The organism is Kitasatospora sp. NPDC089913 (genome assembly GCF_044748625.1).
Classification (GTDB): Bacteria; Actinomycetota; Actinomycetes; order Streptomycetales; family Streptomycetaceae; genus Kitasatospora.
This window is the reverse complement of sequence record NZ_JBIVGI010000015.1, coordinates 168,904-219,580: the sequence shown is the minus strand read 5'-3', so window position 1 is coordinate 219,580 and position 50,677 is coordinate 168,904. Positions and strand designations below refer to the sequence as shown.

Below are 50,677 nucleotides of genomic sequence, written 5' to 3'. Positions count from 1 at the left end.
GCGTCGTAGGCGTCGGCCAGCGTGGCGACGGCGGCGATGGTCTCCCGGATGCCGGGGGTGGTGAGCACGGCGCGGCGCACGGGCAGGTCGTTCGCGGTCTGGTGACGGAGCGCCGGATCGACGTGGGGGTCGCGGAAGTGGCGGCGCAGGTCGAGGGTCAGGTGCGCCTCGGGCGGGGCGCCGTGCAGGTAACCGAAGCTGGCGACCTCGATGGTGGTCACGGACATGACAGTGTTCTCCTGTCGCGGATGGCGGCGAAGTGGAAGCAAGGGGGCAGGCGGAGGCGATGAGGGCGGCGGCGGAGTGGGGTTAGATCTCGTCGCAGCGGAGCTGGTAGCAGTCGTCCCAGAAGCGGGGCCGGCTCACGGCTACTTCCCGGGGATGTCGGCGACGGCGAACAGCTCCACGCTCACGCCGTGGACCTCGCCGATCGCGCTCATGCAGGCGCCGTGGTGGCAGGAGCGGTAGGCGATGTCACGCGGGTCGAGGTCGAGGGCGGCGCGCCACTGCTCGAACCGGGCGAGCGATTCGTTGACGACCAGGACGACTCCCCAGTCCGGGCGTCCGGCGTCGCTCTCGTGTTCGTGCAGCTCGAACTCGTCGGGCGGCGGGATGTCCTCGTGCTGGGTGAGCATCATCATCAGCGCGTGGGCGGCGTCGGCCTGGCTGGTGGCGAGCTTGGTCACGATGCCTTCTCCTCGGTCGTGTCGGGAGTGGTCCCGGCTGTGTCCTGGGCGGGGGCGGGCACGGCGTGCAGCACGGGCCGCTCCGCCTCGGCGGCGGCCGGCGCGGACCCCTCGGCGCGTTCGGCCTTGAGGGCGGCGCGCAGGGTCCGCGCATTGACGCCCGAGGTGCGGACGGTGGTGCGGATCCGGTCGGCGGTCAGTTCGGCGTCGGTCCAGTCGGCGGTGGCCGACCGTGCCTCGGCGAGCAGTTCGTCCGCCGTGCGCTTGGGTCGGGTCGTGCGGGCCGACTGCGGGACGGTGCCGGTCGCCCGACGGGGCCGGGCCGCCCTCGGAGCGGTCGGCGGGTCGGTCGGCCCGGTGGGCGCCTGCTCGACCGGTGCCTCGGTCGGCGCGGCGGGCGGCTCCGCCGGGGCCGGGGTCGGCTCCGGGTCGGGCGACCGGTACACCGACCGGTCCGGATCGGCCGCAGCGGATTCGTGCAGCTCAGACCCCGACCGATTCGTCATGGTCTGGTCCGACTTGTCGCCCTTGGGCTTGGCGTGCAGCACCTTGGCCACCAGGTCCGACCCGAAGTAGATCGACCCGACCGGCAGCGACGACGCGAGCAGGACCAGGGCCCAGTGCGCGGGCGCCCACTCGGCCAGTCGGACCCGACCGCCGTCGTGCAGAGTCGGCACCAGGCCGTGCACGTAGTTGAGCACCAGCGACGCGGCCGTGTACCCGGCCAGCACCCGCAGCGCGAACCGCCGGTCCGCGTCGGTCAGCACCAGCGCGACGACCAGCGCCAGCGCCATCAACCCGTCTACCACGAGCGGGTAGACGGTCGCCGCGGTCGGGTCGGCCCCGATCGCCGCCGCCACGTCCCGCAGCGCGTTCCAGGAGACGCGGAAGGCCATCGCGGCCACCGCGAGCAGGCCGGAGATCAGCCAGACCTTCCCGGCCCGGCTCACCGCGCCTCTCCCGCCGTGGCGGCGAGCAGCGGGCGGGCGGCCTCGCGGGTGAGGCGGGCTGCCTCGGCAGCGACGGCGGCGGCGATCCGGGCGGCCTCGGCAGCGGCGGCCGCCCGCGCGGCCTCCGCCCGGGCCTCGGCCGTCACGCCGCCACCCCCGGGAGGGAGCGGCGGGCGGCGGACCGCCGGCGGACCAGCGGGACCGGGGCGGTCCGCAGCAGCTCGGCGGCCACCTCCGCCGACTCCGGGTCCGACTCCCACAGCTCCGCCAGCACCTCACGGGCCACATCCGTACGCGCCTGGTACTCGGTCGCACTCTCGTCAGCCACGCCGCCGAACAGCGCGTCGAACGGCGCGTTGTCGACACCGAGCGCCAGCTCAGCGAACTCACGGGCCGAAACGGCCCGTTGACCTGCAACAATCGACTTCACGGGTCTACCTCTTCGAGAAGGTGAGGTGGGCCCCAGGGGCTGCCGCGCTCCGGCCAAGGAACGCGCGGCGGCCCCGACTCATGCGGGCCCAGCTACTCGCGATGTACGAGTAGCCATGGCCCCCGACCCGCCACAGGCGGCACGGATCGGGGACCAAAGACACTCGTTCTCGTCGCACACTGTTGAGTTCTCAAGGAACCGCGATCCACGCAGCTCGTAGGGCGTGCGGTCTAGCCGCCTTCCCCCGACAACTGCGGGTCGCATCCGCGCAGGTCACGCCGTTTTGGGCGCGCCCCATCATGCGCATCTTGTCCCCATTGAGCCGCTGGCTCAACTGGTAGGTACAAGCTGCTGAACATGACTCTGCACTCACGGAGCGCAATCGTCAAGCCCATTGGTTCAACATGTAGGAACCAGTTGACTGGATGCGTCATCATTGAGGCATGAGCACCCCGCCGCTGTACCGTCGCGTGGCCGACGCCCTCCGGAGCGAGATCAGCTCCGGAGCCTTCGCACCTGGTGCCCGTCTGCCGTCCGAGCGTGACCTCTGCGACCGCTTCGACGCCTCTCGGAACACTGTTCGCAATGGCCTGAAGGTGCTCGTGTCCGAGGGCCTTGTCGCGCCCAGCCAGGGGCTGGGCTACGAGGTCAGGTCTCACGAGGTCTTCAGCCTGAACGCCTCGCGCTTCGAGAACCTGACCTTCCCCCAGAACGGAGACGCCTACAACACCGACGTCACGCAGGCCGGGCGCCGGCCGCACCAGGAGTTTCGCGTCGAGATGCAGCCCGCGTCTGCCGAGGTGGCGAGGCAGCTTCACGTTGCGGAGGGTGCGACGACGGTCCTGCGGTTCTGTCACCGCTACGTCGATGGGGTGCCGTGGTCGACCCAGGCCACGAACTACCCGATGTGGCTGGTCGAGAAGGCTCCGCGCCTGGCCGAACCCGGCGACATCGACGAGGGGACCACGCGGTACCTGGCCGGAATCAAGGTCGAGCAGGTGGGCTACTTCGATGCCATCTCGACCCGGATGCCTACGCCCGAGGAGAGCAGGTTGCTCCAGACCGGTGACGGCGTCCCCGTGCTCGTCTGGCGTCGCACTGGCTACTCCGTGGACAGGCCAGTCCGCCACACGGTCACGACGCTCCGCGGAGACCTGAACGAAATGAACTACGAGACGGGCGACCTGAGCGCTCTGGACGGCGACAAGTGATCATCGAAACAGCCAAGTCTGCCGACCTTGAGCACCTGCTCGACTTTCGCCGCGAAGCAGCCGCCTGGCTTCAGACCCTCGGCAGCGACCAGTGGAGTCGCGACTACCCCGCCGACAAGCTGTTGGCCACAATCGAGGCCGGCACGGTCTTCATGCTGCGAGACGGCGCTGAAACAGCCGGAACGATAACCGTCACACCGGAAGCCGAGCCGGGGCTTTGGAGCCCCGCCGAACTCGCCGAGCCGTCGCGGTTCGTCAACAAGCTGACCGTCGCACGCGCCTACGCTGGCCACGACCTCGGTGGACGCCTGCTGAACTGGGCCGGCGAGCGCGCGGCCGACGAAGGCGCGGAATGGCTCCGACTGGATGCCTGGACCACGAATGAGCGCCTCCAGGAGTACTACCTGGCACATGGGTTCACCCACGTGAGAACAGAGCTTGAGGGCGGCGCCGTGAACGGCGGTCCCCGCGTGTCGGGCTGGCTGGCCCAGCGCGCGGCAGGCCCGGCCGCGCATGGGTTCACCGACCAGACTCTTCGCGTAACGGCCTAATAAGCGCCGTGCTCGCGTACTCCAACCCGTACGCCAACAGCGGCGTACATGGCCGGACGGCGCGACACCTACAGACACTCCGCCCCAGGCCGTTCCAGAGCCGTCTGCGGGCCCCACGCGGCCTGAAAAGCGGAAGGTCGCCGGTTCGACCCCGGCCCTGGCCACAGCCGCCTGAAAAGGCAAGAAGGCCCCGGAGAGGTTCTCTCCGGGGCCTTCTGCATGTTCCTGTACGCCCACCCGGGCTACGGACGGAGATCGACCTGGACGACGGCGTGGCGGCCGCTGGTGCGCCACGGCGTCCCGGCGCTGTCGAGCCGAGCGAGGACGGCCGCGTCGACGCCGACGATCACGTCCGATTTCAGCGTCCGCAGAGCCGTGACGGCCGAGGGGAAGTGGCCGGCCGCCTCGGCGAAGAGCGTCGTGGGCGGCCACAGCTGATCGCCCACCAGCCGGCGGTAGTTGAGGTCGCCCTTGAGCACCGTCATGGCTGCGTCGGCGAACTCGGAGCGAAGGTCGGCGGGCATGTCGTGGAACGGCAGCGGCGCGCAGAAGAACGGGTGCGTGCGGATCACGAGTGCTCCGCTGCTCATCGCTCCCCACAGTCGTTCGCCGATCGTCCTGGCCGCCGGTGCGATCGCGGTGCGCAGACGCTCGACGGTGGCGAGGACATCGGCCGTCGTCGCGTCCGACACGTAGTACGGCTGCGGCTTCACGTGGACGACGACCTGCGCCGCCAGGCCGGACGCCAGGAGATGGTCGACCAGCACGAGGTCCGGCAGGAGCTCACGGCCGGCGTTGTCCGCGACGATGCAGACGCGCCCGCCACGGGCCCGTTCCAGCTCGGCCCAGAGCGACTCGCTGTCGTCGGCCACCAGGTCGGAGGCGATCGACGCTCCGGCCTCTGCGGTGATCCGGAAGCTCAGGTCGGCGCGGTTGCCCCAGAGCGCCGAGGAGAGCAGCGCGGCGGCTCGTTCGTGGGTGAGGTCCGAGGGCAGGTCGCCGAGGGCCGCCAGCTCGGCGTCCACGGCCGGGCCGGCGAGTTCGGCGTCCTTGAACGGTGCGAACGGGTCGATGCCCTGCCAGGCCCCCGGCCGGAAGTAGCCGGTGGCTTCGAGCAGTCTGCGGTAGAAGTAGCTCTCGGCCCACAGGAACGGCGCCTCGCCCCACGGTCGTCCGAACAGGCCCTCACCCCACTCCAGCCACTGCTGGTGGTCGTGGGCGCCGGCGCTCAGCGGTTGCAGCACACCGCTGGTGCTCTCGGCGAGGAGGTCCTCGACTGCGGCTCGCTGGCTCGGCCCGTACGGCAGTGCGTCGAGCACCTGCTGAACGAGCTTCGGGTGCCGCTCGTGGAAGACGTCCCGGGCGAACGAACCGGGAGTGCCGCTCAGGATCACACGTGCGCTGGACATGCTTGGATTCGTCCTTCTTCTCGACGGGGGAATCCGGCAGACCCGGGGGCGAGCGGAAGCGGCGCGGGAAAACCGAAGGGCCCGCACCGCGAGTGCGCGGTGCGGGCCCGGGCCGGGCGGCGGAGCCGGACGGCCGGAAGTACTACAGCGGGCGAATGTTCTCCGCCTGCGGGCCCTTCTGGCCCTGCGTGACGTCGAACTCGACCTTCTGGCCCTCGAGCAGCTCGCGGAAGCCGCTGGCGTTGATGTTCGAGTAGTGGGCGAACACGTCGGGGCCGCCACCGTCCTGCTCGATGAAGCCGAAGCCCTTTTCCGCGTTGAACCACTTCACGGTGCCGTTAGCCATGAAAAAATATCCTTCGAATGGGACGTCCGGAACTCACAGGTCGCGAGTTCCGCGTCGCCGTGATGATGACCCACCCGGAGAAATGGCCGGGTAACAAAATACGCCTGCGATCAGAATCAGCAGGCGCACACAAAGTTCATGGGAACCACAACTGCAACTACCACGACTGTAGCAGGGTCCGTACCTCAACGGGGGAGCTCTCCGCGGCCAGTTCTGGGGTGCGGCTCGGACCCGCGGGGGCGCTCGGCGCTCGCCCGGGCCGGCGGTGCCGGTGCCCCCGGCCGCGCACCGCCGTCCGCCCCCCGGCGTCCAAGATCCAAAATATCCGGCGGATCAAGCCACCCACGATGCCGAAATCAAGCGCATACTGGCCGGGATGACGAATTCAGCCGCGCCCCGGCGCCACCTCCCCACCAGCCCCTTCCGTCAGGCGGCTGCCCCGCCGCCGCCCAAGCAATTCGCCGTCGGAGACCGGGTGACGCACGACGAGTACGGTCTCGGCCGCGCCATCGGCGTCGAGGGCGAACTCGCCGTACTGGTCGACTTCGGCTCACGGACCGAGCGGATCACCGCACCCTTCGCCAAGCTCTTCCTGCTCTGACCCCCGGCGCCCGGTCGACGCGGTCGCCGACCGGCGCGAGGGGCACCGCCTCGGCTCCGCCCGTCGGAAGGCCGTCGCGTGCGGTGCCGGTCGACGCCGGTGCCGACGCCGCGCTGCCCGGAGAGCCCGCTCTTCGGGACGTCCGCGTGCGCGGGCGCGGTGGCGGACTATTCTGGGAAATGTTGCCCGGCGACCCAGGAGACCGCGCGCATGAACCCGGAGCACTTCGCCCTTCTCAACGAAGCCCGCCGAAGCCTTCCCGACGGCTTCAAGGTCGAGCTCTCGGGCGACACCATCGTGATGATGGTCAGCCCCTCGGGCATCCACCAGCGGAACCTGTTGCTGGTACGCCGCCAGTTCGACCGGCACGCCCCGGCCGACCTGCTGCCGAGCGAGAACACCGATCTGGTCTCGCCCGCCGTCGGCAAGAGCCGCAACCCCGATCTGACCTACCTGCCCGGGGAGGCCCTCGAGACCTCGGCCAACCAGGTCCCGGCCGAGTCCGCCGCCGTCGCCGTCGAGCTGGTCTCGCCCTCGAACCCGGAGAACGACTGGGTGGGGAAGGTCCGCGACTACCCGCTGATGGGCATCCCGCTCTACCTGTTGGTCGACGCCCGGCAGAAGACCGTCACCCTGTTCAGCCGGCCCGACGGGGCGAGGTACCACCGCCGCGAGGACGTCGAGTTCGGCGAGACCCTGCACATCCCCGAGCCGTTCGGCTTCGACCTGGTCACGGGCGACCTGCTGCCGTACTGACCCGAAAAGGGGTGGGCGGGGGAAGGCGGGGCCCGCGATCATGGCGGGCATGGAGTCCAGTTTTCTCGGGATCGACGAGGTGGCCGGGGTTCCGGCGGTCGCGGTCGTGGTCGATGTCATGCGTGCGTTCACCGTGGCCGCCTGGGCGTTCGAGCGGGGGGCCGAGAGGATCGTGCTCGCCGGGTCGCTCGACGAGGCGCTGGCGCTCAAGGCCCGGCAGCCGGGGTGGGTGGCGCTCAAGGACGGGGCGGCGGCGCCCGGGTTCGACGCCGTCAACTCGCCGGGGCTGCTGCGGGACGTGGACCTCGGCGGACGGACGGTGGTGCAGAAGACCACGGCCGGGACGGTCGGCGCGCTCGCGGTGAAGGACTCCCCGCTGGTGCTGTGCGCCGCCTTCGTGGTGGCGGGGGCGACGGCGCGGCTGCTCCGGGACCGGGGGTGCGGGAGCGTCACCTACGTGGTCACCGGCGAGGACGGGCGGGCCGAGGAGGACCGGGCGTGCGCCGAGTACATCGCCGCGCGGGCCGCCGGGGACGGCGCGGACGCGGGCGCGTTCCTGCGCCGGGCCGCCGGGTCGCGGGCCGCCGCGGAGCTGGCGCAGGGGGTGCGGGAGGGGGCCCACCCCGACGACGTCGCGCTCTGCCTCGAACTCGACCGGTTCTCCTTCGCCATGGTGGCGTCCCAGGAGGACTCGCTGACGGTGCTGCGGCCGGTCGCCGTGCCCGGGGCGGACCGACCGACGCACTGATCGACGTCGCACCGGACGACGGCACGGCGGGTCCCGGAGCGCGAACGCTCCGGGACCCGCCGGGTCGTAGCGGGCTCAGCGGGCGGTCAGTTCTCCGCCCAGCCCTTCTTGGTGCCGATCAGGGAGCCGTCCGCCGCGTAGAGGCGGAGCTCGGCGGCGATGCCGCGCTTGGCGGCGCCGATCCAGCGGGCCTCGGAGTCGCCGAGGGAGAGGATCGCGGGCTCCGCGGTGACGCCGTCGGCCCACTCGATCACGGCCCGGGCGACGCCCGGCTGCACCAGGCCGATGTCCACCTTGGGGACGGTGTACAGCGGGTCCTCGGTGCCGTTCTTGGCCTGGGCACCGAACCAGAAGTGGGCGAAGTCGTCCCGCATCGACGGGTCCGTGTGGAAGAAGCCCACCGGGGTCCCGGGCGGCGCGACGAAGGTCTCGTCGGAGCGCGCGAGCCGCTTGCCGTCCTGGACGTAGTAGAAGACCACGTGGTCGGCGTCCGGCGTCCCGTACCGGTTCAGGTAGTCGTCGGTGGGCGCGGGCCAGGGGTAGCCGGCGTCGGCGTCCTCCTGCCAGATCAGGCGGGCCTGCTCGCGGATCCGCTCCTTGCCCGGGGCCGGCCACAGGGCCGCCCAGACGCTCCAGGGCTTGCCGTCCCTGGTTCCGGCGAGCACCTGGATCCGGGTCGGGGAGAGCGGGTCGCGGAGTGCGCCCGGGGTCGCGGCGGGCCCGCCGGCGGCCGGGGTCAGCACGGTGGACACGTCCACGCTCGACGCCACCACCGCCGTCCCGCCGGACGGTCCGCCGATCCCGCCGTTCACCGCCGCCACGCCGCCGAGGGCGGCCACCAGGGTCAGCGCCAGCGCCCCGCCCAGGGACGTGCGCCGCCGGACCAGCCGCCGCCGGCCGCCGGCCAGCACCGCCCCGTACGGCGCCGGACCGGTCTCGAACGTCTCCGCCAGCCCGGCCAGGGCCCGGGCCACCTGCTCGCCGCCCGCCGCCCCGCTCTCCTGCGCCTCGTCGCGGTTCATGCCGCACCTCCGATGCTCGTCATGGTGATGAGTGAGGAGAGCTCCCGCAGCTTGGCGATGCCCTTCGACGCCTGGCTCTTGACCGTGCCCACCGAACAGCCCATGGCGGCGGCGGCCTGGGTCTCGCTCAGGTCCTCCCAGTACCGCAGCACCACCGCCTGCCGCTGGCCCGGCGGCAGGGTGCCGAGCGCCTCCAGCAGGGCGGCCCGCTCGTCCAGGCGGGCGAAGCCGTCCGGACCGGTCCGTTCCGGCACGGCGTTGACCAGCTGCTCCGGGACCCGGCGCCGGAAGCGGCGGGCGTGCTCGTTGACGACGATCCGGCGCACGTAGGCGTACGGCTCGTCGGCCTTGGTGACCCTCCCCCAGGCGGCGTAGGTCCGCTCCAGCGCGGTCTGCACCACGTCCTCCGCCAGGTAGCGGTCCCCGGTCAGCAGGAACGCCGTCCGCATCAGACGTGGCCAGGCACCGGTCACGAACGCGTTGAAATCGGCGTCCCGCTCGGCCTTCTTGGCTCCCATGAGTACCTCCTCGCCCTCCCAGAGCCCGCTCCGGCCGCGAACCGTTGCTGCGGCGGTCCGCGGGGTGGTCCGCGAGGGCAGTCCGAACGGGCAGGGGAGGAGGTCAGCAGGGTAGAGGGCCGAGCGGGCGGGCCGGCCGACGGGTCGGCCGGCGGCCCGGCGGGCGGGTCAGCCGGCGGGCGGGATGTTGAAGTTGAGCCGGAACAGGTTCCCCGGGTCGTGGACCGCCTTGAGCTCGCTGAGCCGCCGGTGCACGGGCTCCGGGTAGGCGGTGCGCACAACGGCTGGGTCGGCGTCGTCCAGGCCGAAGAAGTTGGCGAGCGCGCCGCCGGTGGACCACGGGCGCAGCCGCTCGTGCAGCGCGGCGTGCGCGGTGCGCAGCCCGTCCAGCGGGACCGGTCCGATCATGCTGGTGGAGAAGGCCAGGTAGCCGGCGTCCCGGCCGCCGACGGCGTTCGGGACGGCGGGCTCGCGCGAGTAGGCGCCGCCCTGGAGCCGGAACTCGACGATCAGCGGGCTGTCGGCGTCCGGTCCGGCGAGGTCCAGGACGGCGTCCGCCGTCTCGCCGGTGAACTCGCGCAGGGCGGTGTTGCGGTCGTACGCGGGGTGCGCGAACGGCGGCTCGTGGTGGATCGTGCCGGCCTCGGTGAAGGGCAGTTCGCGGACGGTGTCGAGGAGCGGGGTGCCGAAGGCGCGCAGCGGCCGGACCCAGTCCTCGCCCTGCTCGGCCGGGCCGCTCCAGGCGACCCGCAGGACGACGGCGTAGCGGCCGCGGATCGGCTCCGGCACGGCGTCGATGTCGGGGTAGCGGATGAGCTGGGCGGAGGTGGCGAGCTCCTCGGGGACGGTACGGCTCCACTCGGCCCAGCCGTGCAGCGCGGCGGCGGCGGATTCGGCGGGGTAGTAGAGGCCGCCGCCGTAGAGGCCGGTGCAGGGGACGAGGTCGATCTCCATCGCGGTGACGATGCCGAAGTTGTCCTTGCCGCCGCGCAGGGCCCAGAACAGGTCGGGTTCGGTGCCGGGGCCGGTCTCGAGCAGTCGGCCGTCGGCGGTGACGACCTCCAGCCGGCGGACGTGGTCGGCGGCGAAGCCGTACCGGCGGCCGAGCAGGCCGATGCCGCCGCCGAGGGTGTAGCCGACCGCGCCGACGTCGGGGTTGGAGCCGCTCAGCGGGGCGAGGCCGTGCGGGGCGGCGGCGTCGAGCACCTGGCGCCAGCGGACGCCGGCGCCGACGGTGGCGGTCCGGGCGGCCGGGTCGACGGTGACCTGGTCGAGCGCGGCGGTGTCGATCACCAGCTGGCCGTCGGTGGGCACGGAGATGCCGTGGCCGGTGGCGCGGACGGCGACGGCGAGGCCGTGCTCGGCGGCGTACCGGACGGCGGCGACCACATCGGCGGTGTCGGCGGCGGACACCACCAGCGCCGGGCGGTGGTCCAGCGCGAGGTTGTAGCCGGTCCGTCGGGCGTCGTACTCGTCGTCTCCCGGCCGGTGCACCGGCCCCTTGGTCTCGATCATGCGGGGAGGCTAACCCGCGCGGGGGCGGAGCAATCCCGTCCGTATCCGATCTCTGTCAGGTTTCCGGCGAACGGGTTCTGACGGACGGTCACCTGCGCGCGACCCGGCCGCGGCCTCCCCCCGGGACCGCGGCCGGGCGGTCGCGGGCGCTACCGGCTGTCGCCGGAGGCGCGGGTCATGATCTCCAGGTTGTGGCCGTTCGGGTCCTCGAAGTAGGCGCCGCGGCCGCCGAACCAGTCGTTGACGCGGCCGGCGTGGCGGTGGAACGGGTCGGCCCAGTAGGTGATGCCGCGGTCCTGGACCCGGCCGAGGATCTCGTCGAACTCCTCGTCGCCGACCAGGAAGGCGTAGTGCCCGGTGGGGACCGGCCCGTCGATCCGCATCACGTCCATCGCGACGTCGTTGGCCAGCCGTACAACAAGGAAGGGCTCGCTGCGCACGGGGGCGGCCAGACCGAGGATCTCGGTCAGGAAGCGCGCGGTCTCCTCGTCGTCCCGTGCCGGAACGATGGTGTGGTTCAGCTGAACGGCCATGGAACGCTTCCCTCCTGGGACTTCCGGACGTACCGACGAGCGTAGGACTTGAAGTCCGCTTCACGTCAAGCATGTCGTAAACTACACGATGTAGTGCACTGCAAGGAGGTTTTCCCCGTGACCGAACAGACCGCCCCGGCCGCGAGACCCGCCGACCCGGCCGACGGCACGAACGCCGTCGTCCCGGACGCCGACCCGGACGTCACTCCGGCCACCGCGCGCCGCGGCATGCCGGAGAAGCGGGTCGCGATCGCCCGCGCGGCGCGCACCGTGTTCGGCCGCGAGGGCTTCACCCGCACCAGCGTGGACGCCATCGCCGCCGAGGCCGGCGTCTCCAAGCGGACCATCTACAACCACTTCGCCGACAAGGAGCAGCTGTTCCGGTCGGTGATCCTGGAAGGCGCCGGCACGGTGGCCGCCACCCAGGCGAAGATCGCCGACCGCCATCTGCGCAAGATCGTCGACCTGCGCACCGACCTGGTCGACTTCGGTCTGGAGCGGGTCGACTCGCTCACCACCTTCGCCGAGCACTGGGCGCTGGTGCGCACCATCGAGGCCGAGGCGCTGCACATCCGCCCGGCGGTGCTGGAGGCCTGGCAGGACGCCGGCCCCCGGGAGACCCACCGGGTGCTGACGCACTGGATGGCCGACTTCGCCGAGCGCGGGCTGCTGGTGGTGCCCGACCCGGCCGAGGCCGCCCGGATGCTCAACCTGCTGACCTTCCTCGCCGTCGCCCAGCCCACCTTCTACGGCGCGCTGCCGATGCCGGCCGAGCGGATCGCCGAGGTCGTGGAGCACGGCGTGGCGGCGTTCCTCGCGGTGTACGGCGTACCGGACCGGGGCTGATCGGCGCCGGCCGTCCGGCCCGACCGCCGCCGGCCCGCCACCGGCACCAGCACCAGCACCAACCGGACCACCACCAACCGGACCAGCATCACCGACGGGGGCACGGAAAGATGGAACTCCGCTTCGTGGACGTCGGGCCGGACGGGCCCGCCCTGCTGCGGGACGTCGCGCCGCTGCTGCTGGCGCTGCGCCCGGCGCTCGGGGCGGACGGCTTCGCCGCCTTCGCGGCCGAGGCGCACGCCCAGGGCCTGGTGTTCACCGCCGCGTACGACGGCCGGGGCCGCTGCCTGGCGGTGGCCTCGCACCGGGTCCTGGCCACCAGCCGGGGGCGGCTGTTCTTCGTCGACGACCTGGTGACCGCGCCGTCGACCCGATCCGCCGGCGTCGGCGGCCGGCTGTTCGCGGTGCTCCGCGAACGGGCCGCGGCGGCCGGCTGCGTCCGGATCGAACTGGACTCCGGCACGGCCAACCACGGCGCGCACCGGTTCTACCACGCGCACCGGATGGCGGTCACGGCACTGCACTTCGGCCTCGACCTCCGGGACGTGCCGTCCGGGTCACGCCCCGGCGCACCTCTTTAGCATCCGGCCGGTGGCCCCCGAACCGGTTCCGGACGCGATGTGTCAGGTCCACGGCCGGACTTGACGGACCCGTCGGTACGCCTTTGACCCTCCCGCGGGCCGCCGCCCAGGATTCCGGCCATGGGAGAAAACACCGCAGAAAACGCCCCGCTTTTCCGTTCCCGGGCCGAGATCCGGATTTCCGCCACCCCCGACGAGATCTATTCGGTGATCAGCGACCTCCCGCGCTGCGGCGAGTGGAGCCCGGAATGCCAGGGCGGCAGCTGGGTCTCCGGCGCGCCCGCCGAGGTCGGTTCGGTGTTCCGCGGCGAGAACCTGCGCAGCCCGGACGTGGTCGCCTGGGCGCCGGTGGTCCGCGGCACCTGGTACACCCACGCCGAGGTGGTCGCGGCCGAGCCCGGCCGGACCTTCCGCTGGGCCATGCGGGACACCGGCGGCCGCGCCCAGGACAGCGTCTGGGCTTTCGACGTAGCCCCCGGCGCGGACCCGGAGGCGGACCACAGCGTGCTGGTGCACCACTTCCGGATGGGCTCCGCCACCGAGGGGATCCGGGGCATCACCGCCGGGATGGACGAGGACGCGAAGCGCCGCTTCTTCGCCGAGTGGGGCGACAAGGTCGCCGCCGACCTCGGGGTGACCCTGGAGCGGATCAAGCGGGTCGTCGAGAAGGAAAGCTGAACCACCCCCCCTGAAAGACATCCGGAAAAGGCTCCTGGCACGAGATCCCGGTGGCACATCCCCGGGACGACACCCCTGAAAGCACAGCGACCCTAATCCCACGAGAGGGCGGAACGGTGCTCCTTCAGCGCATTGCCAACCGGGGAATCCGACTGGGCACGCTCTTCGAGCGGGCCGCCGTCCGGAACGGCGCGAACGTGGTGATCCTCGACCACGACCTCGACATCGCCCCCGAGCTGGGCCGGCGGTCCACCGTCGCCGAGCTCGCCGACCTGGTCGACGACCACGCCTCCCGGCTGTGGGCGGCCGGGGTCCGGCCGGGCCGCCGGGTGGTGGTCCACAAGTCGAACAGCTTCGACATCACCCTGCTCGCCTGCGCCACGGCCCGGATCGGCGCCGTCCCGGTGCTGCTCTCGCCCCAGCTGGACGGGGAGACCGTCGCCGAGCTGGTCCGCCGCACCGACGAACCGTTCCTGGTCACCGACGCGGTCAAGCTCGCCAAGGAGCTGCCGGCCGAGGTCTTCGACCTGGCAGCCACCGTCCTGCTGGCCTCCGGCAGCCACCCCGGCGCGGTCGAGCTCGCCGCACTGGCCGGCTCGCCCCGGGTCGCGCCGGTCACCGCGCCGCCGGACCGCCCGACGCTGATCACCCACACCTCCGGCACCACCGGCACGCCCAAGCTGGCCGTGCACACCGGCCGCACCCTGGAGGCCCGCTACCGCCCGCAGGCGCTCGTGCTGCGCCCGGTGGTCCCGGGCCGGGAGACCATCGCCATCCACGTCTCCTTCGTCCACTCCCGGCTGATCACCGCGCTGGCGATCTCGCTGTTCCGCGGCTTCCCGATCCTGGTGCTGGCCCACTCGGAGGCCGGGCACGTGGCCGAGCTGTTCGCCCGGCTGCGCCCCGGGATCCTGGAGGCCCACCCCAACTCCTTCATGGAGTGGGAGGAACTCGCCGAGGACCCGCGCCGCCCGCTGGCCAACGTCAAGCTGTTCTCCTCCACCTTCGACGCGATCCACCCCCGCACCGTGCGGACCATGCTCGACGCCTCCGCCCGCACCGCGCCGGTCTTCGGCCAGCTGTACGGGCAGAGCGAGGTCGGCCCGGCCGTGGTGCGCTCGTTCTCCCGGCGGCGCGGCGCGGACGCGGACGGCCGCTGCGTGGGCATGCCCTTCCCCGGCTTCACCGACGTCCGGGTGGTGAGCCGCGACGGTCGGCCGCCGTCGGCGGACAACCCCGGCTACATCGAGGTCCGCAGCGACGGCCGGATCGTCACCTACCTCGGCGAGCAGGCCCGGTACGACCGGCAGGTCGAGGACGGCTGGTGGCGGATGGGCGACGTCGGCTACCGCACCCGCTGGGGCTGCGTGCACCTGCTGGACCGCGAGGTCGACCTGATCGAGGGCTTCGGCTCCACCCTGGCCGCCGAGGACGCGCTGTTCGCCCGCCTCCCCCAGCTCGCCGAGGTGGTGATCGTCCCCGGCGCGGACGGCCGGGCGGTGCCGGTGATCTGCACCAAGGACGACCTGCCGGTCGAACCGGCCGCCTGGCGCGCCGCCGCCGCGGGCCTGCCGCCGATGGCCGATCCGGTGCAGTGGCGGCTGGGCGAGCTCCCGGCCACCGCCACCACCAAGATCAAGCGGCTGGAGCTGGCCCGCCGGCTGGCGGCCGCCGAGGACGACGGGCCGGTCCGGTGACGGCGCGCCACGGCGCACCGGTCACCGTCCTGGTGGCGGGCGGCGGGATCGGCGGGCTGGCCGCCGCGCTGGCCCTCGCCCGGGCCGGCCACCGGGCGGTGGTGCTGGAGCGGGCGCCGGAGTTCGCCGAGATCGGGGCGGGCATCCAGATCGCGCCGAACGGCATCCTCGCGCTGGAGCGGCTCGGCCTCGGCGACGCCGTCCGGGCGGCCGGGGTGCACATGGCCGAACTGCGCTTCATGGACGGGGTCACCGGCGAGCACGTCACCAGCCTGACCCTCACCGAGCGCTACCGGCAGCGGTTCGGCAACCCGTACGTGGTGGTGCACCGGGCCGAGCTGCACGGGCTGCTGCTGCGCGCCTGCCGGGACGAGCCCCGGATCGAGCTGCGCGCCGCGACCGCCGTCACCGGCTACCGGCAGGACGCCGACGGTGCCACCGCGCTGCTGGCGGACGGCGGCGCGGTCCGCGGCGACGTGCTGGTGGGGGCGGACGGCATCCACTCGGCGGTCCGCGCCCGGCTGGTCGGCGACGGCGAGCCCCGGATCTCCGGAATCACCGTCTACCGGGCGGTGATCCCGATGGAGCTGGTCCCCGAGGAGCTGCGACTGACCACCTCGGTGACCTGGTGGACCGGCCCGCACTGCCACTTCGTCCACTACCCGATCGCCGGCGGGGCGTTCCTCAACCTGGCCGCCTCCCGGGACAACGGCGCCACCGAGGCGCTCGCCAACGTCCCGGTCACCGAGGAGGTGGTCGCGGAGCAGCTGGCCGGTCTGACCGCGCCGAACGCCCGGCGGCTGCTGGCGCTCGGCGAGGGCTGGCGCTCCTGGGTGCTGGTGGACCGGGACCCGGTGCGCCGGTGGACGGACGGACGGGTGGTGCTGCTCGGCGACGCCGCCCATCCGATGCTGCACTACGCGGCCCAGGGCGCCTGTCAGGCGCTGGAGGATGCCGTGCTGCTGGGCGAGTTGATGGTCGAGACCACTGAAGTCACCGGCACACTGGCCCGGTTCGCCACCGAACGACAGGCGCGGACGGCGGCGGTGCAGCGTGCCGCCCGGGAGTCGATCCGGCTCTGGCACCCGGCGGGCGAGGCGGCGCGGGTCAGGAACCGGCTGCTCGGCGCCCTCTCCGAGGGCGAGTTGCACGAGCGGGTGGCCTGGATGCACGGCGCCAAGACCTTTTCATCATCGGATGATCACAACTACGATTTCGAGCCGTGGGCATGATCGACAGTCACCTCCAGGTCTGTGTCATCGGCGCCGGTCCGCGCGGCCTTTCGGTGCTGGAACGACTCTGCGCGAACGAACGGTCCAGCCCCTCCGGGGCCACCGTCACCGTGCACGTGGTCGACCCGGCACCCCCCGGCGCGGGCCGGGTCTGGCGCACCGACCAGTCCCGCCACCTCCTGATGAACACGGTGGCCTCCCAGATCACCGTGTACACCGACGACAGCGTCCGGATCGACGGCCCCGTCGAACCCGGCCCCAGCCTGTACGAATGGGCGAAGTCGCTTGCCCCCGGGGGCAGTCCCGACCGGGCGCCGGACCGCGGGCTCGGCCCGGCCGGGCACGAACCCGGCCGCCACGAACCGCCCGCGCACGCGCCGGACGGCGCCGGCCGGCAACCGGACGGCCCCGACGGGGCGGCGCTGGCCGAGGCCGCCGCCCTCGGGCCGAACACCTACCCGACCCGAGCCTTCTACGGCCACTACCTGCACGCCGCCTTCCGCGCCGTGGTCGCCGCCGCCCCGCCGACCGTCACCGTCCGGGTGCACCGCTCCCGGGCGGTCGCGATGGCCGACGCGCACGGCTTCCCCGGCGGCCCCCAGGGCGTCCGGCTGGAGGACGGCACCCGGCTCAACCGGCTGGACGCCATCGTGCTCGCCCAGGGCCACCTCCCCGCCCGGCCCACCCCGCGCGAGGCCCGCACCGCCAGCCTGGCCAGGATCCACCACCTCGACTACGTCACCCCCGCCAACCCCGCCGACGTGCACGTCACCGCGCGCCCGGGCCAGACCGTCCTGCTGCGCGGCCTCGGCCTCAACTTCTTCGACCACATGGCCCTGTTCACCCTCGGCCGCGGCGGCCGGTTCGAACCGGCGGACGGCGGCCTGGTGTACCGGCCCTCCGGCGCCGAACCCCGGCTGTACGCCACCTCCCGGCGCGGCATCCCGTACCACGCGCGCGGCGAGAACGAGAAGGGCGCGTACGGGCGCCACCTGCCCCGGCTGCTCACCACCGAGGTGGTCGCCGAGCTGCGGGAACGCACCCGCCGCGGTGGGCCGGTGCGGTTCGCCACCGACCTCTGGCCGCTGGTCTCCCGCGAGGTGGAGGCCGTCTACTACGGCGCGCTGCTCGCCGCCCGGGCCCGCGGCGCCGAGCGCGAGGCGTTCACCGACCGCTACCTGACCGCCGACGACCCGGCCGCCGTCCTCGACGACCACGGCGTCCCCGAGGCCGACCGCTGGAGCTGGGACCGGCTCTCCCGCCCCTACGCCGGACGGGAGTTCACCGACCGCGCGGACTTCCGCGACTGGCTGCTGGACCATCTGCGCCAGGACGTCGCCGAGGCCAGGGCCGGGAACCTCAGCGGCCCGCTCAAGGCCGCCCTGGACGTCCTGCGCGACCTGCGCAACGAGATCCGGATGGCGGTCGACCACAGCGGCATCGCGGGCGACTCCTATCGGGACGACCTCGACGGCTGGTACACCCCGCTGAACGCCTTCCTCTCCATCGGACCGCCGGTGGAGCGGATCGAGCAGCTGATCGCGCTGATCGAGGCCGGGGTGGTGGAACTCCTCGGCCCCGGCACCGAGATCCGGATCGACCCCGTCGACCCCGCCTTCGCCGCGCACTCCACCGCCGTCCCGGGCCCGCCGGTCCGGGCCACCGTCCTGGTCGAGGCCCGGCTGCCGGAACCCGACCTGCGGCGCACCGACGACCCCCTGCTGCGGCACCTGCTGGACACCGAGCAGTGCGCCACCTACCGGATCCCCGGACCCGCCGGAACGGGCTACCCCACCGGCGGCCTCGCCGTCACCGAGCGGCCCTACCGGCTGCTGGACGCCCGCGGCCGGGCGCACCCGCGCCGCTTCGCGTACGGGGTGCCGACCGAGTCGGTGCACTGGGTCACCGCGGCGGGCATCCGGCCCGGCGTCGACTCGGTGACCCTCGGCGACTCCGACGCCATCGCCCGGGCGGTGCTGGCGCTCTCCCCGGCCCCCGAGTGGCCGACCGCCGCCCCGGCCGCGACCGGGGCCACCGTGCCGACCTCGACCGGGGCCACCGCGCCGACCTCGACCGACCGCTCCGTAGAGTCCGACGGGCCGGCAGAGCCGGCAGGGTCCCGACCGAGAGGCGTCGTCGTATGACCGCACACCCCAGCCCGCCGGCCCCGGCGGAGCCCGACACCGGCCTGCTCTCCCCCGTCCGGGCCGGCACCCCGGCCGAGGCGGCCGTCACCGACCGCGCCTGGCTCCAGGCCATGCTGGACGCCGAAGCGGCCCTCGCCCGTGCCCAGGCCGCCCTGGGCACGGTGCCGCCCGCCGCGGCCGCCGCGATCACCCGGGCCGCCCGGACCGAGCTGTTCGACGTCCGGGCGCTGGCCCTCGCCTGCCGCGAGACCGCCAATCCGGTGGTCGGCCTGGTCCAGGCCCTGACCCTGGCGGTGGCCGCCGAGGACCCGTCCGCCGCCGAGTACGTGCACCGCGGCTCGACCAGCCAGGACATCCTGGACACCGGCGCCATGCTGGTCGCCGCCCGGACCCTGACCCTGATCCGCGCCGACCTCGGCCGCACCGCCCGCGCGCTCGCCGGCCTCGCCGCCGAACACCGGGACACCGTGCTCGCCGGACGCACCCTCGCCCTGCACGCGGTACCCACCACCTTCGGCCTCAAGGCGGCCGGCTGGCGCCGACTGGTGCTGGACGCCGACCGCCGGCTCGCCGCCGTGCTGGCGGACGGGCTGCCGGTCGCCCTGGGCGGCGCCGCCGGCACCCTGGCCGGCTACCTCGAGTACGCCCGGCTGGACGGCCCCGACCCGGAGGTCGACGCCGGCGCCTACTTGGACCGGCTGCTGGACGCCTTCGCCGCCGAGACCGGACTCGCCCGCCCGGCGCTGCCCTGGCACGCGCTGCGCACCCCGATGGCCGACCTGGCCGCCGCGCTGGCCTTCACCGCCGGCGCGCTCGGCAAGATCGCGGTGGACGTGCAGTCGCTGACCCGCACCGAGGTCGGCGAGGTGGTCGAACCCGCGGCGGCCGGCCGCGGCGCCTCCTCCGCGATGCCGCACAAGCGCAACCCGGTGCTCGCCACCCTGCTGCGCAGCGCCGCCCTCCAGGTCCCGGTGCTCGCCGCCGGACTGACCCAGTGCCTGGTCACCGAGGACGAGCGCTCGGGCGGCGCCTGGCACGCCGAGTGGCTGCTGCTGCGCGAGTGCCTGCGGCTGGCCGGCGGCGCCGCGCACACCTCGGTGGAGCTGGCCCAGGGGCTGCTGGTCCGGCCGGAGCGGATGCGGGCCAATCTGGGGCTCACCGGCGGACAGCTGGTCTCCGAGCGGATCGCCGCCCGGCTGGCGCCGAAGCTCGGCAAGGCGGTGGCCCGGCAACTGCTCACCGAGGCCTCGCTGACCGCCGACCGGGAGGGCCGGCCGCTGGCCGAGGTCCTGGCCGAACAGGACGGACTGGAGGGGCACTTCACCTCCGAGGAGATCGCCGGGCTGTGCGACCCGGCCGGGTACACCGGCATGGCCGGCGCCCTGGTCGACCGGGCGCTGCGCGACTGAGCGGACACGACGGGGCCCCGCGGGTACCGGCCCGCGGGGCCCGTCACCGTCCTTGCGGCTCAGCCCCGGATGACGGTCTTGGTCCGCATCAGGAACTCCCCCAGGTAGCCGTCGTGCGGCACCCCGGGCCGGATCCAGTACGTCGGGTGGTCGCCCCGGTAGACGTTGCTGATGCTCGGCTCCCGGAGCAGCCGGTCGAACAGCGCGTCGTCCCCGGTGAGCGCGGTCAGCACCAGCGAGTTCCGCAGCGGCGCCACCCCGGCCTCCGGTGTCCACGGCGCCACCCAGACGCAGGGGAAGGCGAGTTCGACGCCGGTCTGGTCGGCGTCCGGCCGGTCCAGCTGGTGCACGGCCGGGCGCAGCACCGCGCTGCCGTCGCCGAGTTCGGCCACCACGCCGTCCCCGCCGAGCCAGGCCCTGGTGCCGGCCGCCCGGCGCAGCAGGTAGGCCTCGATCGCCCGGGCCTCGGCCACCGGCTGGACCGAGAGCACCGCCTTCTCGTCCTCCGGCGGCAGGCTCGGGATCCCGGCCAGCCGCTCCGCGATCGCCCGGGCCAGCGGTGCCGGGTCGCCCTCGACCAGGACGGCGGTGGCGTTGATGCAGGCCACGCCGCCCTGGTGGGCGATCGAGTCGACGATCGTGTCCAGGTGCTCGCGCCAGTCGGTGTCCCGGGTGACCAGGATCTTGGACCGGCCGGGGCCCTGCGGCAGCACGGTGCTGCCCGCGTACTTGCGGACCACCTCGTCGCCGCCGTAGACCATGCCCAGGTCGGCGCCGGCCAGGATCTCGTCCGCGGCCTCGTGGTCGGTGGGCAGCAGCATCACCTGGTCGGCGGCGAAGCCGGCCAGCCGCAGCGCGGTGACCAGCCGGTGCGGGGTGAGCGGTTCGCGGCGGGAGGGGCGGACGGCGACCCGGTAGCCGAGCGCCAGCGCCTCCAGCCAGAGTCCGTGCGGGCCGGGGTGGTTGCCCGCCGCGTGGACGGCGAAGACCTCGCCGCGCCGGGTCCAGACGGCGCTGCCGTCGAGGGTCGCGCCGTCCCGCCAGTCGCTCACCGCGCCGGCCGGCCGGGCCCGGTGGGCGGACCAGCCGGCCTTCTCGGCCGAGTCGGCGATGGCCCGGGTGGCGTCCCGGACGACCGTGATCGGCACCCCGGAGACCCGGGCGACGGCGCGCTCGTAGGACGGGAAGTCCAGGCCGTCGATGGTTTCCGAGGTGAAGATCCGGCCGGCCCGGGCCAGCGCGGCGAAGCGCTCCTCGGCCGGCAGCGACTCGGCCGCGTGCAGGGCGCGCATCGCCCGGGTGACGAACAGCTTGGGGACGAGGCTGAGTTCGGCGAACGGCGCGCCGGTGACCTCGTTCACCTCGGTGCGGCGCCGGGCCCGGAACGGTTCGCCGGGGCCGAGCGCGTCCAGCTGGAGCAGGGGCGGCTGCTGCGGCAGGGCGGGCGCGGTGGGGTCCGTCATCAGTACACCCCCTCGATCACGGTCTCGTTGTCGAACTCCTGGACCGGGGCGATGTCCGCCACCGCGTCGCCGAGGTGTCCGGGCAGCGCCGCGATCCGGGTGCCGTGGTCGCGCTCCAGGTTGTTGGGCATCAGCAGGCTCTTGGACACGTGGTGCATGACCACCTGCCCGCGCTCGCCGTACTCCACCGTCCGCCCGGTCTCCGGGTCGATCACGCCGAAGCTCATGTACGGCGAGTAGGGGTCGTAGACGCAGGGGTCGTCGTCGGTCAGCCCGTGCCGCTCGCTGGCGTTGCCGAGGATCATGGTCGAGCCGTAGCCGCTGTAGAGCACGGCGTCCGGGAAGACCTCGGTGCGGTAGAGGTGGCGGGTGTCCGGGTCCATCTGGGTGCCGACCCAGTTGATCGCCCGGATCTTCTCGCCGACCAGCTTCGCGAGGCCCTCGCGGCGGGCGATCCGCTCCAGCACCGGCGGGGTGCACATCAGCACGCCGATGTCCTGGGTCTCCAGCAGGTACGCGACCTGGTCGACGATGTGCTCGGCGTACGCGCCGGCCTCGGCGGCCTTGCCGTCGGAGATCAGCCGCTTCACCCAGCGCGGGTCGAGGTCCACGGTGAAGGCCAGGCCGCCGCGGTAGGCGGTCTGGGCCTTGATCACGTCGCCGACCATGTGCGGGCCGGTGGGGGCGACCACCAGCCAGTTGACGCCCTGCGGCACGCCGTGGCCGTCGAGCTGGGCGCTGGACCAGCCGAGCAGGCGGTCCAGCCAGTCGCGCAGCAGCACGATCCGCTTGGGCGCGCCGGTGGTGCCGCCGCTCTCGTAGACGCCGACCACCTCGGGACGGTCGCCGTAGCCGCGCGGGACCAGGTCCTCGACCCGGGCGGTGCGCAGTTCGCCGGCGAGGTTGGGGAACTTGGCGAGGTCGGCGTGGGTGCGGACCTCGGTGAGCGGGTCGAAGCCGAGGCCCGCGGCCCGGGCCAGCCAGAACGGCGAGCCGGTCTCCGGCGAGAAGTGCCAGCGCATCGCGGCGCGCAGGTACTCGTCGGGGTCCGGCACGGCGTCGAACGGCAGGTCCAGCAGCGGGTCGGCGGCGGGGTTGGCTGCAGCAGGCACAGCGGTCCTTCCTCGGGTCAGCGGGCGGTGCCGGGCGGGTTGTCGATCGCGTAGCGCCAGCGGCCGTCCGCGCCGCGCCGGGCGACGTCGGTGGCCGTGCCCTCGTCGCGGAGCGGGCCGTCCGGGCCCTCGCCCTCGATCAGGTAGTCCCCGATCAGCAGCGCGAGGTCGCCGGCCACGTAGCACTGCCGGACCTCGATCCGGATCGGCAGGCCGAGGGCGAGGAACCGGCCGGTGGCGGCGCGCCGGTCGTCGCCGGTCACCACGTCGCCGGGCGCGTTGACGAAGACCGCGCCGGGCTCGAACAGCCGCTCCACGGCCTGCGCGTCGCCGGCGTTGAACGCCTCGGCGAAGACCAGGGGCAGCCGGGCCGGGTCGGTGGGCGGGAGGCCGGCGTCCGCGCCGGGGCCGGTGGGCGGGAGGCCGGCGTCCGGCCGGGGTCCGGTGGTGGTCATGTCGGGGCTCATCCCGTCTGGACGGCGGCGGTGACCCCGCCGGCCGGCTGGTCGGGCAGCCGGTCGAGGCTGAACCCGAAGTAGGTCTTGTACGCCTCCAGGACGGCGGCGTCGGTGCCGAACTCCTGGGTGCCGCGCTCGCCGCCGGACACCGTGGAGAGCTGGTTGCCCTTGAGGGTGATCCGGCCGTCCTCGGTCCGCAGCGAGCAGAACACGTCCTGCATGAACGGGGACTCGGGCGCGGTGCGGTACCACCAGAGGGTCGGGCGGAAGTCCTCGATCCGCACCGGGCGGTCCTCCAGCCGGTACAGCGGCTTGCCGTTGAGGAACACGTCGAAGCCGCCGCCCTCGACGTCGGCCAGCCGGTACTCGCCGTCCGGGTCCTGCTGGACCTCGCGCGAGGACAGCCGCAGCGGGTGCCGGCTGTTGCGGCCGAAGCCGGTGTCGACCAGCCACTGCTCGCCGTCGACGGTCACCCGCAGGGCGAGGTGGCACAGGGCCGCGCCGAGGGTGCCGCCGGGGCGGTGGACCCGGCCGGGCAGGATCTCCACCTGGTAGCCGAGGGCGGTGAGCAGGAACGAGAGGGCCGGGTTGACCTCGTAGCAGCCGCCGCCGCGGCGCTGGCGGACGATCTTGTCGAGGACCTGCTCGTCCATGTGGATGGGCTCGTCGAGGTGGTAGCCGAGGTTCTCGAACGGCACGGACAGCACTTGCCGTTCCTGGAGGCGGGTGAGCGCGGCGAGGTCGGGCCGCTCGGGCCGCTCGGCGCCGATCCGGGCGAGGTACGCGTCCACCATGGCGTCGTCCAGCACGGTGATCTCCTCTTGTCGGGTTCCGGTCTTCAGGTCTTCAGGTCTTCAGGTCTTCAGGTCTTCAGGCGTTCCGGTGGTTCGCCGGTCGGTGGTTCGCCGGTCGGTGGTTCGCCGGTCGGGTGGTTCGGGTCGGGCTTTTCCGGCTCCGGTAATGCTGTTTCGGATGGAACGGTTGTGGGACGTGTACAACCCGTCAGGAGAATTCGGGAGCCCCGGGAGTCATTCGAACGGGGTCCGGCAATCCGAGCGCGTGAGCGATCAGATCGCCGGTGATCCGTACCCCGCCGAGGGTGAGCACCGACTCGGCGTGGAACTGCACCGAGGCGAAGCCCGGCCCGCGCAACGCGTGCACCTCACCGGTCGCGGCGTCCCCCGCGACCCGGACCGTGCCGCCGCCGGGCGCCTCGAACTCCCCCGGCCCACCCGGGCAGGCGTCCCACACCGCGGCGAAGGTGTTGTAGAAGCCGACCCGCTCGGCGGCGCCGAACAGGTCGACCGGGCGCTGCACCCCCTGATTGGGCACCGCACGGCGGACCAGCGGCAGACCCAGCTCGGCGGACAGCACCTGGTGACTCAGGCAGACCGCCAGGAACGGCCGTCGCGCGGCCAGCAACTCCCGTGCCGCCGAGCGGAGATGGGCGATCTTCGGATGGGAGGTGTCGCGCGGGTCGCCGGGGCCGGGCCCGAGCACCACCAGGTCGACCCCCTCCCACGAGTACGGCTCGTCGAACCGCCGTACCGCCACCTCCACACCCAGTGCGCGCAGCTGGTGCCCGATCATCGCGGTGAAGGTGTCCTCGGCGTCCACCACCAGCACCCGCAGACCGGCCAGTTCGGGGCGCGGCCGGGCCCGTCCGGACACCTCGGCGAGCCAGAAACCGGACAGGTCCCGGTTGCGCCCGGCCAGGGCCGCCCGCACCTCGGGGTGCGCGGCGAACCCGCCCCGGCGGCCGTCCGCCGGGGTGAACGGCCCGGCCGGCCCGGCCCCGCTCGCGGCGAGCAGCCCGGCCGCCTTGGCACCCGTCTCGGCCACCTCGGAGCGCGGGTCCGAGTGCCGCACCAGCGTCGCCCCCACCCCGATCCCCAGCCGGCCGGTGGCCGGGTCGATGTCGGCGGTGCGGATCAGGATCCCGGAGTCCAGGGAGCGCCCGCCGGCCGCGTCCCGGCCGATCAGCGCGGCCACGCCGCTGTAGTAACCCCGCCCCCCGGGCTCGTACTTGGCGATCACCCGGGCGGCGGACTCCAGTGGGCTGCCGGTGACCGTGGGCGCGAACAGCGTCTCGCGCAGCACCTCGCGCGGGTCCCGGTGGGTCCGGCCCTCGATGAAGTACTCGGTGTGCGCGAGCCGGGCCATCTCCTTGAGGTAGGGGCCGACCACCCGGCCGCCGCCCGGGCAGATCCGGGCCATCATCTTGAGTTCCTCGTCGAGCACCATGCAGAGCTCGTCGGTCTCCTTGCGGTCCGCCAGGAACTCCAGCACCCCGGCCAGTTCCGGGCCCTGCTCCGGGTAGCGGTAGGTGCCGCTGATCGGGTTCATCACCGCCCGCCCGCCGTGCACGCTGATGTGCCGCTCGGGCGTCGCGCCGACCAGGGTCCGTTCCCCGGTGTGCACCAGGAAGGTCCAGTACGCGCCGGTCTCCCGTTGGAGCAGCCGGCGGAACAGGGTGAGCGCGGCGGCGGTGGTGTCCCCGCCGACGGCGGCGACGAAGGAGCGCCGGAGCACGAAGTTGGCGCCCGTGCCCTCCCCGATCTCCTCGGCGAGCACCCGGCGGACGGTCTGCGCGTAGTCCTCGTCGCCGATGTCGAAGGCGCCGCCGGTCAGGTCGACCGCGCCGTCGGGGAGGCGGTCGAGCAGTTCGGCGAGCGGCAGCTCGCACTGCTCGGTGACGCTCAGCGCGAGCAGCGGGGTGCCGTCGTCCGGGGCCTCGAAGCCGCGCTCGGCGATCTGCCGGTAGGGGACCAGGGCGAGCAGTTCGTGCCGCTCGCCACCGGGCCGTACGGTGTCGGGCCGCTCGCCACCGGGCCGCGGGAGACCGGAGGGCGGGTCCGCCGTCGGCAGGTGGACCGGTGGCAGGTCGGCCAGCGGCAGGTCGGCCAGCGTGGCCGGCGCCGACACCTCGCCGATCAGCAGCTCGACCACCCCCGGACCGGTGGCCTCGGGCCGGTGCAGCAGCGCGAACGCGGGCGGCCGGGCGGCCAGCACCCGGTCCAGCGGGGAAGGGGTCGCGTCACGCACCGAGCCCGGCACCCCCGTCCACCGTGAGGTCGTGCAGGGTGATGTGGCCCGCCTCGTCGGAGAGCAGGAAGGCGACGGCGTACGCGACGTCCTCGGGCCGGGCCAGCTTGCCGAGCGGGATGCCGACCTTGAACGCCGACGGCGCCCCGGCCACGGTGGCGGCCCGGCCGTCGACGCCCTCGGCCCACATCGCGCTGAGCATCGGGGTGTCGGTCGAGCCGGGCGCGACCACGTTGCAGCGGATCCCGTAGCGGGCGACCTCCAGGCCGAGGCTCTTGGTGAAGTGGGTGGCCGCCGCCTTGGAGGCCGCGTAGGCGGCCATCTCGGCGCGCGGGGTGAGGCCCGCGTTGGAGGCGACCGTGACGATCGCGCCCCGCCGGCGCGGGATCATGCGGTGGACCACCGCCCGGGACACCCGGAACACGCCCTCCGCGTTGATCGCGAAGGTGGTCCGCCAGTCCTCGTCGGTGAGGTCGCGGACCTCGCCCATCCGCAGCACACCGGCGTTGTTGACCAGGTGGTCGATCGGGCCGAGCTCGCGCTCGGCGGTGTCGACGGCGGCCTCGACGGAGGCGCTGTCGGTGACGTCGGCGGGGACGGCGGCCACCGTGAGGCCCTCGGCGGCCAGCTTGCCGGTGAGTTCGGCGAGGCGGTCGGCGTCCCGGTCCACGGCCGCGACCAGCGCGCCGCGAACGGCCAGCAGCCGGACCACGGCGGCGCCGATGCCGCCCGCCGCGCCGGTGACCAGTGTCACCTTGTTTCTCATGTGCGGACCTCCCTGGGGGACGCGGACCAACAGCTCGGGCCGCGGGTGGGTTGGGGGTGGTGCACGGCTCGGAACGGGGTGGAGCAGGCGGTGCGGGGAGTACGGGCGGTGCGGGGAGTACGGGCGGTGCGGGGAGTACGGGGCGGGCGGCGCCCGCCGGGCGTACCGCGCGTGCCGGGCGTGCGTGCCCCGGCCCGCCGGGCGCCCGGCGCTCAGCCGCGCCAGGCGGACACCACCGCGAGCGCCTGCTCCGGGTTGAGCCTCGGGTCGCACAGACTCGTGTACTTGTCACCGACCCGGGCCAGCCCGGCCGCGTCGTCGGCGCACTCGGTCACCTCGTCGGGGGTGGTCTCCAGGTGCAGGCCCCCGGCGGCGGCGCCTTCGGCCCGGACCGCCCGCTGGAACGCCTCGACCTCCCGGACCAGGTCCGGCACCAGCCGGGTCTTCAGCCCGTCCGGCCCGGCGACGGTGTTGCCGTGCATCGGGTCGCTGAGCCAGACCACCGGGTGGCCGGCCGCGTGCACCGCCCTGACCAGGCCCGGGAGGACCTCGGCGGCACGGTCCGCGCCGAGCCGGGCGATCAGGGTGAGCCGGCCGGGCTCCCGGCCGGGGTCGAGCAGGGCGCACAGCCGCAGCAGTTCCGTCGGGGTGGTGGTCGGACCGATCTTGCAGCCGACCGGGTTGACCACCGAGGCCAGCAGGGCGACGTGCGCGCCGTCCGGGTCCCGGGTCCGCTCGCCGATCCACGGGAAGTGCGTGGAGGCCAGCAGCGGCCGGCCCCGCGCGTCCCGGCGCAGCAGCGGCAGCTCGTAGTCCAGCAGCAGCGCCTCGTGGCTGGCCCACACCGGCGGGCAGGCGACGGACGGGTCGCCGGGGGCGAGCCGGGACAGGTGGTCCAGCACCCGGCGGGACGCCTCGTAGCCCACCGCCAGCCGGCGCGGATCGGGGGTGCGGCGGACCGGGTCGGGCTCCGGTCCGTTCACCAGATGCCCCCGGTAGACCGGGAGTTCGACACCGTCGCAGAGCTCGGTGGGGCTGGAGCGGGGCTTGGCGAACTGGCCGGCGATCCGGCCGATCCGGAGCACCGGGCGGTGGGTGGTGAGCTTCAGCCGCCCGGCCAGCAGGTCGAGCAGCGCGGCCCTGCGAGCGGTGTCGCCGGCGGTGCACTCCTGCGGGTCCTCGGCGCAGTCGCCGGCCTGGAGGACGTGCGCCTCCCCCCGCGCGACCCGGCCGAGCAGGGCGCGAAGCCGGTGCACGTCGGCGGCCGCGACCAGCGGCGGACGGTCGGCCAGTTCCTTCTTGGCGGCGGCGAGTTCGAACGGATCGGGCCAGTCCGGCTGCTGCCCGGCGGGGCGGTCGGCGAGCTGTCCCAGGAGCAGGTGGTCCACTGACGTCTCCCTCCCGGCCCGGCGGGGCCCTACTGGTCGGCGAGGCCGCCGAGCAGTGCGGCCACCCGGACCACCCGGCGGGCCTGGAACTCCACGGCGGCGATGTTCTCCTCGTGCACCTGGCCCGGCACGTTCCGGGACACCGCGCTGGCCCCGTACGGATTGCCGTTCTCCGGGCGGAACAGCACCGGGTCGGTGGAGCCGGTGGCCAGGATCAGCGAACCCCAGTGGCAGAAGGCGTTGTGCAGCGCCAGGATCGCCGTCTCGTGGCCGCCGTGCGGCGCGGAGCCCGAGGTGAAGGCGGACACCGCCTTGTCCGCCAGCCCGCCGGGGATCGACAGCGGCGCCGTCGCGTCGACGAACCGCAGCACCGGCGCGGCCGGCAGGCCGAACCTGACCGGGGTGCCGATCAGGATGCCGTCCGCCCAGGCCAGGTCGTCGAGCGTGGCCACCGGGACGTCCGCGGTGCGGTCCCGCAGCTCCCGCGCGGCCTCCTCGGTGCCCGGCACGTAGGTGTCGTCCGCGAGGTCGGCGATCCGGCGCAGCCGCACCTCGGCGCCCGCCTTCCCGGCGGCGTCGGCCGCCGCCCCGGCCAGCCTGGCGACATTTCCGGTGGAGGACCAATAGATGACGGCAATGGTGGTCACGGCGGTGAACTCCTCGGTGACGTGGGCGCGTTCCACTGATCGTTGACCGTGGACGGCCGACCGGCCAACGGAGTTCCCGGCACTACGTCAGGTGGGGCCGCACTCCATCAAATACCCGGCGGTCACTTCTCCGGACGCCCCGCATTGACCGTGCCCGGCATTGACCCCCGCCCGGTCCGGCATTGACCCGCGGCCGACCTGACATTGACCGGGGCGCTCACTTTTCCGGGCACGAATTGCTGCCTATCCTCGGCCACGGCACCGTTTTCGGTCCGTCGCAGAGCCGAGGAGCAGTGATCCCGCAGTGAAGAAACCGCCGGCCGCAGAACCCCGAACCGGAGACCTGCGGCCGCTGATCGCCGAGGGCGTCTCGCCCTGGCTGGACGGGATCGACCGCGGCCTGGTCACCTCGGGCCTGCTCGGCCGGCTGATCGACCGCACCGGTCTGCGCGGCGCCACCACCAACCCCGCCCTGCTGACCGGACCGATGCGGCACGACCCCGTCTACGCCGAGCAGTTGGCCCGGCTGGCGGAGCACCACGTCTCCCCGGAGGGCTCGGTCTGGGCCGCCACCGTGCACGACCTGCGGCTGGTCTGCGAGGAGTTCCGCGGCGTCCACCGCGCCACCCACGGCCACGACGGCCTGGTCTCGGCCGACCTGGACCCCCGGCTGGCGCACGACGCCGCCGCCACCGTCGCGGAGGCCGTCGAACTGGCCCGCGCCGTGGACCGGCCCAACCTGCTGGTCAAGATCCCGGCCACCGCCGCCGGCCTCACCGCGATCCGCGACTGCGTCGGCCGCGGACTCGGCGTGCACGCCACCGGGCTCTACTCGGTTCGGCGCTACGGGCAGGTGGTGGACGCCTACTTCGACGGACTGGAGCAGGCACTCGCGGCCGGCCTCCCGCTGGCCGCGATCGCCTCGGTGGCCTCGCTCCCGGTCGGCCGGGTGGACCGCGAGATCGACCGGCGGCTGGCCGCGATCGCCGGCCCGGACGCCGCCGCGCTGCGCGGCCTCACCGCCCAGGCGGCGGCCCGGCTGATGTACCGGGCGTACGAGGAGCGGCTCGGCGACGGCCGCTGGCGCACCCTGCGCGCCTCCGGGGCCCGCCCGCAGCGGCTGCTGTGGACCGACTCGGCACTCGGCGGGGCCGCCGCCCAGGCCCGGTACGTGGCCGGGCTGGTCTCCTGGGGCACCGCGCACGCCATGACCGGACCGGTGCTGGACGAGGCGGTCCGCAAGCTCCGGCTGGAGGGCGACACCCTGCTCGGCCGGTACGAGGCGGCCCGGGCGGTGCTCGACCGGCTGGGCCGGCTCGGCATCGACTACGGCACGGTCGCCCGGCGGCTGGAGGAGCAGAGCGTCCCGCTGCTGGTCGACCACTGGTCGCGGCTGCACGCCGCCGTCGAGGGACGCCCGGCCGCCCGGCCCGGCGATCAGGAACCGGCCCGACTTCCGCTCCGCTGAATCATCCTGATGATCCGTCACCGTGGTACCACGAGCCCCGCCCGGACGGCCAGGACCTGTTCTTGACGGGAACAACCGCCCCCGCATACCTTCCGGATTGCAGGCCGTCACGCACTCCTTCCGTCCACGGGGTCCGGGCGCGTCTTGTGGACCAGCCCGGACGAGGCCGCGGCGTCGGGGTGCGTGCACCGCAAGGCGGAGGTAGCGGCACCTCCCGGCCAGCGGGCTGGGGGCGGAGCCGCTGCGACGGGGGCACCTCCCGGCCGACGGGCCGGGGCGCGCGTGCCCCCGGGGGTACCTCCCGGCCGACGGCCGGGGGAGCGTCGCGGACCAGGGCCGATCCACACGACACACCCCAGGGGGAGGGAAGGTCATGACGCGACGGTCCGCCGACTCAATCGCGTTCAACGTCCTGGAACTGCTGGCCAGCGAGGCTCCGGCCGCCCAACTGGCGGAGCTGGTCGAGCAGGCCCGGCGGAGCTGCGAGTCCGCCCCCGAGCGGGAGGCGATCTGCCGGATCGAACAGCTCGGCCTGTCCATCCGCTCCCGGTCCCAGCAGCGGCGCCGCCGTGAGGCCGGACTGGCCGCGCTCGCCGACACCGCCCGCGACCTGGCCCTGCCCTACGAGCTGGACAACCTGCTGCGGGTCATCACCCGCCGGGCCCGGCTGCTGCTGGGCGCCGACGTCTCCTGCCTCACCACCGCCGAACCGGCCGGCGGCGACAGCGCCCCCGGCCCGGTCCGGATCCGCACCACCGACGGCCCCAGCGGCTCGCTGCGGGTCGGCCTGGCCGTCCCCGACGGCTTCGGCCTGGGCGGCGGCGTACCGGCCGACCCGGGCCCGTTCTGGACCCCGGACTTCCTCGTGGACGAGCGGATCCGGCGCAGCCCGGTGGTCGACGGGGCGGTCCGCGCCGAGGGGCTGCGCGCCGTGATGGCCGTCCCGCTCGGCCACCGCGCCCGACCGTTCGGCACCCTGTACGTCGCGGAGCGCGCGGTGCGCTACTTCACCACCGACGAGATCTCCCTGATGGCCGCGCTCGGCGACCTCGCCGGGGTGGCGATCGAGAAGGCCCGGCTGCTGGAGCGCACCGCCCGGACCTCCCCCGCGACGGCCCCGGCCGGCGCCGCCGACCCGGCCGGCGAACTCGCCGAGGCCCACCGCGCCCTGGTCGACCTGGCGCTCTCCGGCCGCGACCCGCACGCCCTGGTCCGCGACGCCGGCCGGCGGCTCGACCTCGGCCTGCGGGTGTACGCGAGCGACGGCACCGTGCTCGCCTCGACCGGCGAACTGCCCGAGCTCGACGGGCCGACCGTGGTCGCCACCGCCGTCGACACCCACGCGGCCGGCCGCCCGGTCCGGCTGGCCGGACCGCTGTGGGCGGCCCCGGTCCGGGCCGGCTCCACCGACCTGGGCACCCTGCTCGCCCGGCCGACCGGCCGCCGGGCGGACCTGGCCGCGGAGTTCTGCCAGAGCGTCGCCCAGGCGGTCGCGGTCGCCCTGCTGCTGGAGGGCCAGCGCTCGGCCGGCCCGGTCCGCCACGTCGGCGACGAGCTGCTCGACGAACTGCTGAGCAGTCCGCAGCGCCCGCCGCGCCAGCTCGACGTCCGGGCCCGCCGGCTCGGCATCGACCTGTCCGCCGCCCATGTCCTGGTGGTCGCCCGGCCCGAGGGCGAGGCCCAGGGCCGGACCGCGACCTGGGCCGGGCTGTACGCCCACCGGATGAGCGGCCTCAAACGCGTCCACAACGGCCGGGCGGTGCTGCTGCTGCCCGGCAGCGACCCGGGCCGGGCCGCCCGCGCGGTCGCCGAGGAGCTCACCCCGCTGCTCGGCCTGCCGGTGACGGTCGGCGCGGCCGGGCCGGTCAGCGACCCGACCTCGGTCTTCCACGGCTACCAGGAGGCGCTGCGCTGCCTGGACGCGATGACCTCGCTGGGCGCGGTCGGCCGCGCCGCCTCGGCCCGCGAACTCGGCTTCGTGGGCGTCCTGCTGGCCGACAACCACGATGTCGAGGGGTTCATCGAGTCGGCCGTCGGCCCGGTGCTCGACTACGACCGGCAGCGGCTGACCGAGCTGACCCGCACCCTCCAGGCCTGGTTCGACACCGGCAACAGCCCGACCCACGCCGCCCAGCGGCTGCACGTCCACCCCAACACGGTGGCCCGCCGGCTGGAGCGGATCGGCGAACTGCTCGGCCCGGACTGGCTGAAGCCCGAGCGCTCGTTCGAGATCCAGCTCGCGCTCAGGCTGAGCCGGGTGCGCCGCACCCTGCTCGACCGGGTCGCCCGCGCCGACCCCGGCCGCCCCGGGGACCCGGCGGCCGACCCGACGGACGACCGGTCGGGCGGTCCGGCCGGCAGCCCGGGCGACCGACCGGACCGGACCGACCGGACCGGCCCCGCCACCTGACCCCGCCACCTCGGTACAACCGCCCGACCCCGCCACCTCGGTACAACCGCCCGACCCCGCCACCTCAGTACAGCCGGTCGTCGCCGCGGGCCAGCACCGCGACCGCGTGCGCCGCCGAGGCCAGGGTGATGTGCCGGTGCCAGCCGCCGAACGAGCGGCCCGCGAAGTCCCGCACCCCGACCCGGTCGGCGGTCCTGGTGAAGTCCAGGTCCACCCGGTCGGACAGCCGGGCCAGCCGCACCAGCGCGGCCACCGGCAGGTCCACCAGGTCGGTGAGCCACAGCTCGGCCGGCCAGCGCCCGCCGGCCGCGCCCATCCCGAGCAGCAGCAGCTCCCCGCCGCCGCGCCGGCCCCGGCCCTGGCGGGCGGCCCCCGGCCCGGCCGGACGCACCCGGACGGCCGCGACCAGCCCGCCGCGCAGCTCGCCGGACGGGTCGGACCAGACCACCGGCCGGCGCAGCTCCCGGGCCGCGGTGAGCAGTTGGCAGGCGGGCCCCGGACCGGCCGGGTGGCCGGGCAGCGGCGCGACCGGCCGCAGCGGGAACGAGCCGGAGATCCGGGCCAGCATCGGCAGCCGCTCGCCCCGCATCCGGCGCACCAGCCGCAGCCCGTCGGCGTCCCTGGCGTCCGCGACCACCGGGCGCACCGGCAGCCCCCAGCGGGCCGGCAGGCCGAGCACGGCCTCCAGGGCGCAGTCGCCGAGGCTCTCCGCGTCGACCTCGTCGGGTATCAGCGCCTGGCTGCGCCGCGGCGCGTCCTCCAGCCAGGTCCGCGGCAGGTGCAGGCGCCAGTTGACCGGGCCGCTGAAGCTCTCCGAGGCGGCCCAGACACCCACCGCCTGCTGGGCGTTGAGCACCTGGCCGAGGGCCGGGATGAAGCGGCGGTCCACTCCCACCGAGTGGTCGCCGGCCTTGGGGACGACCATCGGCCGCAGCACGTAGGCCTGCGGCGGGGCGATCCGGGCGAGGTGCTGGGCCAGCGCCTGGCGGACCGGGCCCCAGTCCCAGGTGGAGCTGGTGATGAAGTGGTGCAGGCTCTGCTCGGCGGCCGGGCCGCCGACCACCGTGGCGATGTTGCGGATCGACTTGCGTCCGTGGGCGCCCAGCAGCCCGCGCAGGTACTGGGCGCCCTTGCGCCGCTGGTCGCTGCGCGGCAGCGAGGCGAACAGCACGCCGCACAGCTCCTTGAGCAGCACCTCGTGCGAGGCGTCGAGCAACTGCGCGTCCTCCGGCGGAGCCTGGGGGTCCGTCGGCAGGGTTCGGGTCATGGCCGGGCCGCTCATCGGTCCCCCTCGAATGGCGGATGACTGCGCCGTGCTCACGCTAGGGTGCGCGCCCCGCTCCGCTAAGGTGCGCGGCCCACCCGTCCGGCGCGGACGGTGGTGGCCCGGCCACCGGAGTCCCGCCCGCCGTGGCGGCGGTTCCGGATTCCGGTGTGCCGGGCCAGGGTGGCCGGTCAGGCGGTGAAGTCGGCCACGTGGTCGCGGGCCCACTCGGCGAAGGTCCGGGCGGGGCGGCCGGTGAGCTGCTCCACCGTGTCGGACACCTCGGTCGGGACGCCGTCGGAACCCGCCCAGTAGCCGACCACCGCGTCCATCACCCAGATCGGGACGATCGGGGCCAGGGCCTCGCGCGCCTCGGCGTCGGTCAGCTCCTCGAACTCCAGCGGCCGCCCGAGCGCCTCGGCCAGGTCGGCGAGCTGCTCGCGCTGGGTGATCGACCGGGGGCCGCTGATGAAGTACGCCCGGTTCTCGTGGCCCTCGCCGGTGAGCGCCGCCACCGCGACCGCGGCGATGTCCTTCTCGTGGATCGCGTCGCTGTGCGACTCGGGGTACGGGAAGCGGATCCGCCCCTCGGCCCGGATCGACTCCGGCCAGCCCCACATCAGGATGTTGGTGGCGAAGTTGTGCGGCCGCAGGAAGGTGTACGCGATCCCGGAGGCGAGGACGGCGTCCTCGACCGCGCGGTGCATCTCCACGATCGGCTTCTGTACCGGGAAGGCGTCCACCACGGTCTGCGAGGAGAGCACCACGACGTGCCGCACGCCGGCCTCCCGCGCCGCGGCGAGGAAGCCGGCCGTGCCCTGCGGCACCGCGTAGAGGAACACCTTGTCGACCCCGGCCAGGGCCGGGCCGTAGGTGTCCGGGTCGGTGAGGTCGAGCGCCGCGGTGTCGACCGGGGCGGGCGGTGCCAGCTTCTCCGGGGTCCGGGCGCCGGCCCGGACGTCCGCGCCGGCCGCCAGCAGCTGCGCCAGCACCTCGGCGCCGACCTGGCCGGTCGCCCCGGTGACGAGGATCTTGCCCATGGGTACGGCTCCAATTCGGGATGTCAGGGGTCGGGTGGTGGGAGGTGGGGTCAGGAGGTGGGAGCGGGGCCGGCCGGCTTGCGGCGCGGTGAGGAGAACCGCTTGGTGATCGGCGCCTCGACCAGCCGGTACAGGACCCAGGAGAGCAGCACGGTGACCCCGATCGCGAGCAGCAGCAGGCCGATGCCCTCGGGGGTCGAGTACAGCTTGGTGCCGAGCAGGTCGCGCATCTCGGTCAGCACGACGAAGTGCAGCAGGTAGAAGGCGAAGGAGATCTCCCCGAGCCAGGTCATCGCCCGGTTGCGGAAGGGCGTGAACCGGCCGTCCCGGTCGGCGATCGCGGCGGACGCGACCAGCAGCGCGATCGGCACCACGGTGGTCACCCGCTGGGCGTACAGGTAGGGCACCCAGCGGGTGGCGGCGTAACCGGCCACCAGGAGCACGCCGGACCACACCATGCCGATGTCGCGCCAGCGGCCGGAGCGCACCGCGAGGGCGACCAGGATGCCGAGGGCGAAGTCCAGCAGCCGCACCGGCGGGAGCACGTAGGAGAACCAGTACTGCACCACCGAGGACTCGTAGCCGCCGGGGACGCCCGGGGTGTCGGGCAGCACCAGGTAGGCCAGCGCCGGGGTGGCGACGATGGCGGCGACCGTGCCGCCGATCCAGTAGAGGAGCCGCTCCGGGCGGATCGTCCGCAGGAAGCGGTGCAGCAGCGGGAAGGAGAGGTAGAAGACCAGCTCGGCGCCGAGCGACCAGCTGGGCGGGTCGACGCTGAAGTAGGTGTTGAAGTCGGGTATCCAGACCTGGAGCATCAGCAGGTTGAGGACCGCCGTGCGCACCGGGGTGTAGGAGCCGGCGAAGAAGATCATGGCCAGCGCCCAGGCGACCACGTAGTTCGGGACGATCTTGACCAGCCGGCGCCGCCAGAACCCGGTGGCGGTGTCGCCCGGGCGGGCCGACCAGGTGAGCACGAAGCCGCTGAGCACGAAGAAGAACGCCACCCCGAGCCCGCCGGCCTGGTCGGCGAGGTCGACGAAGCGGAACTCGGTGCTGTCGTCGGCGAAGAACCGCAGGGTCGGGATCGGCAGGGCGGCGTGGTACGCGAAGACCGCAAGGGCGGCGGGGAAGCGCAGGCCGGTCAGGGACGGCAGACGACTGGCGGAGGGCTGCGTCGTCCGCGCTCCGCTCCCGCCGGCGGGTCTCGGTCCCGGCTGGGCGAGGAGTCGGTCGGTGGCCATGGTTCCGTCCTTGGGTGTCGAGCGGTGGGTCGGACCAGTAGCAGGCCGTCCCGACCCGGAGGCCAAGTAAACTACTCCGTGCAGATGAGAGATTGCACCGATCGGTGTAGCATCTATGTCAGGTCGGGGGACACCCCGTCCCCGCCCGGCTTTCCGCCCGAGACCAGGGAGTTGACGAACGATGCCGCGATCCGCCGCCGCCCGTCCGCGCCTCCCGCAGGATCGGCCCCATGCGTGCAGCGTTCATCCCGAGGCTCGGACCGGCGTCGGACATCCGCTACGGCGAGGTGCCCGAGCCGGTCCCCGGGCCCACCGATGTCCTGGTCGACGTGGCCGCCGTCTCGGTCAATCCGGTCGACACCTTCGTCCGCTCGGGGCTCTTCCCGACCCCCCTGCCCTTCCCGTTCGTGATCGGCCGGGACCTCGTGGGCACCGTGGCCCGGGTCGGCCCCGGCGCCCCCCGCTTCGCCCCCGGTGACCGCGTCTGGACCAACAGCCTCGGCCACGACGGCCGGCAGGGCGCGGCCGCCGAACGGGCCGCCGTCCCGGCCGACCGGCTCTACCACCTGCCCCCGGGCGTGGACCCGACGACGGCCGTCGCCGTGGTCCACCCGGCCGCCACCGCCCACCTCGCCCTGTTCACCCACGGCGGGCTGCGCACCGGCGAGACCGTGCTGGTCGCGGGCGGCGGCGGCAACGTCGGCGGCGCCCTGATCGTGCTCGCCGCCGAGGCCGGCGCCCGGGTGGTCACCACCGCGCGCCCCGACGACGCGGAACACTGCCGGGCCCTCGGCGCCACCGAGGTCCTCGACTACCGCTCCCCCGACCTGCCCGACCTGGTCCGCGCCGCCTGCCCCGGCGGCATCGACCTCCACCTCGACACCTCCGGCACCAACGACCTCACCACCGCCGTCGACCTGCTCGCCCCGCGCGGCCGGATCGTGCTGCTCGCCGGCGCCCGCTCCCGCCCCGAACTGCCCGCCGGACAGCTCTACATGAAGGACGGCTCGATCCGCGGGTTCGTCATCTCGCACGCCTCCGGCGCCGAACTCGCGGACGCCGCCGCCACCGTCAACCGGCTGCTCGCGGCCGGCCGGCTGCGGCCCCGGGCCCTGGAGATCCGGCCGCTGAGCGCCGCCGCCGAGACCCACCAGCGGCTGGAGAAGGGCGAACTCAACGGCCGCCGGGTGGTCCTGACGACACCCGGCCCGTAACCACCGAACGCCGCACCGCCCCCTCGTCCCCCGTCCGCTCCCCGACGCCCCCGAAAGGCTCCCCATGTCCCCGTCCGCCGGTGCCGAGCAGCAGGCCGCCGGGCCACGCCGTTCGGGCCTCCTGCTGGCCCTGCTGGCGTTCGCCCAGTTGATCGTCTCGATCGACTACAACATCGTCTACGTGGCGCTCCCGGAGATCGGCAGCGGCCTCGACTTCTCCGCCCAGAACCTCCAGTGGGTGGTCAGCGCCTACGCCGTCGCCTTCGGCGGCTTCCTGCTCTTCGGCGGCCGCGCCTCCGACCTGTTCGGCCGCCGCCGGATGTTCGTCCTCGGCCTGCTGCTGTACGCCGGCTCCTCGCTGCTCGGCGGCCTGGCCAACACACCCGGCCTGCTGATCGCGGCCCGCGCCCTCCAGGGCCTCGGCGGCGCCTTCCTGTTCCCCGCCACCCTCGCCCTGGTGGTGCTCAGCTTCACCGAGGGCCGCGAACGCAACCGGGCGCTCTCGGTCTGGGCCGCCGCCGGCGCCAGCGGCATGATCATCGGCTCGCTGGCCGGCGGGGTGCTCACCCAGGCCTTCGGCTGGGAAGCGGTGTTCTACGTCAACGTGCCGCTCGCGGGCGGGGCCGCCCTGCTCGCCCCCCGGCTGATCGGCGCCGACGGACCGCGCGACGGATCCCGCTCGTTCGACCTGCCGGGCGCGCTGACCGCCACCGCCGGGGCCACCCTGGTGGTCTTCACCCTCGTCCAGGGCCCGGCCTCCGGCTGGACCTCGCCGACCGTGCTCACCACCGCCGTGCTCGGCCTCGGCCTGCTCGCCGCCTTCGTCGCGATCGAGTCCCGCACCGCCGACCCGCTGATGCCGCTGCGGCTGTTCCGCAACCGCAACCTGTCCACCGGCGTGCTGACCACCTTCCTGTTCATGGCCAGCTTCGGCACCCTGCTGTACTTCCTGACCGTCTACTTCCAGACCGTGCACGAGTACAGCGCCCTGCGCACCGGCGTCGCCTTCCTGATCCCGATGGTCTGCGGCTTCGTCGGCTCCATGCTGGGCGGCCGGCTCGCCACCCGGTTCGGCGCCCGGAACACCCTGATCGCCTCCTACCTGCTCGGCGCGCTCGGCACCGCCGCGACCGCGCTGACCATGGCGCCGGACGGCAGCTACGTCGCGCTGCTGCCCGGCCTGGTCGTCCTGAGCCTGTGCCAGGGCGTCATCTTCACCACGATGTTCTCCGCCTCCGCGACCGGCGTGCACCCCTACGAACAGGGCATCGCCTCCGGCATCGTCTCCACCGGCCAGCAGGTCGGCAGCGCGGTCGGCCTCGGCATCCTGGTGGCGATCGCCAACGCCGGCACCGACGGCCTCACCGGCGAGGCCCTCCGCTCCGCCACCACCGACGGGCTGCGCACCGCCGTCCTGGTCGCCACCGGTGGCATCGTCGCACTCGTCCTGGTCGCGCTCGGCTTCGAGCGCGCCCCCCGCCGGGCCGGGGCCACCGCCGAGAACGCCTCCGCCAAGAGCCTCGTCTGACCCCCGCGCCTCCCCCCACCCGTCCCGACTCCCGAGGAGAACTCCGTCATGCCCTTCGCCGCCAGCCCCAGCGCCCGCGTCTCCTACACCGTGGAGGGCTCCGGCCACCCGCCCCTGGTCTTCGTGCACGGCACCGGCTTCGGCGCCGGGGGCACCTTCGGCCACCTCACCGGTGACTTCACCGACACCCGGACCGTCCTGCTGCCGGACTTCGCCGGCTGCGGCGACACCGAGGACGACGGCCGCGAGCTGACCCCCGAACTGCTGGCCGAGCAGATCGCCGCCGTGATCGAGGCGGCCGGCGACGGCCCGGCCGACGTGGTCGGCTTCTCGCTCGGCTCGGTGGTCGCCGCGACCCTCGCGGCGCTCCGCCCGGAGCTGGTGCGCAGCCTGGTGCTCACCGCCGGCTGGAGCCGCCCGGACGACGCCTACCTGCGCAACCACATGACCACCTGGCGCGCCATCAGCGGCGACGCCGAGGCGTTCGGCCGGTTCGGCACCCTGACCGCGTTCAGCCGCGACCACCTGAACTCGCTGGAGCCCGACGCGCTCGAGGGCATCATCAAGGGCAACGAGCCCACCGAGGGCGCGCTGCGCCACATCGACCTCAACCTGAGCGCCGACATCCGCCCGCTGCTGCCCCGGATCACCGCCCGCACCCTGGTGATCGGCTGCACCCAGGACGCCACCGTGCCGGTCGGGCTCTCCCGCGAGCTGGCCGACGCCATCGCCGGCAGCACCTACGCGGAGATCGACAGCGGCCATGTGGTCGTCTACGAGCAGGGTGCCGAGTGGTCCCGACTGGTCCGCGAGTTCGTCCTCCAGGAGGGCTAGGGCCCGCGCCCGGTCCCACCCCTCCCACCGCTCGCACCGCTCGCACCGCTCGCACCGCGAGCACCGCTCCACTCCTCCCTCGGACCACGCCCACCGCTCCCTCGGACCACGCCTGGTGGGCGGCGTGGTCCGAGGGAGCGCCCGTACGGTGACTTTGCAAAGTCCACTCTTTGCAAAGTCCTGTGGCCGGCCGCCCGAGGGCGGCCGGGCACGGGGTCATGCCTGGTGAGCGGCATGCCCCGGGAAGTGGACCCCGAGGTGACTTTGCAAAGTGCTCACTTTGCAAAGACACCCCACAACGCTCCGCCGGGGCACGCCGAGCAGGTGGCGTGCCCCGGCGGAGGGTCCCTCGGCGTGGCTTTGCAAAGTCCGGCTCGACTTTGCAAAGCCGGCCCGGGACCACCCTCGGACCCCCGCCCCACCCCGAGCGCCGACCGCCCACCACGCCCGGCGTAGGGTGCCCGCCGTGGACGAACTGATCTTCCGGGGGCGGGACCGCTACCGCCCGTCCTGGTCGCACCTGGCGGTCCTGCTCGTCGTACTGGCCGCCCAGGGCTTCGCCGCCGTGTACCGGATCGGCCTGGTGGGCTTCCTCTGGCTCGCCGGTGGCACGCTCCTGCTCTCCGGCCTGGGCCTGTGGACCACGGTCCGCAGCTGGAGCCGGGTCGGCCCCGAGGGCATCACCATCTGCTGGGGCTTCGGGCGCGGCCGCGCCTACGCCTGGGACCGGATCCACTGGATCGACGTCCGCACGGTCGAGGCCCAGGGCGACAGCACTTCGCAGGTGCGGATGTTCCTGACCGGCGGACGGCGCCGGACGCTGCCCGGACTGCTGCGCAGCGACCTGTACCCGTCGCCGGACTTCGACGAGCAGTACCACCGGATCCGCAACTGGTGGGAGCTGAGCACCGAGGCCTCGGCCCGGGTCGAGCCGGGCCGGCGGTTCCGGGACCGGCTCACGGCCACCGCGGCCGGTCTCGTCATCGGGCTGCTGCTCTGCGCCGGGGCCGCCGCGTTCTTCCTCTGGAAGGGGTAGCCCCGCCCCTCCCCGCCCCCTCCCCACGCCTTGCCGCCCGTTCCCTCCCACTCCACGCCCGCTCACCTCCCTCTCCCCCGCCACCGCCCCGATCCGGACGGTTCCCACGGCGTGCCGGACCGCCGTTGGCAGCGGACGGGCGTCCCCTGTGACACTGGAGGCGCTCGAAAACCGAGGTGCGCTCCGGTGCCCCTCCTTGCGAACCTAGAGGGATGCCCGCCGTGAGTTCTCCCGCAGTCCAGTCCGCCGCCGAGTCCGCCCGGAGCGAGGCGCCCGGCATCGGCGAGCTGGCCGCGCGCCTGCCCGAGCTGACCCTGCGCGACCAGGTCCGGATCGGCCGTCGGCTGGACGGCGCCCGCCGGGTCCGCAAGGACGAGGCCCGCGCGCAGATCGCCGCCGAGATCGCCGCCGACATCGACAAGGCCGAGCTGCTGGTCGAACGGCGGCGGAACGCGGTGCCGGAGATCCGGTACCCCGCCGAGCTCCCGGTCAGCCAGAAGAAGGACGAGATCCTCGCCGCCGTCCGCGACCACCAGGTGGTGATCGTGGCCGGTGAGACCGGCTCCGGCAAGACCACCCAGATCCCCAAGATCTGCCTGGAGCTGGGCCGCGGCGTACGCGGTCTGATCGGCCACACCCAGCCCCGCCGGATCGCCGCCCGCACGGTGGCCGAGCGGGTCGCCGAGGAGCTGGACAGCCCGCTCGGCGAGGCGGTCGGCTGGAAGGTCAGGTTCACCGACCAGGTCGGCCCGGACACCCTGGTCAAGCTGATGACCGACGGCATCCTGCTCGCGGAGGTCCAGACCGACCGCGAGCTGCGCCAGTACGACACCCTGATCATCGACGAGGCGCACGAGCGCAGCCTCAACATCGACTTCCTGCTCGGCTACCTCAAGCAGCTGCTGCCCCGCCGCCCCGACCTCAAGGTGATCATCACCTCGGCGACCATCGACCCCGAGCGGTTCGCCCGGCACTTCGGGGACGCCCCGATCGTCGAGGTCTCCGGCCGCACCTACCCGGTGGAGGTCCGTTACCGCCCGATCGTGGACGAGGACGAGGACGGCGACACCGACGAGGTCGACCGCGACCGCGACCAGATCCAGGCGATCTGCGACGCCGCCGAGGAGCTCCAGGCCGAGGGGCCGGGGGACATCCTGGTCTTCCTCTCCGGCGAGCGCGAGATCCGGGACACCGCGGACGCGCTCGACAAGCTCCGGCTGAAGCACACCGAGGTCCTGCCGCTGTACGCCCGGCTGAGCTCGGCCGAGCAGCACAAGGTGTTCCAGCGCTCCTCCTCCCGCCGGATCGTGCTGGCCACCAACGTCGCCGAGACCAGCCTCACCGTCCCCGGCATCAAGTACGTGATCGACCCGGGCAGCGCCCGGATCTCCCGCTACAGCCACCGCACCAAGGTCCAGCGGCTGCCGATCGAGGCGATCAGCCAGGCCAGCGCCAACCAGCGCAAGGGCCGCTGCGGCCGCACCTCGGACGGCATCTGCATCCGGCTCTACTCGGAGGAGGACTTCCTCTCCCGCCCCGAGTTCACGGACGCCGAGATCCTGCGCACCAACCTGGCCTCGGTCATCCTCCAGATGACCGCCGCCGGCCTCGGCGACATCGCCGCCTTCCCGTTCCTGGACCCGCCGGACTCGCGCAACATCAAGGACGGCATCAGCCTCCTGCACGAGCTGGGCGCGCTCGACCCGGCCGAGAAGGACCTCCGCAAGCGGCTCACCCCGCTCGGCCGCAAACTGGCCCAGCTCCCGGTGGACCCGCGGATGGCCCGGATGGTGCTGGAGGCGGACCGCAACGGCTGTGTCCGGGACGTCATGGTGATCGCCGCCGCGCTCTCCATCCAGGACCCGCGCGAGCGCCCCGCCGAGAAGCGCCAGGCCGCCGACGAGCGGCACCGCCGGTTCAGCTCCGAGAGCTCCGACTTCCTCGCCTTCCTCGCCATGTGGCGCTACGTGCGCGAGCAGCAGCGCGAGCTCTCCTCCTCCGCGTTCCGCCGGATGTGCAAGGCGGAGTTCCTCAACTACCTGCGGATACGGGAGTGGCAGGACATCTACTCCCAGCTGCGCACGGTCGCCAAGCAGCTCGGTGTCACCATCGAGGAGGCCCACGAGGACGCCGAGCCGGACGCGGACCGGATCCACCAGTCCCTGCTGGCCGGCCTGCTCTCGCACATCGGCCTGTTCGACGTGGAGAAGCGGGAGTACGGCGGCGCCCGGGGCGCCCGGTTCGCGGTGTTCCCCGGCTCCGGCCTGTTCAAGAAGCCGCCGCGCTGGGTGATGTCGGCCGAGCTGGTGGAGACCTCCCGGCTGTGGGCCCGGATCAACGCGAAGATCGAACCCGAGTGGGTGGAGCCGCTGGCCGCCCACCTGGTGAAGCGCAACTACAGCGAGCCGCACTGGGAGAAGAAGTCCGGGGCCGTGCTGGCGTTCGAGAAGGTCACCCTCTACGGGGTGCCGATCGTGTCCGCGCGGAAGGTCAACTACGGCCGGATCGACCCGGAGCTCTGCCGCGAGCTGTTCATCCGCAACGCCCTGGTCGAGGGCGACTGGGAGACCCACCACCGGTTCTTCGCGGAGAACCGCAAGCTGCTCGGCGAGGTCGAGGAGCTGGAGAACCGGGCCCGCCGCCGGGACATCATGGTCGACGACCAGACCCTGTTCGAGTTCTACGACGGCCGGCTGCCCGAGGACATCGTCTCCACCCGGCACTTCGACGCCTGGTGGAAGAAGGCCCGGCACGAGCAGCCCGACCTGCTCAACTTCGAGAAGTCGATGCTGATCAACGACGCCGCGGACGGCGTCACCGAGGCCGACTACCCGGACCACTGGGTGCAGGGCAAGCTGCGGTTCGTCCTGACCTACCAGTTCGAGCCGGGCAGCGACGCGGACGGCGTCACCGTCCACATCCCGCTGCCGGTGCTCAACCAGGTCACCTCGGAGGGCTTCGACTGGCAGATCCCGGGCCTGCGCGAGGAGCTGGTGACGGCCTGGATCAAGTCGCTGCCGAAGGCGGTGCGGCGCAACTTCGTCCCCGCCCCGGACTTCGCCCGCGCGGCACTGCGCGAGCTGAGGAACAACCAGGAGCGCCAGGAGCCGCTGCTGCCGGCCCTGGAGCACGTCCTGAAGCGCCTGACGGCGGTCACCGTGCCTCCGGAGGCCTGGGACGAGGAGCGGGTCCCCGAGCACCTCAAGGTGACCTTCCGGGTGGTGGACGGGCGCAAGAAGCTCGCCGAGTCCAAGGACCTGGAGGAGCTGCGGCTGCGGCTGAAGCCCAAGCTGAAGGAGACGCTCTCCTCGGCGGCCTCGGGCCGGGGCATCGAGCAGTCCGGGCTGACCGCCTGGCCGGCCGGGCTGCCGGTGCTCCAGCGGACCTTCGAGCAGCGTTCCCGGGGCCACTCGCTGCGCGCCTACCCGGCGCTGGTGGACGAGGGCGAGTCGGTCGGCGTGAAGCTGTTCGACACCCCGGAGGCGCAGCAGGGCGCGATGTGGGAGGGCACCCGGCGGCTGCTGATGCTGTCGACCACCTCGCCCGCCAAGTCGATCCAGGGCCGGCTGGGCAACCAGGCCAAGCTGGCGCTGTCGTACAACCCGCACGGCTCGGTCCCGGCGCTGTTCGAGGACGTGGTGGCCTGTGCGGCGGACCGGCTGATGGCCCGGGCCGGTGGTCCGGCGTGGGACGAGGCGGCGTTCGCGGCGCTGCGGGACAAGGTACGGGCGGACCTGTACGACCTGTCGGCGGACACCACGCTGAAGACGGCGACGGCGCTGATCGCCTTCCACAGGGCGACGACCCGGCTGAAGTCGGTGAGCAGTCCGGTGCTGCTGAACGCGGTGAACGACATCCGGCTGCATCTGGCCTCGCTGGTGCACCCGGGCTTCGTGACGGCGACCGGCTGGCAGCGGCTGCCGGACCTCAAGCGCTATCTGCTGGCGGTGGACCGCCGGCTGGAGGCGCTGCCCAACCATCCGCAGCGGGACGCCCAGCAGCTGCTGAAGGTGCAGCAGGTCCAGCAGGCCTACGGGGAGCTGCTGGCGGCGGTGCCGGCCGGGCGGCAGCCCTCGGCGGAGGTGCTGGCGATCCGCTGGATGATCGAGGAGCTGCGGGTGAGCTTCTTCGCCCAGTCGCTGGGCACCCCGTCGCCGGTGTCCGAGAAGCGGATCCTGAAGGCCATGGAGGCGGCCAGGGCCGCGCTCTGACCCCTCGGCCTCCCTCCGGCCCGCCTGAGCTGCGGACGGGCCGGAGGGGGCGGTCGGGAGCCGGTTCGACCTGGGGGCCCCGCATGGGCTACAGTCTGTCTTGTTCGCAGCGCGGCAAGCGGAGCGAACGGGTCAGGAAACACTCTGGTCCTGTGGAGCAGTTGGTTAGCTCGCCACCCTGTCAAGGTGGAGGTCGCGGGTTCAAGTCCCGTCAGGATCGCCGTAGCCGAGAGGCCCGGAACCGTTTGGTTCCGGGCCTCTCGCGTTTCACCGGCCACTCCTCTATCCCGGAGTGGGCACGGACCACAAGTGAACGCCCGCGTGACGGTCGTCACGTACCCCTTCCGGGAACCGACCGTTCGGACACCCTTCCCCGAAGCCTCTAATTTAATATGTAAAATTGTACTGCTATTCACAGTAAATCCCCCCCACCTTCCCATCATCGAATCGTTATCCGGAGTTCAACATTCCGGTGGATCGCGCGAGTACGACAGCCGCTCCCGCGATCGGTGCGGCCGGTACGACAGGACTGTAGAAGAAGTGCGTGGGGACAGAAAAAGGGGCTGCTTACCGGACCCGGCGGAGTCCGGTAAGCAGCCCCTTTCGAAGAGCCTTGAGCGAGGCTCTGTCAGGCCTCGGTTCGCTGGGCCGGAATACCGGCCAGCAGGGCGCGCACCTCCGCCTCACGGTATCGGCGGTGCCCGCCCAGCGTGCGGATGGACGTGAGCTTGCCGGCCTTGGCCCAGCGCGTCACGGTCTTGGGATCCACACGGAACATGGTGGCGACCTCTGCCGGCGTCAGCAGAGGTTCGGCATCGGGGGTACGAGCGGTCATGAGCGGCCTCCTCGGGAGAACCGAACCAGGGCGGTTCTATCCTTCAAATTCTGCACCTTGGCCCGCGATGCCCGAAATGGCATAGACGGGCCGAGTCGGTTATAGGACGAACGGCTTGTCCTGGTGTCTACAACTACACCATCCGTCCAGCCCTATCGACCAAACCGCCAAAATTGACCCCTCACGGGTTCAAGGCCGACGGATGGCGATGGACCACCCCATAACGGGCAGTCACCTTATAGTGACATTCGGTTACGAGCGGACCAGACCCGCCGTTTTCCCGCAAAGCGCGCATCGACTCCAGAACCACCCAAAAGTGGGCACGCTCACGTGAAGTTGGGCTGGTTGTCCCATTTTTGCACATAGGGGTAAGTTCGCGTCAACGGTGAGTAGTGTCACGTTCGGTAGGTATTGACCCGAACCAGGACCTTGGTCATGCGGCTCGGGCCGTAGGACTCTTACAGTCTTACAAGTACCACCGACGCCCCCACCGGCCAGCGATGACGCCGCCTCGGCCCGTCCTCCCACCGTCCCCGGACCGGCCCTCCCGCCGCCCCGTCCGGCCCTCCCACCGGCCCTGCCGCTCAGTTGGCGTGGCGCAGTGCCAGCACCCGCCGCCAGCGCGCGGTCAGCACCTCGTACGCGCGCAGCGCCTCCGTCGCGTCCCCCGCCCGCAGCGCCCGCAGCCCGTCCTCGAGCTCGCCCGCCGAACGGTCCGCCAACAGCCGCTCCGGCCCCAGCAGATGCACCAGCCCCCCGTAGTCCAGTTCCACCAGCGACCGCGGATGGAACTCCTCCAGCCACCGCCCGACCTGCTCCGCCCCCCGCACCAGCTCCCCTTCCGGCACCGCCTCGCGCAGCGCCCGGTACGCCCGGGCCACCCGGCGGCGCGCCTGCGCCATGGGCGTCAGATAGAACAGTGACGCCCCGTCCCCCCGTTCCCCTCCCTCCCCCTTCTCCCCCCTCTCTGCGGGAACGAAGCATCGATCCTCGTCCCCGAACGGGAGGAACCAGCGGACCGGCACCTCCCAGCGGCTGGTGAGGATCCACGGCCGGGCGTCCGGGTGGTCGGCCCGCCAGCGCTCCCGGTCCGCCTCCGCCACCTCCCGGGTGGCCGGCGGCAGGGCGGTGTCCAGCAGCGCCACCGGAGCCCCCGCCCGCAGCTCCTCCAGGGCCTGCCAGGTGCGGAGCCTGGTCGCCCAGGGGCAGACGTACAGCACCCCGTCCACCAGCCGGACGAAGGCCCGCTCGGCCTCCCGGTCCGGCAGCGCCCGCGGGGTCCGGCCGATCAGCTCGGCGAGGGCCGAGCGCTGCTCGGCGAGGGCCGCCGCGGCCACCGAGCGGCCCGCCTCGGGCGCGTCGGGACCGTGCTCCGCCGCGTAGGCCTGCCAGCGCGCCCGCTCGGGCTCCGGGTAGGCGGCCAGCGGCTCGTAGACCCGCAGGTGCGCGGCGTAGGGCGGCAGCACGGAGGTACGGACGACGGTCACGTCCTGCATCGTCCCACGCACCCCCCGCCGACCGGGAGCGGTCGGTCGGACCGGTCCTGCGGCGGCCCGTTCGCGGACGCACCCGAGGTGCGCGAACAGCCTGATGACGGCCCTGCCGTCCCAGTATTCGGACAGTCGTACCGAGCTTCGCCAAGGGGGCGGACCGGCGGGGCCCGCGCGACTACGCTTCGCCTTAGGCGCCCGCACCACCGCAGCGGGCCTCGAATACTGGAGTCACCACAGTGACCGACGTACAGACCGCCGCCACCACGCACTCCGCACCCGGCGTGCTCGGCAGGATCTTCGGCAACTCCCAGGACGGCGCCACCGGCGACGGCCACGAGCAGGTCGTGTTCTGCCACGACCGCTCCTCCGGACTGAAGGCGATCATCGCCGTCCACTCCACCGCCCTCGGCCCGGCCCTCGGCGGCACCCGGTTCTTCCCGTACGCCTCCGAGGAGGCGGCGCTGGAGGACGCGCTCAACCTCTCCCGCGGCATGTCCTACAAGAACGCGCTCGCCGGCCTCGACCTCGGCGGCGGCAAGGCCGTCATCATCGGCGACCCGAACAAGGACAAGAACGAGGCGATGCTCCGCGCCTACGGGCGCTTCGTCGAGTCGCTGCGCGGCCGCTACATCACCGCCTGCGACGTGGGCACCTACGTCCAGGACATGGACGTCGTGGCGCGCGAGACCGAGTTCGTCACCGGTCGCTCGCCCGAGAACGGCGGCGCCGGGGACTCCTCGATCCTGACCGCCTTCGGCGTCTTCCAGGGCATGCGCGCCTCCGCCCAGGCCCGCTGGGGCCAGCCGACCCTGCGCGGCAAGCGCGTGGGCGTCGCCGGCGTCGGCAAGGTCGGCCACTACCTCGTCGGCCACCTGGTCGCGGACGGCGCCGTCGTGGTCGTCACCGACCCCTTCGAGGCCGCCGTCAACCGCGTGCGGGCCGCCCACCCGGAGGTGGAGGTCGTCGCCGACACCGCCGCGCTGCTCCAGGCCAAGCTGGACGTCTACGCCCCCTGCGCGCTCGGGGGCGCCCTGACCGACGACACCGTGGCCGCGCTGGGCGAGTTCGGCACCTCCGTCGTCTGCGGTGCCGCCAACAACCAGCTGGCCCACCCGGGCGTCGAGAAGGACCTCGCCGACCGCGGCCTGCTCTACGCCCCGGACTACCTGGTGAACTCCGGCGGTGTCATCCAGGTCGCCGACGAGATCGACGGCTTCAACTTCGAGCGCGCCAAGAACAAGGCGACGAAGATCTTCGACACCACCCTGGAGATCTTCACCCGGGCCGCCTCCGACGGCGTGCCGCCGGCCGTCGCGGCCGACCGTCTCGCCGAGAAGCGGATGCGCGAGATCAGCGCGCTGCGCTCGGTGCTGCTGCCGACGGCCCGCCGGGGCTGATCCGGACCGGTGCGCGCGGGGGGCGGCCGGGCGCCGTCCCCCGCGCATCACGATGTGGAACCGGATTCTCGATTCTGCCTCCGATCGGGTGATCCGAAGCCCCCCTAGGGGGGATAATCGATCCGGGAACAACGGACCCGAGACACCTCCGGACAGCGTGCAGAAAGCCGCAAAACCTCCCCTGACCTGGGACGACCTGGTCGCGGGTGCGGCCGGTGCGCGCCACGTCACACCGACGACGTACCGTCCAGCGGCAGAAACAGGTACCGTTAATGCTCCAAGGGACGGTCCTCCCCATTCGGGCAGGCCGCTCTTGATCATGAACACGTGTCAGACTCGGGGCCGTGAGCCCCATCGTTGAGGGGGTCGACCCATGGGGCGCGGCCGGGCCAAGGCCAAGCAGACGAAGGTCGCCCGCGAGCTGAAGTACAACAGCGGCGGGTTCGACGCCAATCGTCTCTCCAGCGAGCTGGGCGTATCGCCCTCCACCTCCCCGATCGAGCCGGAGCCGATCGAGGAGGACGAGGAGGACGACGATCCCTACGCGGAGTACGCGGCTCGTTACGCCGATGACGACGAGGACGATGACGCCGAGTCGGGTACCGGGCCCTCCCAGGCCCGCCGTCGCGCGTAGTCTCCCAGTCCGACCCGACCGGCCAGGTGCCCAGCGCACCAGGCCGGTCTTCGGCGTTCCCGCACTCTCGCGGCGGACCGCCGGAAGGCCCCGCACCCGCCTCGGCGGCGGCCCCGCCGGAAGACCCGCCCGAAGCCCCTTCCCGGGACCCTGCGCGAAGGTCCGCGCGAAGACCCTGCACGAAGGCCCCGCCGGCTCGCTGCCGACGGGGCCTCCTCGTGTTCGCGTTCCCCGTGCTCAGCCGGCCGCGAAGCCCTCGTAGGCGTTGTAGAGGGCCGCGCCGTCCGCGTGCTCGGCGGTGCGGTCGACGATGTCGCCGAGCACCCAGGACTCCACGCCGCGGTCCTCCAGGACCGACAGCACGGTGTCCACCGAGTGCGGCGGGACGACCGCGACCATGCCGACGCCCATGTTCAGCGTCTTCTCGATCTCCAGGGTGGCCACCTTGCCGACCTCCGCGACGGTCCGGAAGACCGGCAGCGGGGTCCAGGTGCCGCGGTCCAGGCGGGCGTGCAGCCCGGCCGGGACCACCCGGGCCAGGTTGGCCGCCAGGCCGCCGCCGGTGACGTGCGAGAAGGCGTGCACCTCGGCGGCCCGGATCAGCGCCAGGCAGTCCAGCGAGTAGATCCGGGTCGGCTCGAGCAGCTCCTCGCCGAGGGTGCGGCCGAACTCCTCGACCTTGCGGTCCAGCTTCCAGCCGGCCTGGTTCAGCAGCACGTGGCGGACCAGCGAGTAGCCGTTGGAGTGCAGACCGGAGGCGGCCATCGCGATCACCACGTCGCCGGCCCGGACCCGCTCGGCGCCCAGCAGCGCGTCCGCCTCGACCACACCGGTACCGGCGCCCGCGACGTCGTACTCGTCCGGCCCGAGCAGGCCCGGGTGCTCGGCGGTCTCGCCGCCGACCAGGGCGCAGCCGGCCAGGGCGCAGCCCTCGGCGATGCCCTTGACGATCGCGGCGACCCGCTCCGGGACGACCTTGCCGACGCAGATGTAGTCGGTCATGAACAGCGGCTCGGCGCCGCAGACCACGATGTCGTCGACGACCATGCCGACCAGGTCGTGGCCGATCGTGTCGTGCTTGTCCATGGCGGCCGCGATGGCCACCTTGGTCCCCACCCCGTCGGTGGCCGAGGCCAGCAGCGGCCGCTCGTAGTTCTTGAGGGCGGAGACGTCGAAGAGGCCGGCGAAGCCGCCGAGACCGCCGACGACCTCGGGGCGGTTGGCCTTCTTCACCCACTGCTTCATGAGCTCGACGGCGCGGTCGCCCGCCTCGATGTCGACGCCGGCGGCGGCGTAGGTGGCACCGTTCTGGTCGGTAGTCACTGCT

Annotated in this window: 45 protein-coding genes, 1 tRNA gene and 1 pseudogene; 22 read left to right on the top strand and 25 right to left on the bottom strand. The window is 73.5% G+C overall.

The window, feature by feature from the left end; translation table 11 throughout:
• The 5 genes and pseudogenes from ACIPYS_RS23540 to ACIPYS_RS23520 all read right to left on the bottom strand — a co-directional run.
• Positions 1-227, bottom strand: a pseudogene (locus ACIPYS_RS23540) (ATPase); the annotation flags it as partial.
• Between the two features lie 141 nt (positions 228-368).
• Positions 369-686, bottom strand: a complete 318-nt coding sequence (locus tag ACIPYS_RS23535) for a hypothetical protein (RefSeq protein WP_400749063.1) — start codon at positions 684-686, stop codon at positions 369-371.
• On the bottom strand, positions 683-1,636 hold the full coding sequence (locus tag ACIPYS_RS23530) for a DUF2637 domain-containing protein (protein ID WP_400749060.1): 954 nt from the start codon (positions 1,634-1,636) through the stop codon (positions 683-685). The genes ACIPYS_RS23535 and ACIPYS_RS23530 overlap by 4 nt, the downstream gene beginning before the upstream one ends.
• On the bottom strand, positions 1,633-1,782 hold the full coding sequence (locus ACIPYS_RS23525; protein ID WP_400749057.1) for a hypothetical protein: 150 nt from the start codon (positions 1,780-1,782) through the stop codon (positions 1,633-1,635). The genes ACIPYS_RS23530 and ACIPYS_RS23525 overlap by 4 nt, the downstream gene beginning before the upstream one ends.
• Positions 1,779-2,066, bottom strand: a complete 288-nt coding sequence (locus tag ACIPYS_RS23520) for a hypothetical protein (RefSeq protein ID WP_400749054.1) — start codon at positions 2,064-2,066, stop codon at positions 1,779-1,781. The genes ACIPYS_RS23525 and ACIPYS_RS23520 overlap by 4 nt, the downstream gene beginning before the upstream one ends.
• 443 nt (positions 2,067-2,509) lie before the next feature.
• On the opposite strand from ACIPYS_RS23520, the gene ACIPYS_RS23515 reads away from it, so the two are divergent.
• Entirely contained in the window at positions 2,510-3,277 is a 768-nt protein-coding gene (locus tag ACIPYS_RS23515; RefSeq protein ID WP_400749051.1) for a GntR family transcriptional regulator, read from the top strand.
• A complete protein-coding gene (locus ACIPYS_RS23510; RefSeq protein ID WP_400749048.1) occupies positions 3,274-3,828 on the top strand; it encodes a GNAT family N-acetyltransferase in 555 nt (184 codons plus the stop codon). The genes ACIPYS_RS23515 and ACIPYS_RS23510 overlap by 4 nt, the downstream gene beginning before the upstream one ends.
• 242 nt (positions 3,829-4,070) lie before the next feature.
• On the opposite strand, the gene ACIPYS_RS23505 is transcribed toward ACIPYS_RS23510, so the two are convergent.
• Together ACIPYS_RS23505 and ACIPYS_RS23500 are read right to left on the bottom strand one after the other, a co-directional pair.
• Positions 4,071-5,237, bottom strand: a complete 1,167-nt coding sequence (locus ACIPYS_RS23505) for a damage-control phosphatase ARMT1 family protein (RefSeq protein ID WP_093861362.1) — start codon at positions 5,235-5,237, stop codon at positions 4,071-4,073.
• Between the two features lie 142 nt (positions 5,238-5,379).
• Positions 5,380-5,583 (bottom strand): cold-shock protein, encoded by a 204-nt coding sequence (locus ACIPYS_RS23500; protein ID WP_014136787.1) that lies wholly within the window; start codon positions 5,581-5,583, stop codon positions 5,380-5,382.
• Positions 5,584-5,959: 376 nt separating this feature from the next.
• Here ACIPYS_RS23500 and ACIPYS_RS23495 point away from each other — a divergent pair, with 376 nt between their 5' ends.
• The 3 genes from ACIPYS_RS23495 (at position 5,960) to ACIPYS_RS23485 (ending at position 7,688) form a co-directional block, all read left to right on the top strand.
• A complete protein-coding gene (locus ACIPYS_RS23495) occupies positions 5,960-6,184 on the top strand; it encodes a hypothetical protein (RefSeq protein WP_093861361.1) in 225 nt (74 codons plus the stop codon).
• A gap of 210 nt (positions 6,185-6,394) precedes the next feature.
• Complete coding sequence (locus tag ACIPYS_RS23490) at positions 6,395-6,940, top strand: Uma2 family endonuclease (RefSeq protein ID WP_400749042.1); 546 nt, start codon at positions 6,395-6,397, stop codon at positions 6,938-6,940.
• Positions 6,941-6,989: 49 nt separating this feature from the next.
• The gene (locus ACIPYS_RS23485) at positions 6,990-7,688 is read left to right on the top strand and encodes a 2-phosphosulfolactate phosphatase (RefSeq protein ID WP_400749039.1); all 699 of its coding nucleotides are present in this window, start codon (positions 6,990-6,992) and stop codon (positions 7,686-7,688) included.
• 86 nt (positions 7,689-7,774) lie between these two features.
• On the opposite strand, the gene ACIPYS_RS23480 is transcribed toward ACIPYS_RS23485, so the two are convergent.
• The 4 genes from ACIPYS_RS23480 to ACIPYS_RS23465 all read right to left on the bottom strand — a co-directional run bounded on the left by ACIPYS_RS23480 (position 7,775) and on the right by ACIPYS_RS23465 (position 11,276).
• Positions 7,775-8,710: a hypothetical protein gene (locus tag ACIPYS_RS23480; RefSeq protein WP_400749036.1), complete on the bottom strand. Its 936-nt coding sequence runs from the start codon at positions 8,708-8,710 to the stop codon at positions 7,775-7,777.
• A complete protein-coding gene (locus ACIPYS_RS23475; protein ID WP_093861358.1) occupies positions 8,707-9,228 on the bottom strand; it encodes a SigE family RNA polymerase sigma factor in 522 nt (173 codons plus the stop codon). The genes ACIPYS_RS23480 and ACIPYS_RS23475 overlap by 4 nt, the downstream gene beginning before the upstream one ends.
• A gap of 168 nt (positions 9,229-9,396) precedes the next feature.
• Positions 9,397-10,743: an FAD-binding oxidoreductase gene (locus tag ACIPYS_RS23470; RefSeq protein ID WP_093861357.1), complete on the bottom strand. Its 1,347-nt coding sequence runs from the start codon at positions 10,741-10,743 to the stop codon at positions 9,397-9,399.
• Between the two features lie 149 nt (positions 10,744-10,892).
• On the bottom strand, positions 10,893-11,276 hold the full coding sequence (locus ACIPYS_RS23465) for a VOC family protein (protein WP_043467156.1): 384 nt from the start codon (positions 11,274-11,276) through the stop codon (positions 10,893-10,895).
• Between the two features lie 117 nt (positions 11,277-11,393).
• Here ACIPYS_RS23465 and ACIPYS_RS23460 point away from each other — a divergent pair, with 117 nt between their 5' ends.
• From ACIPYS_RS23460 to ACIPYS_RS23430, 7 genes are all read left to right on the top strand, one after another.
• Positions 11,394-12,122: a TetR/AcrR family transcriptional regulator gene (locus tag ACIPYS_RS23460; RefSeq protein ID WP_231977705.1), complete on the top strand. Its 729-nt coding sequence runs from the start codon at positions 11,394-11,396 to the stop codon at positions 12,120-12,122.
• Between the two features lie 110 nt (positions 12,123-12,232).
• Positions 12,233-12,703 carry a GNAT family N-acetyltransferase gene (locus tag ACIPYS_RS23455; protein ID WP_093861356.1) on the top strand — a complete coding sequence of 157 codons (471 nt, stop codon included), beginning with the start codon at positions 12,233-12,235 and terminating at the stop codon, positions 12,701-12,703.
• 120 nt (positions 12,704-12,823) lie between these two features.
• Positions 12,824-13,381 (top strand): SRPBCC family protein, encoded by a 558-nt coding sequence (locus tag ACIPYS_RS23450; RefSeq protein WP_093861355.1) that lies wholly within the window; start codon positions 12,824-12,826, stop codon positions 13,379-13,381.
• A 116-nt stretch (positions 13,382-13,497) separates the two neighbouring features.
• Positions 13,498-15,078 carry a class I adenylate-forming enzyme family protein gene (locus ACIPYS_RS23445; RefSeq protein ID WP_400749029.1) on the top strand — a complete coding sequence of 527 codons (1,581 nt, stop codon included), beginning with the start codon at positions 13,498-13,500 and terminating at the stop codon, positions 15,076-15,078.
• Positions 15,075-16,310, top strand: coding sequence for an FAD-dependent monooxygenase (locus ACIPYS_RS23440; protein ID WP_400749027.1), 1,236 nt, complete (start codon positions 15,075-15,077; stop codon positions 16,308-16,310). Before ACIPYS_RS23445 ends, ACIPYS_RS23440 begins: the two co-directional genes overlap by 4 nt.
• Positions 16,307-18,454 (top strand): FAD/NAD(P)-binding protein, encoded by a 2,148-nt coding sequence (locus ACIPYS_RS23435; RefSeq protein WP_173862088.1) that lies wholly within the window; start codon positions 16,307-16,309, stop codon positions 18,452-18,454. The genes ACIPYS_RS23440 and ACIPYS_RS23435 overlap by 4 nt, the downstream gene beginning before the upstream one ends.
• Positions 18,451-19,866, top strand: coding sequence for a lyase family protein (locus tag ACIPYS_RS23430; protein ID WP_400749024.1), 1,416 nt, complete (start codon positions 18,451-18,453; stop codon positions 19,864-19,866). The genes ACIPYS_RS23435 and ACIPYS_RS23430 overlap by 4 nt, the downstream gene beginning before the upstream one ends.
• 59 nt (positions 19,867-19,925) lie before the next feature.
• Here ACIPYS_RS23430 and ACIPYS_RS23425 read toward each other — a convergent pair whose 3' ends face one another.
• From ACIPYS_RS23425 to ACIPYS_RS23390, 8 genes are all read right to left on the bottom strand, one after another.
• Positions 19,926-21,329: an aldehyde dehydrogenase family protein gene (locus tag ACIPYS_RS23425; RefSeq protein ID WP_400749021.1), complete on the bottom strand. Its 1,404-nt coding sequence runs from the start codon at positions 21,327-21,329 to the stop codon at positions 19,926-19,928.
• On the bottom strand, positions 21,329-22,441 hold the full coding sequence (locus tag ACIPYS_RS23420; protein WP_093861350.1) for an AMP-binding protein: 1,113 nt from the start codon (positions 22,439-22,441) through the stop codon (positions 21,329-21,331). Before ACIPYS_RS23420 ends, ACIPYS_RS23425 begins: the two co-directional genes overlap by 1 nt.
• Positions 22,442-22,458: 17 nt before the next feature.
• Positions 22,459-22,896, bottom strand: coding sequence for a YybH family protein (locus ACIPYS_RS23415; RefSeq protein WP_400749018.1), 438 nt, complete (start codon positions 22,894-22,896; stop codon positions 22,459-22,461).
• Positions 22,897-22,904: 8 nt separating this feature from the next.
• Positions 22,905-23,708: an arylamine N-acetyltransferase gene (locus ACIPYS_RS23410; protein ID WP_093861348.1), complete on the bottom strand. Its 804-nt coding sequence runs from the start codon at positions 23,706-23,708 to the stop codon at positions 22,905-22,907.
• 193 nt (positions 23,709-23,901) lie between these two features.
• Complete coding sequence (locus tag ACIPYS_RS23405; protein WP_400749016.1) at positions 23,902-25,944, bottom strand: anthranilate synthase family protein; 2,043 nt, start codon at positions 25,942-25,944, stop codon at positions 23,902-23,904.
• Entirely contained in the window at positions 25,937-26,710 is a 774-nt protein-coding gene (locus ACIPYS_RS23400) for a 2,3-dihydro-2,3-dihydroxybenzoate dehydrogenase (RefSeq protein ID WP_093861347.1), read from the bottom strand. Before ACIPYS_RS23400 ends, ACIPYS_RS23405 begins: the two co-directional genes overlap by 8 nt.
• Before the next feature lie 212 nt (positions 26,711-26,922).
• Complete coding sequence (locus ACIPYS_RS23395) at positions 26,923-28,098, bottom strand: 3-deoxy-7-phosphoheptulonate synthase (protein WP_093861346.1); 1,176 nt, start codon at positions 28,096-28,098, stop codon at positions 26,923-26,925.
• Between the two features lie 29 nt (positions 28,099-28,127).
• Positions 28,128-28,745: an NAD(P)H-dependent oxidoreductase gene (locus ACIPYS_RS23390; RefSeq protein WP_093865010.1), complete on the bottom strand. Its 618-nt coding sequence runs from the start codon at positions 28,743-28,745 to the stop codon at positions 28,128-28,130.
• Positions 28,746-29,049: 304 nt separating this feature from the next.
• Between ACIPYS_RS23390 and ACIPYS_RS23385 the strand changes: the two genes are divergently transcribed.
• Together ACIPYS_RS23385 and ACIPYS_RS23380 are read left to right on the top strand one after the other, a co-directional pair.
• Positions 29,050-30,213 carry a transaldolase family protein gene (locus tag ACIPYS_RS23385; protein WP_400749012.1) on the top strand — a complete coding sequence of 388 codons (1,164 nt, stop codon included), beginning with the start codon at positions 29,050-29,052 and terminating at the stop codon, positions 30,211-30,213.
• A gap of 373 nt (positions 30,214-30,586) precedes the next feature.
• The gene (locus ACIPYS_RS23380) at positions 30,587-32,623 is read left to right on the top strand and encodes a helix-turn-helix domain-containing protein (protein WP_400749009.1); all 2,037 of its coding nucleotides are present in this window, start codon (positions 30,587-30,589) and stop codon (positions 32,621-32,623) included.
• Between the two features lie 64 nt (positions 32,624-32,687).
• Here the strand turns inward: ACIPYS_RS23380 and ACIPYS_RS23375 are convergent, their stop codons facing one another.
• From ACIPYS_RS23375 to ACIPYS_RS23365, 3 genes are all read right to left on the bottom strand, one after another.
• A complete protein-coding gene (locus tag ACIPYS_RS23375) occupies positions 32,688-33,890 on the bottom strand; it encodes an IS701 family transposase (protein ID WP_400749006.1) in 1,203 nt (400 codons plus the stop codon).
• 188 nt (positions 33,891-34,078) lie between these two features.
• Positions 34,079-34,927 carry an NAD(P)H-binding protein gene (locus ACIPYS_RS23370; RefSeq protein ID WP_093861343.1) on the bottom strand — a complete coding sequence of 283 codons (849 nt, stop codon included), beginning with the start codon at positions 34,925-34,927 and terminating at the stop codon, positions 34,079-34,081.
• A 50-nt stretch (positions 34,928-34,977) separates the two neighbouring features.
• A complete protein-coding gene (locus ACIPYS_RS23365; RefSeq protein WP_093861342.1) occupies positions 34,978-36,168 on the bottom strand; it encodes an acyltransferase in 1,191 nt (396 codons plus the stop codon).
• 230 nt (positions 36,169-36,398) lie between these two features.
• Here ACIPYS_RS23365 and ACIPYS_RS23360 point away from each other — a divergent pair, with 230 nt between their 5' ends.
• From ACIPYS_RS23360 to ACIPYS_RS23335, 6 genes are all read left to right on the top strand, one after another.
• Positions 36,399-37,382 carry an NADPH:quinone reductase gene (locus ACIPYS_RS23360; protein WP_400749001.1) on the top strand — a complete coding sequence of 328 codons (984 nt, stop codon included), beginning with the start codon at positions 36,399-36,401 and terminating at the stop codon, positions 37,380-37,382.
• A gap of 64 nt (positions 37,383-37,446) precedes the next feature.
• Positions 37,447-38,910 carry an MFS transporter gene (locus tag ACIPYS_RS23355; RefSeq protein WP_093861340.1) on the top strand — a complete coding sequence of 488 codons (1,464 nt, stop codon included), beginning with the start codon at positions 37,447-37,449 and terminating at the stop codon, positions 38,908-38,910.
• A gap of 48 nt (positions 38,911-38,958) precedes the next feature.
• On the top strand, positions 38,959-39,744 hold the full coding sequence (locus tag ACIPYS_RS23350; protein WP_093861339.1) for an alpha/beta fold hydrolase: 786 nt from the start codon (positions 38,959-38,961) through the stop codon (positions 39,742-39,744).
• Positions 39,745-40,210: 466 nt separating this feature from the next.
• Positions 40,211-40,780 (top strand): hypothetical protein, encoded by a 570-nt coding sequence (locus tag ACIPYS_RS23345; RefSeq protein WP_400748996.1) that lies wholly within the window; start codon positions 40,211-40,213, stop codon positions 40,778-40,780.
• Positions 40,781-40,992: 212 nt separating this feature from the next.
• Positions 40,993-44,991 carry an ATP-dependent RNA helicase HrpA gene (hrpA, locus tag ACIPYS_RS23340; protein WP_400748993.1) on the top strand — a complete coding sequence of 1,333 codons (3,999 nt, stop codon included), beginning with the start codon at positions 40,993-40,995 and terminating at the stop codon, positions 44,989-44,991.
• 146 nt (positions 44,992-45,137) lie between these two features.
• A tRNA-Asp gene (locus ACIPYS_RS23335) sits at positions 45,138-45,211 on the top strand.
• A 408-nt stretch (positions 45,212-45,619) separates the two neighbouring features.
• Here ACIPYS_RS23335 and bldC read toward each other — a convergent pair.
• Both bldC and ACIPYS_RS23325 read right to left on the bottom strand, forming a co-directional pair.
• The gene (gene bldC / locus ACIPYS_RS23330) at positions 45,620-45,826 is read right to left on the bottom strand and encodes a developmental transcriptional regulator BldC (protein ID WP_014137253.1); all 207 of its coding nucleotides are present in this window, start codon (positions 45,824-45,826) and stop codon (positions 45,620-45,622) included.
• A 584-nt stretch (positions 45,827-46,410) separates the two neighbouring features.
• Complete coding sequence (locus tag ACIPYS_RS23325; RefSeq protein ID WP_093861336.1) at positions 46,411-47,322, bottom strand: hypothetical protein; 912 nt, start codon at positions 47,320-47,322, stop codon at positions 46,411-46,413.
• Between the two features lie 278 nt (positions 47,323-47,600).
• Between ACIPYS_RS23325 and ACIPYS_RS23320 the strand changes: the two genes are divergently transcribed.
• Together ACIPYS_RS23320 and ACIPYS_RS23315 are read left to right on the top strand one after the other, a co-directional pair.
• Positions 47,601-48,716, top strand: a complete 1,116-nt coding sequence (locus ACIPYS_RS23320) for a Glu/Leu/Phe/Val dehydrogenase dimerization domain-containing protein (protein ID WP_231978804.1) — start codon at positions 47,601-47,603, stop codon at positions 48,714-48,716.
• Positions 48,717-49,089: 373 nt separating this feature from the next.
• On the top strand, positions 49,090-49,350 hold the full coding sequence (locus tag ACIPYS_RS23315; protein WP_030392262.1) for a DUF3073 domain-containing protein: 261 nt from the start codon (positions 49,090-49,092) through the stop codon (positions 49,348-49,350).
• A gap of 237 nt (positions 49,351-49,587) precedes the next feature.
• Here ACIPYS_RS23315 and purM read toward each other — a convergent pair whose 3' ends face one another.
• On the bottom strand, positions 49,588-50,673 hold the full coding sequence (purM, locus tag ACIPYS_RS23310) for a phosphoribosylformylglycinamidine cyclo-ligase (RefSeq protein ID WP_093861334.1): 1,086 nt from the start codon (positions 50,671-50,673) through the stop codon (positions 49,588-49,590).
• Positions 50,674-50,677: the final 4 nt, after the last annotated feature.

What these genes read in the sequence shown, in the direction of transcription:
- ACIPYS_RS23515 (WP_400749051.1), top strand. Translation starts at nt 2,510, where the DNA reads ATGAGCACCCCGCCGCTGTACCGTCGCGTGGCCGACGCCCTCCGGAGC.
- ACIPYS_RS23505 (WP_093861362.1), bottom strand. Translation starts at nt 5,237, where the DNA reads ATGTCCAGCGCACGTGTGATCCTGAGCGGCACTCCCGGTTCGTTCGCC.
- ACIPYS_RS23500 (WP_014136787.1), bottom strand. Translation starts at nt 5,583, where the DNA reads ATGGCTAACGGCACCGTGAAGTGGTTCAACGCGGAAAAGGGCTTCGGC.
- ACIPYS_RS23495 (WP_093861361.1), top strand. Translation starts at nt 5,960, where the DNA reads ATGACGAATTCAGCCGCGCCCCGGCGCCACCTCCCCACCAGCCCCTTC.
- ACIPYS_RS23490 (WP_400749042.1), top strand. Translation starts at nt 6,395, where the DNA reads ATGAACCCGGAGCACTTCGCCCTTCTCAACGAAGCCCGCCGAAGCCTT.
- ACIPYS_RS23485 (WP_400749039.1), top strand. Translation starts at nt 6,990, where the DNA reads ATGGAGTCCAGTTTTCTCGGGATCGACGAGGTGGCCGGGGTTCCGGCG.
- ACIPYS_RS23480 (WP_400749036.1), bottom strand. Translation starts at nt 8,710, where the DNA reads ATGAACCGCGACGAGGCGCAGGAGAGCGGGGCGGCGGGCGGCGAGCAG.
- ACIPYS_RS23475 (WP_093861358.1), bottom strand. Translation starts at nt 9,228, where the DNA reads ATGGGAGCCAAGAAGGCCGAGCGGGACGCCGATTTCAACGCGTTCGTG.
- ACIPYS_RS23470 (WP_093861357.1), bottom strand. Translation starts at nt 10,743, where the DNA reads ATGATCGAGACCAAGGGGCCGGTGCACCGGCCGGGAGACGACGAGTAC.
- ACIPYS_RS23465 (WP_043467156.1), bottom strand. Translation starts at nt 11,276, where the DNA reads ATGGCCGTTCAGCTGAACCACACCATCGTTCCGGCACGGGACGACGAG.
- ACIPYS_RS23455 (WP_093861356.1), top strand. Translation starts at nt 12,233, where the DNA reads ATGGAACTCCGCTTCGTGGACGTCGGGCCGGACGGGCCCGCCCTGCTG.
- ACIPYS_RS23450 (WP_093861355.1), top strand. Translation starts at nt 12,824, where the DNA reads ATGGGAGAAAACACCGCAGAAAACGCCCCGCTTTTCCGTTCCCGGGCC.
- ACIPYS_RS23435 (WP_173862088.1), top strand. Translation starts at nt 16,307, where the DNA reads ATGATCGACAGTCACCTCCAGGTCTGTGTCATCGGCGCCGGTCCGCGC.
- ACIPYS_RS23430 (WP_400749024.1), top strand. Translation starts at nt 18,451, where the DNA reads ATGACCGCACACCCCAGCCCGCCGGCCCCGGCGGAGCCCGACACCGGC.
- ACIPYS_RS23425 (WP_400749021.1), bottom strand. Translation starts at nt 21,329, where the DNA reads ATGACGGACCCCACCGCGCCCGCCCTGCCGCAGCAGCCGCCCCTGCTC.
- ACIPYS_RS23415 (WP_400749018.1), bottom strand. Translation starts at nt 22,896, where the DNA reads ATGACCACCACCGGACCCCGGCCGGACGCCGGCCTCCCGCCCACCGGC.
- ACIPYS_RS23400 (WP_093861347.1), bottom strand. Translation starts at nt 26,710, where the DNA reads ATGAGAAACAAGGTGACACTGGTCACCGGCGCGGCGGGCGGCATCGGC.
- ACIPYS_RS23380 (WP_400749009.1), top strand. Translation starts at nt 30,587, where the DNA reads ATGACGCGACGGTCCGCCGACTCAATCGCGTTCAACGTCCTGGAACTG.
- ACIPYS_RS23375 (WP_400749006.1), bottom strand. Translation starts at nt 33,890, where the DNA reads ATGACCCGAACCCTGCCGACGGACCCCCAGGCTCCGCCGGAGGACGCG.
- ACIPYS_RS23370 (WP_093861343.1), bottom strand. Translation starts at nt 34,927, where the DNA reads ATGGGCAAGATCCTCGTCACCGGGGCGACCGGCCAGGTCGGCGCCGAG.
- ACIPYS_RS23365 (WP_093861342.1), bottom strand. Translation starts at nt 36,168, where the DNA reads ATGGCCACCGACCGACTCCTCGCCCAGCCGGGACCGAGACCCGCCGGC.
- ACIPYS_RS23360 (WP_400749001.1), top strand. Translation starts at nt 36,399, where the DNA reads ATGCGTGCAGCGTTCATCCCGAGGCTCGGACCGGCGTCGGACATCCGC.
- ACIPYS_RS23355 (WP_093861340.1), top strand. Translation starts at nt 37,447, where the DNA reads ATGTCCCCGTCCGCCGGTGCCGAGCAGCAGGCCGCCGGGCCACGCCGT.
- ACIPYS_RS23350 (WP_093861339.1), top strand. Translation starts at nt 38,959, where the DNA reads ATGCCCTTCGCCGCCAGCCCCAGCGCCCGCGTCTCCTACACCGTGGAG.
- hrpA (WP_400748993.1), top strand. Translation starts at nt 40,993, where the DNA reads ATGCCCGCCGTGAGTTCTCCCGCAGTCCAGTCCGCCGCCGAGTCCGCC.
- bldC (WP_014137253.1), bottom strand. Translation starts at nt 45,826, where the DNA reads ATGACCGCTCGTACCCCCGATGCCGAACCTCTGCTGACGCCGGCAGAG.
- ACIPYS_RS23325 (WP_093861336.1), bottom strand. Translation starts at nt 47,322, where the DNA reads ATGCAGGACGTGACCGTCGTCCGTACCTCCGTGCTGCCGCCCTACGCC.
- ACIPYS_RS23315 (WP_030392262.1), top strand. Translation starts at nt 49,090, where the DNA reads ATGGGGCGCGGCCGGGCCAAGGCCAAGCAGACGAAGGTCGCCCGCGAG.